At 53.4% G+C, this 57046-nt stretch carries 57 protein-coding genes, 1 other RNA gene and 1 other annotated feature (2 of these 59 cut by a window edge); of the genes, 26 read left to right on the plus strand and 32 right to left on the minus strand.

Annotated features, from left to right (window positions below; translation table 11 throughout):
* On the plus strand, positions 1 to 384 hold the end of the coding sequence (gene ttrA / locus JTI98_RS16370; protein ID WP_058587999.1) for a tetrathionate reductase subunit TtrA. Its footprint begins 2682 nt before the window's first position; only the last 384 of its 3066 coding nucleotides appear in the window; its start codon lies off the left edge, out of view; its stop codon occupies positions 382 to 384.
* A 92-nt stretch (positions 385 to 476) separates the two neighbouring features.
* Here the strand turns inward: ttrA and JTI98_RS16375 are convergent, their stop codons facing one another.
* Genes JTI98_RS16375 through JTI98_RS16385 form a run of 3 tightly spaced genes read right to left on the minus strand, consistent with a single transcriptional unit; the run spans position 477 to position 2994 of the window.
* Positions 477 to 1289 (minus strand): MetQ/NlpA family ABC transporter substrate-binding protein, encoded by an 813-nt coding sequence (locus JTI98_RS16375; RefSeq protein ID WP_216081538.1) that lies wholly within the window; start codon positions 1287 to 1289, stop codon positions 477 to 479.
* A 21-nt stretch (positions 1290 to 1310) separates the two neighbouring features.
* On the minus strand, positions 1311 to 1979 hold the full coding sequence (locus tag JTI98_RS16380; RefSeq protein WP_044327385.1) for a methionine ABC transporter permease: 669 nt from the start codon (positions 1977 to 1979) through the stop codon (positions 1311 to 1313).
* On the minus strand, positions 1972 to 2994 hold the full coding sequence (locus tag JTI98_RS16385) for a methionine ABC transporter ATP-binding protein (protein ID WP_058587998.1): 1023 nt from the start codon (positions 2992 to 2994) through the stop codon (positions 1972 to 1974). The genes JTI98_RS16380 and JTI98_RS16385 overlap by 8 nt, the downstream gene beginning before the upstream one ends.
* Before the next feature lie 523 nt (positions 2995 to 3517).
* On the opposite strand from JTI98_RS16385, the gene pykF reads away from it, so the two are divergent.
* Together pykF and lpp are read left to right on the plus strand one after the other, a co-directional pair.
* Positions 3518 to 4930, plus strand: coding sequence for a pyruvate kinase PykF (gene pykF, locus JTI98_RS16390; protein ID WP_043000839.1), 1413 nt, complete (start codon positions 3518 to 3520; stop codon positions 4928 to 4930).
* Between the two features lie 308 nt (positions 4931 to 5238).
* Positions 5239 to 5475, plus strand: a complete 237-nt coding sequence (gene lpp / locus JTI98_RS16395) for a murein lipoprotein Lpp (RefSeq protein ID WP_001082307.1) — start codon at positions 5239 to 5241, stop codon at positions 5473 to 5475.
* 76 nt (positions 5476 to 5551) lie between these two features.
* Here lpp and JTI98_RS16400 read toward each other — a convergent pair whose 3' ends face one another.
* From JTI98_RS16400 to JTI98_RS16435, 8 genes are all read right to left on the minus strand, one after another.
* Positions 5552 to 6547 (minus strand): L,D-transpeptidase family protein, encoded by a 996-nt coding sequence (locus JTI98_RS16400; protein ID WP_044327383.1) that lies wholly within the window; start codon positions 6545 to 6547, stop codon positions 5552 to 5554.
* Between the two features lie 97 nt (positions 6548 to 6644).
* Positions 6645 to 7061, minus strand: a complete 417-nt coding sequence (sufE, locus tag JTI98_RS16405; RefSeq protein ID WP_058587997.1) for a cysteine desulfuration protein SufE — start codon at positions 7059 to 7061, stop codon at positions 6645 to 6647.
* 12 nt (positions 7062 to 7073) lie between these two features.
* Positions 7074 to 8294 (minus strand): cysteine desulfurase SufS, encoded by a 1221-nt coding sequence (gene sufS / locus JTI98_RS16410; RefSeq protein WP_044254740.1) that lies wholly within the window; start codon positions 8292 to 8294, stop codon positions 7074 to 7076.
* A complete protein-coding gene (gene sufD / locus JTI98_RS16415; protein WP_216081539.1) occupies positions 8291 to 9562 on the minus strand; it encodes a Fe-S cluster assembly protein SufD in 1272 nt (423 codons plus the stop codon). The genes sufS and sufD overlap by 4 nt, the downstream gene beginning before the upstream one ends.
* A complete protein-coding gene (gene sufC, locus JTI98_RS16420; RefSeq protein WP_058587994.1) occupies positions 9537 to 10283 on the minus strand; it encodes a Fe-S cluster assembly ATPase SufC in 747 nt (248 codons plus the stop codon). Before sufC ends, sufD begins: the two co-directional genes overlap by 26 nt.
* 9 nt (positions 10284 to 10292) lie before the next feature.
* Positions 10293 to 11780, minus strand: coding sequence for a Fe-S cluster assembly protein SufB (gene sufB, locus JTI98_RS16425; protein ID WP_044254746.1), 1488 nt, complete (start codon positions 11778 to 11780; stop codon positions 10293 to 10295).
* A gap of 8 nt (positions 11781 to 11788) precedes the next feature.
* Entirely contained in the window at positions 11789 to 12157 is a 369-nt protein-coding gene (sufA, locus tag JTI98_RS16430; RefSeq protein ID WP_043000846.1) for a Fe-S cluster assembly scaffold SufA, read from the minus strand.
* A 473-nt stretch (positions 12158 to 12630) separates the two neighbouring features.
* The gene (locus JTI98_RS16435) at positions 12631 to 13506 is read right to left on the minus strand and encodes a LysR family transcriptional regulator (protein WP_216082258.1); all 876 of its coding nucleotides are present in this window, start codon (positions 13504 to 13506) and stop codon (positions 12631 to 12633) included.
* A gap of 123 nt (positions 13507 to 13629) precedes the next feature.
* On the opposite strand from JTI98_RS16435, the gene JTI98_RS16440 reads away from it, so the two are divergent.
* A complete protein-coding gene (locus JTI98_RS16440; RefSeq protein ID WP_216081540.1) occupies positions 13630 to 14481 on the plus strand; it encodes a Vmh family MBL fold metallo-hydrolase in 852 nt (283 codons plus the stop codon).
* Between the two features lie 68 nt (positions 14482 to 14549).
* Here JTI98_RS16440 and JTI98_RS16445 read toward each other — a convergent pair whose 3' ends face one another.
* The 3 genes from JTI98_RS16445 to JTI98_RS16455 form a co-directional block, all read right to left on the minus strand.
* On the minus strand, positions 14550 to 14738 hold the full coding sequence (locus JTI98_RS16445) for a YdiH family protein (protein ID WP_042282711.1): 189 nt from the start codon (positions 14736 to 14738) through the stop codon (positions 14550 to 14552).
* A gap of 99 nt (positions 14739 to 14837) precedes the next feature.
* Positions 14838 to 15248, minus strand: coding sequence for a 1,4-dihydroxy-2-naphthoyl-CoA hydrolase (menI, locus tag JTI98_RS16450; protein WP_216081541.1), 411 nt, complete (start codon positions 15246 to 15248; stop codon positions 14838 to 14840).
* A complete protein-coding gene (locus JTI98_RS16455) occupies positions 15245 to 18301 on the minus strand; it encodes an FAD-binding and (Fe-S)-binding domain-containing protein (RefSeq protein ID WP_216081542.1) in 3057 nt (1018 codons plus the stop codon). Before JTI98_RS16455 ends, menI begins: the two co-directional genes overlap by 4 nt.
* Before the next feature lie 206 nt (positions 18302 to 18507).
* On the opposite strand from JTI98_RS16455, the gene ydiK reads away from it, so the two are divergent.
* From ydiK to JTI98_RS16500, 9 genes are all read left to right on the plus strand, one after another.
* Complete coding sequence (gene ydiK, locus JTI98_RS16460; RefSeq protein WP_043000851.1) at positions 18508 to 19620, plus strand: AI-2E family transporter YdiK; 1113 nt, start codon at positions 18508 to 18510, stop codon at positions 19618 to 19620.
* 186 nt (positions 19621 to 19806) lie between these two features.
* An RNA gene (rprA, locus tag JTI98_RS16465) (antisense sRNA RprA) lies at positions 19807 to 19914 on the plus strand.
* Between the two features lie 196 nt (positions 19915 to 20110).
* Positions 20111 to 20467, plus strand: a complete 357-nt coding sequence (locus JTI98_RS16470) for a YdiL family protein (protein ID WP_216082259.1) — start codon at positions 20111 to 20113, stop codon at positions 20465 to 20467.
* Between the two features lie 129 nt (positions 20468 to 20596).
* Positions 20597 to 21820 carry an MFS transporter gene (locus JTI98_RS16475; protein WP_044328162.1) on the plus strand — a complete coding sequence of 408 codons (1224 nt, stop codon included), beginning with the start codon at positions 20597 to 20599 and terminating at the stop codon, positions 21818 to 21820.
* A gap of 246 nt (positions 21821 to 22066) precedes the next feature.
* Positions 22067 to 23311 (plus strand): MFS transporter, encoded by a 1245-nt coding sequence (locus JTI98_RS16480; RefSeq protein ID WP_043000853.1) that lies wholly within the window; start codon positions 22067 to 22069, stop codon positions 23309 to 23311.
* 23 nt (positions 23312 to 23334) lie between these two features.
* A complete protein-coding gene (gene ydiB / locus JTI98_RS16485; RefSeq protein ID WP_044328161.1) occupies positions 23335 to 24201 on the plus strand; it encodes a quinate/shikimate dehydrogenase in 867 nt (288 codons plus the stop codon).
* 33 nt (positions 24202 to 24234) lie between these two features.
* Positions 24235 to 24993 carry a type I 3-dehydroquinate dehydratase gene (gene aroD / locus JTI98_RS16490; RefSeq protein WP_216081543.1) on the plus strand — a complete coding sequence of 253 codons (759 nt, stop codon included), beginning with the start codon at positions 24235 to 24237 and terminating at the stop codon, positions 24991 to 24993.
* A 144-nt stretch (positions 24994 to 25137) separates the two neighbouring features.
* Positions 25138 to 26733: an acyl CoA:acetate/3-ketoacid CoA transferase gene (locus JTI98_RS16495; protein ID WP_044254768.1), complete on the plus strand. Its 1596-nt coding sequence runs from the start codon at positions 25138 to 25140 to the stop codon at positions 26731 to 26733.
* A gap of 13 nt (positions 26734 to 26746) precedes the next feature.
* A complete protein-coding gene (locus tag JTI98_RS16500) occupies positions 26747 to 27898 on the plus strand; it encodes an acyl-CoA dehydrogenase (protein WP_042319326.1) in 1152 nt (383 codons plus the stop codon).
* Positions 27899 to 27968: 70 nt separating this feature from the next.
* Here JTI98_RS16500 and JTI98_RS16505 read toward each other — a convergent pair whose 3' ends face one another.
* The gene (locus tag JTI98_RS16505; protein WP_142765075.1) at positions 27969 to 28859 is read right to left on the minus strand and encodes an AraC family transcriptional regulator; all 891 of its coding nucleotides are present in this window, start codon (positions 28857 to 28859) and stop codon (positions 27969 to 27971) included.
* Positions 28860 to 29187: 328 nt separating this feature from the next.
* Here JTI98_RS16505 and JTI98_RS16510 point away from each other — a divergent pair, with 328 nt between their 5' ends.
* The 5 genes from JTI98_RS16510 (at position 29188) to fadK (ending at position 34282) form a co-directional block, all read left to right on the plus strand.
* Positions 29188 to 29955, plus strand: a complete 768-nt coding sequence (locus JTI98_RS16510) for an electron transfer flavoprotein (RefSeq protein ID WP_216081544.1) — start codon at positions 29188 to 29190, stop codon at positions 29953 to 29955.
* A 20-nt stretch (positions 29956 to 29975) separates the two neighbouring features.
* Positions 29976 to 30911, plus strand: coding sequence for an electron transfer flavoprotein subunit alpha (locus JTI98_RS16515; protein ID WP_216081545.1), 936 nt, complete (start codon positions 29976 to 29978; stop codon positions 30909 to 30911).
* A 56-nt stretch (positions 30912 to 30967) separates the two neighbouring features.
* On the plus strand, positions 30968 to 32257 hold the full coding sequence (locus JTI98_RS16520; protein ID WP_216081546.1) for an FAD-dependent oxidoreductase: 1290 nt from the start codon (positions 30968 to 30970) through the stop codon (positions 32255 to 32257).
* On the plus strand, positions 32254 to 32547 hold the full coding sequence (locus JTI98_RS16525; RefSeq protein WP_043000861.1) for a ferredoxin family protein: 294 nt from the start codon (positions 32254 to 32256) through the stop codon (positions 32545 to 32547). The genes JTI98_RS16520 and JTI98_RS16525 overlap by 4 nt, the downstream gene beginning before the upstream one ends.
* 94 nt (positions 32548 to 32641) lie before the next feature.
* Positions 32642 to 34282 (plus strand): medium-chain fatty-acid--CoA ligase, encoded by a 1641-nt coding sequence (gene fadK, locus JTI98_RS16530; RefSeq protein ID WP_216081547.1) that lies wholly within the window; start codon positions 32642 to 32644, stop codon positions 34280 to 34282.
* Between the two features lie 37 nt (positions 34283 to 34319).
* Here the strand turns inward: fadK and ppsA are convergent, their stop codons facing one another.
* Positions 34320 to 36698: a phosphoenolpyruvate synthase gene (gene ppsA / locus JTI98_RS16535; protein ID WP_043000863.1), complete on the minus strand. Its 2379-nt coding sequence runs from the start codon at positions 36696 to 36698 to the stop codon at positions 34320 to 34322.
* Between the two features lie 333 nt (positions 36699 to 37031).
* Between ppsA and ppsR the strand changes: the two genes are divergently transcribed.
* The 3 genes from ppsR (at position 37032) to hemP (ending at position 39394) form a co-directional block, all read left to right on the plus strand.
* On the plus strand, positions 37032 to 37865 hold the full coding sequence (gene ppsR / locus JTI98_RS16540; RefSeq protein WP_043000864.1) for a posphoenolpyruvate synthetase regulatory kinase/phosphorylase PpsR: 834 nt from the start codon (positions 37032 to 37034) through the stop codon (positions 37863 to 37865).
* A 156-nt stretch (positions 37866 to 38021) separates the two neighbouring features.
* Positions 38022 to 39068 carry a 3-deoxy-7-phosphoheptulonate synthase AroH gene (gene aroH / locus JTI98_RS16545; RefSeq protein WP_216081548.1) on the plus strand — a complete coding sequence of 349 codons (1047 nt, stop codon included), beginning with the start codon at positions 38022 to 38024 and terminating at the stop codon, positions 39066 to 39068.
* A 143-nt stretch (positions 39069 to 39211) separates the two neighbouring features.
* Positions 39212 to 39394, plus strand: a complete 183-nt coding sequence (gene hemP, locus JTI98_RS16550) for a hemin uptake protein HemP (protein WP_216081549.1) — start codon at positions 39212 to 39214, stop codon at positions 39392 to 39394.
* Between the two features lie 4 nt (positions 39395 to 39398).
* Here hemP and selO read toward each other — a convergent pair whose 3' ends face one another.
* From selO to thrS, 14 genes are all read right to left on the minus strand, one after another.
* Positions 39399 to 40841: a protein adenylyltransferase SelO gene (gene selO / locus JTI98_RS16555; protein WP_216081550.1), complete on the minus strand. Its 1443-nt coding sequence runs from the start codon at positions 40839 to 40841 to the stop codon at positions 39399 to 39401.
* Between the two features lie 61 nt (positions 40842 to 40902).
* A complete protein-coding gene (locus JTI98_RS16560; RefSeq protein WP_058587982.1) occupies positions 40903 to 41616 on the minus strand; it encodes an EAL domain-containing protein in 714 nt (237 codons plus the stop codon).
* A 221-nt stretch (positions 41617 to 41837) separates the two neighbouring features.
* Positions 41838 to 42302, minus strand: a complete 465-nt coding sequence (locus tag JTI98_RS16565; protein WP_216081551.1) for a C40 family peptidase — start codon at positions 42300 to 42302, stop codon at positions 41838 to 41840.
* A 77-nt stretch (positions 42303 to 42379) separates the two neighbouring features.
* Positions 42380 to 43129, minus strand: a complete 750-nt coding sequence (gene btuD / locus JTI98_RS16570; protein WP_061070191.1) for a vitamin B12 ABC transporter ATP-binding protein BtuD — start codon at positions 43127 to 43129, stop codon at positions 42380 to 42382.
* Positions 43129 to 43680, minus strand: coding sequence for a glutathione peroxidase (locus tag JTI98_RS16575; RefSeq protein WP_058587980.1), 552 nt, complete (start codon positions 43678 to 43680; stop codon positions 43129 to 43131). The genes btuD and JTI98_RS16575 overlap by 1 nt, the downstream gene beginning before the upstream one ends.
* A gap of 63 nt (positions 43681 to 43743) precedes the next feature.
* A complete protein-coding gene (gene btuC, locus JTI98_RS16580; RefSeq protein ID WP_043000872.1) occupies positions 43744 to 44724 on the minus strand; it encodes a vitamin B12 ABC transporter permease BtuC in 981 nt (326 codons plus the stop codon).
* A gap of 100 nt (positions 44725 to 44824) precedes the next feature.
* A complete protein-coding gene (gene ihfA / locus JTI98_RS16585) occupies positions 44825 to 45124 on the minus strand; it encodes an integration host factor subunit alpha (protein ID WP_001229265.1) in 300 nt (99 codons plus the stop codon).
* A gap of 4 nt (positions 45125 to 45128) precedes the next feature.
* Entirely contained in the window at positions 45129 to 47516 is a 2388-nt protein-coding gene (gene pheT / locus JTI98_RS16590) for a phenylalanine--tRNA ligase subunit beta (protein WP_046402030.1), read from the minus strand.
* 15 nt (positions 47517 to 47531) lie between these two features.
* Positions 47532 to 48515: a phenylalanine--tRNA ligase subunit alpha gene (pheS, locus tag JTI98_RS16595; RefSeq protein WP_044327574.1), complete on the minus strand. Its 984-nt coding sequence runs from the start codon at positions 48513 to 48515 to the stop codon at positions 47532 to 47534.
* A gap of 62 nt (positions 48516 to 48577) precedes the next feature.
* Positions 48578 to 48701, minus strand: a sequence feature (Phe leader region).
* A complete protein-coding gene (pheM, locus tag JTI98_RS16600) occupies positions 48652 to 48696 on the minus strand; it encodes a pheST operon leader peptide PheM (protein WP_001386830.1) in 45 nt (14 codons plus the stop codon). It overlaps the preceding feature by 45 nt.
* Before the next feature lie 120 nt (positions 48702 to 48821).
* Positions 48822 to 49178 carry a 50S ribosomal protein L20 gene (gene rplT / locus JTI98_RS16605; RefSeq protein ID WP_000124850.1) on the minus strand — a complete coding sequence of 119 codons (357 nt, stop codon included), beginning with the start codon at positions 49176 to 49178 and terminating at the stop codon, positions 48822 to 48824.
* An 88-nt stretch (positions 49179 to 49266) separates the two neighbouring features.
* Positions 49267 to 49464, minus strand: coding sequence for a 50S ribosomal protein L35 (gene rpmI, locus JTI98_RS16610; RefSeq protein ID WP_003030583.1), 198 nt, complete (start codon positions 49462 to 49464; stop codon positions 49267 to 49269).
* 95 nt (positions 49465 to 49559) lie between these two features.
* A complete protein-coding gene (gene infC / locus JTI98_RS16615; RefSeq protein ID WP_043000875.1) occupies positions 49560 to 50102 on the minus strand; it encodes a translation initiation factor IF-3 in 543 nt (180 codons plus the stop codon).
* A 3-nt stretch (positions 50103 to 50105) separates the two neighbouring features.
* Positions 50106 to 52034 (minus strand): threonine--tRNA ligase, encoded by a 1929-nt coding sequence (thrS, locus tag JTI98_RS16620; protein ID WP_043000876.1) that lies wholly within the window; start codon positions 52032 to 52034, stop codon positions 50106 to 50108.
* A gap of 366 nt (positions 52035 to 52400) precedes the next feature.
* Here thrS and yniD point away from each other — a divergent pair, with 366 nt between their 5' ends.
* Positions 52401 to 52508: a small membrane protein YniD gene (gene yniD, locus JTI98_RS16625; protein ID WP_086512613.1), complete on the plus strand. Its 108-nt coding sequence runs from the start codon at positions 52401 to 52403 to the stop codon at positions 52506 to 52508.
* A gap of 123 nt (positions 52509 to 52631) precedes the next feature.
* Here yniD and JTI98_RS16630 read toward each other — a convergent pair whose 3' ends face one another.
* Positions 52632 to 53390, minus strand: a complete 759-nt coding sequence (locus tag JTI98_RS16630; protein WP_043000877.1) for a YdiY family protein — start codon at positions 53388 to 53390, stop codon at positions 52632 to 52634.
* A gap of 286 nt (positions 53391 to 53676) precedes the next feature.
* On the opposite strand from JTI98_RS16630, the gene pfkB reads away from it, so the two are divergent.
* The 3 genes from pfkB to JTI98_RS16645 all read left to right on the plus strand — a co-directional run bounded on the left by pfkB (position 53677) and on the right by JTI98_RS16645 (position 55966).
* Positions 53677 to 54609, plus strand: coding sequence for a 6-phosphofructokinase II (gene pfkB / locus JTI98_RS16635; protein WP_044254802.1), 933 nt, complete (start codon positions 53677 to 53679; stop codon positions 54607 to 54609).
* Positions 54610 to 54708: 99 nt separating this feature from the next.
* Positions 54709 to 54999 (plus strand): type V toxin-antitoxin system endoribonuclease antitoxin GhoS, encoded by a 291-nt coding sequence (gene ghoS / locus JTI98_RS16640; RefSeq protein ID WP_216081552.1) that lies wholly within the window; start codon positions 54709 to 54711, stop codon positions 54997 to 54999.
* A 106-nt stretch (positions 55000 to 55105) separates the two neighbouring features.
* Positions 55106 to 55966, plus strand: a complete 861-nt coding sequence (locus JTI98_RS16645) for a fructosamine kinase family protein (RefSeq protein ID WP_043000880.1) — start codon at positions 55106 to 55108, stop codon at positions 55964 to 55966.
* A 208-nt stretch (positions 55967 to 56174) separates the two neighbouring features.
* Here the strand turns inward: JTI98_RS16645 and JTI98_RS16650 are convergent, their stop codons facing one another.
* Positions 56175 to 56711, minus strand: coding sequence for a YniB family protein (locus tag JTI98_RS16650; RefSeq protein WP_044254806.1), 537 nt, complete (start codon positions 56709 to 56711; stop codon positions 56175 to 56177).
* Positions 56712 to 56848: 137 nt separating this feature from the next.
* Here JTI98_RS16650 and hxpB point away from each other — a divergent pair, with 137 nt between their 5' ends.
* A protein-coding gene (hxpB, locus tag JTI98_RS16655) for a hexitol phosphatase HxpB (RefSeq protein WP_043000882.1) crosses the window boundary here: on the plus strand, positions 56849 to 57046 show its start. It continues 471 nt past the right edge of the window; 198 of the gene's 669 nt are visible here — the first part of the coding sequence; its start codon is at positions 56849 to 56851; its stop codon lies beyond the right edge, outside the window.

A 57046-nucleotide genomic window follows, 5' to 3' on the forward strand; every position in this document is an offset into this window, starting at 1 on the left:
GTAATCCCACGTTTGCACCACGTTAAGCCGGTCAATCTGGTGGCGTTGAACCCGCAGGACGGTCAGCGTTTCGGGCTTTCCCATGGCGACACGGTGCGGATCACCACGCCGGGTGGACAGGTTGAGGCGCAAATTAGTTTGCTGCACGGCGTAATGCCTGGGGTCATCGCGATCGAGCACGGCTATGGGCATCGGGAGATGGGCGGCGCGCAACACACGCTGGACGGTGAACCGCTGCCTTTTGATGCGAAAGTGAAATCGGGGATTAACCTGAATGACCTGGGATTTGCCGATCCGACGCGAAAAGTCAGTAACACCTGGCTGGACTGGGTGTCCGGCGCCGCGGTCCGTCAGGGGCTGCCAGCAAGAATTGAGCGGGTCTGACACTTGCACGGATGGCAACGCTCGCGCGTTTTACCCGGCCTACAGGACAACGTAGGCCGGGTAAGGCGAAGCCGTCTCCCGGCAAAAACGGATCAGTTATTCACCGGAATGACCGCGCCTTTGTATTTGGTGCGGATCCACTCCTGAATCTCTTTTGAGTGCAGGACGTTAACCAGTGCGACGATATCCTTTTTCTTCTCGTCGCCACGATGTACGGTAATGATGTTGGCATACGGGTTGTTCTCACCGCTTTCCACCGCGATCGGGTCGTGGACCGGATCCAGACCAGCGTCGATAGCGTAGTTGGCGTTAATCACCACCGCATCACCTTCATCGTTGTTGTACATTTGCGGCAACAGCGCGGCTTCCACGTTAGGCAGGAACTTCAGCTTCTTCGGGTTATCCACGATGTCGCTGATGCGTGCGGTCACTTTGTCCACGCCCGGCTTCAGTTTGATTACGCCCTCTTTCTCGAAGATAGACAGAATACGCCCCTCTTCCGACACCGCATCACGCATGATGATTTTGCCGCCTTCCGGCAGATCCTTCAGTGATTTAACCTTTTTCGAATAGATGCCGATAGGCTCAATGTGGATGGCGCCCGCACTGACAAAATCGTAGGTCTTATCCCCGGCATGGTCTTTCAGCACACTGTTCAGATAGGGAATATGCTGGAAGTAGTTGGCATCAATCTCACGGCCCGCCAGCGCGGTGTTCGGCAGGATGTAGTCCTGGAACGGTTTAATCTCCAGATCGATCCCCTGTTTCGCCAGGATCGGTTTGGCCTGTTCGAGGATTTCGGCATGCGGTACGTTAGACGCGCCCACGGTCAGCGTGTCCCCCCAGGAGGCGAAGCTCAGGGCACTTAAGGTGGCTGCGGCGAGAAGTGTCAGTGATTTTTTCATGATAATGGTTTCCGTATTTTATTAGCGTTTATCTAACAGAGAAGTGATCACATCGCCGCAGAACTGGATAATGAAGACGATAACCAGAATGGTCACTGTCGCCACCAGCGTGACGTCGTTGTGGTTGCGCTGGAATCCTTCCAGATAAGCCAGATTCCCTAAACCCCCTGCTCCGATCACCCCAGCCATCGCGCTGTAACTGACCAGCGCAATCAGCGTCACGGTGATACCGGACACCAGAGCGGGTGACGATTCAGGTAACAAAACCCGAAAAATTAAGGTGCCAAGACGAGCGCCCATTGAACGTGTGGCTTCAATGACGCCCTTATCCACTTCGCGCAGGGCGATCTCAACCAGGCGCGCATAGAATGGCGCGGCACCGACAATCAGTGCCGGTAAGGCGGCATTCGCGCCAAGAATGGTGCCGACAATCGCTTTGGTAAACGGGATCAGTAAGACGATCAAAATAATGAACGGGATCGAGCGGAAAATATTCACCACCAGCGAAATGCCGCTGTACAGCGCACGGTTCTGGAACAGCCCACCGCGTGCGGTCAGAAACAGCGCCAGTCCGAGGACGATACCGAGAACAAAGGTCGCAATCCCGGAGAGCGCGGTCATGTACAGCGTCTCCTGAGTAGCGGCAAACAGTTGATCCCATTTCAGATGGGGAAACAGATTCTCAGCCATGTTGAATCACCTCACCGTCAATGCCGCTTTTTTGCAGGTCGTCCAGAATGTTATTGAGTTGCTCTTCCGACGCCACCACGTGCAGCCACAGCTGGCCGAACACGCCATGCGCCGTCTGGGTCATTTTGCCGTGCAGGATATTGAATGGCAGACCGTAGCGCAGGGTCAGTTCGCCAACGATCGGCTGATGCGTGCTGTGCCCGGTAAAGGTTAATTTAATTACCGTGCCGCCCAGTTCGCTCGCCAGTTGCGGGTTAAAGGCTTCTTCATCAGCATACTGTCCCACCTGGCGGACAAACTGACGAGTAATCGGCTGTTGCGGATGCGTGAAGACGCTCAAGACGTCGCCTTCTTCCACCACCTGACCGTTCTCCATCACTGCCACACGATCGCAGATTTTGCGCACCACGTGCATTTCATGGGTGATCAACACAATCGTCAGTTGGAAGCGGCGGTTGATATCAAGCAGCAGATCAAGAATTTGATCGGTTGTTTGCGGGTCCAGCGCCGACGTGGCTTCATCGCACAGCAATACATCCGGGCTATTGGCCAGCGCGCGTGCAATCCCCACGCGCTGCTTTTGCCCGCCGCTCAGCTGTGACGGAAAGGCATTTTCGCGCCCCGTCAACCCTACCAGTTCAATCAGTTCCGCCACGCGAGCCTGAATTTTTGCTTTTGGCGCACCGGCGATTTGCATAGAAAAGGCGATGTTATCGCGCACGGTGCGCGACCACAGCAGATTAAAATGCTGGAAGACCATGCTGATTTTCAGGCGCGCCTGGCGCAGCGATTCGCCGCGAGCGGCAGAAATATCATGACCGTTGATGGTCACGCTGCCCGCGGTTGGTTTTTCCAGCCCGTTGAGCAGACGAATCAGGGTGCTTTTCCCAGCACCGCTGTAGCCAATAATTCCGTAAATCTGTCCCTGCTCCACGGTCAAATTGACATTATCAACCGCAGTAATGGATAGCCGGCCTGGCGTGAACACTTTCGAAATATTTTTCAGGACAATCATGTCGTTTGGGTATCCGCGGCTGCTTATTGTTATCCTGCCAGCGCTTTCGGCTATTTAGCAGTATGGATGTCCAAACGAGTGTAATCAGGGTAATTTAGATTTGAAATGATTTAAAAGTCATTTGTTATAACTCGAAGGAATATGTCGAGTTGCGCAACACAGCCTGGTTTTTGCGTTTGCGCAATTGGCAGACACGACTTGTTTAATAACAATTTGTTGTGTAACTGCCTGGATGTATTCTGAAACACCGTTTCCATTTTCCTTTTGTGTCTGTTTCAGCGTATAATGCGTGACAATTGTCACTTGAATGGTTTCAGCACATTGACCTGTCATACTCAGAGACTACAAAACGTCCCTTTTTGTCGGGCTGAACGACGAGCACACATTCCTCTGCACGCTCTATCGATGTCACCTATCCTTAGTGCGAGGCATCACAACTTTCGTAATACAGGTTTAGCTTCCAGTCAGTGCGTTCCGGAAGCCGGCTTTCCATATCCTTCTCAACTTAAAGACTAAGACTGTCATGAAAAAGACGAAAATTGTTTGCACCATCGGTCCGAAAACCGAATCTGAAGAGATGTTAACCAAAATGCTGGACGCGGGCATGAACGTCATGCGTCTGAACTTCTCTCACGGTGACTATGCAGAACACGGTCAGCGTATCCAGAACCTGCGCAACGTGATGAGCAAAACCGGCAAGAAAGCGGCCATCCTGCTCGACACGAAAGGTCCGGAAATCCGTACTATCAAGCTGGAAGGCGGTAACGACGTTTCCCTGAAAGCGGGTCAGACCTTTACCTTCACCACCGATAAATCTGTGGTGGGGAATAACGAAATCGTTGCCGTGACCTACGAAGGTTTCACCTCCGATCTGTCCGTGGGTAATACCGTACTGGTCGACGATGGTCTGATCGGTATGGAAGTTACCGCGATCGAAGGCAACAAAGTCATCTGTAAAGTGCTGAACAACGGCGACCTCGGCGAAAACAAAGGCGTTAACCTGCCAGGCGTTTCTATCGCCCTGCCGGCGCTGGCAGAAAAAGACAAACAGGACCTGATCTTTGGTTGCGAACAAGGCGTTGACTTTGTTGCGGCCTCTTTTATCCGTAAGCGTTCTGACGTGGTTGAAATCCGTGAGCACCTGAAAGCGCACGGCGGCGAGAAGATCCAGATCATCTCCAAAATTGAAAACCAGGAAGGCCTGAACAACTTCGACGAAATCCTCGAAGCGTCTGACGGTATCATGGTTGCCCGTGGCGACCTGGGCGTTGAAATCCCGGTTGAAGAAGTGATCTTCGCGCAGAAGATGATGATCGAAAAATGTATCCGTGCGCGTAAAGTGGTTATCACTGCGACCCAGATGCTGGATTCCATGATCAAAAACCCGCGTCCGACTCGCGCTGAAGCAGGCGACGTAGCGAACGCCATCCTCGACGGCACCGATGCGGTGATGCTGTCAGGCGAATCCGCAAAAGGTAAATACCCGCTGGAAGCGGTCACCATCATGGCGACTATTTGTGAGCGTACCGACCGTGTGATGACCAGCCGTCTGGACTTCAACAATGACAGCCGCAAATTGCGCATCACTGAAGCCGTCTGCCGTGGCGCGGTGGAAACCGCGGAAAAACTGGAAGCACCGCTGATCGTGGTGGCCACTCAGGGCGGTAAATCCGCTCGCGCAGTGCGTAAATACTTCCCGGACGCCACCATTCTGGCGCTGACCACCAACGAAGTGACTGCCCGTCAGCTGGTGCTGAGCAAAGGCGTTGTGGCCCATCTGGTGAAAGAAATCGCGTCTACTGATGATTTCTATCGTCTGGGTAAAGAGGTTGCTCAGCAGAGCGGTCTGGCTCAGAAAGGTGACGTTGTGGTGATGGTTTCTGGTGCTCTGGTACCGAGCGGCACGACTAACACGGCATCTGTTCACGTACTGTAATAATTCTCGAATGAATTAATTCGATTAAAAAGCGCCCTCGCGGCGCTTTTTTTATTTTTCCAATAGCCACTATTAATAAAAAAGCAAATCGGATTGAGCTATCTAATTACAGATTATCTAAGACGAATCCGATGGAAGCAGCCTGTTTTCACACGGTTTTTTAGCCGTTTTTGCGCATTTCGATGCTTCTTTGAGCGAACGATCAAAAATAAGCGTCTTCTCATCAAAAAAATATTCTCAACATAAAAAAGTTTGTGTAATACTTGTAACGCTACATGGAGATTAACTCAATCTAGAGGGTATTAATAATGAATCGTACTAAACTGGTACTGGGCGCGGTAATCCTGGGTTCTACTCTGCTGGCTGGTTGCTCCAGCAACGCTAAAATCGATCAGCTGTCTTCTGACGTTCAGACTCTGAACGCTAAAGTTGACCAGCTGAGCAACGACGTGAACGCAATGCGTTCCGACGTTCAGGCTGCTAAAGACGACGCAGCTCGCGCTAACCAGCGTCTGGACAACCAGGCTACTAAATACCGTAAGTAATAGTACCTGTGTAATAGAAATGGCGCACATTGTGCGCCATTTTTTTGTCTCACGTTCTTCCTTCCCGCTACTCTCACTACTGCGTCTGCGTCTCTTCCTGTACTGATCCATTTTGCGCTGACTGAACAGCAGGTGTAGCTTCAACCGTTGGCGTTTGCCCGGCAGAGACCGCCACCGGATAACCCGCGCGACGATACAACGCTTTATCCACCAGAGCGTCATCCACCTCTTTCATCGCCTTAAACTGGCTGAACCCGGCAGGCAGCACATACGGCATCGTCTGTACGTTTTGTTCTTCTTCCGGCGACAGTGGTCGGTGGACCTCAACGTAGCGCAGTCCGCTCGGCTCCACGGAATATTTCACCGGTTCATTAATCACTCTCACCGGCGTTCCCGTGCGGACCTGGGAGAACAGCGCTTTGATGTCCGGGGCATTCATCCGAATACAGCCGGAACTGACGCGCAGACCCACGCTGTCTGGTTGACTGGTGCCATGAATGAGATACTCGCCATTACCGTGCGCCAGACGCAGTGCAAAGAGCCCCAGCGGGTTATTCGGCCCGGCGGGGACCACCGGCGGCAACGTAATGCCTCGCTCCAGAGAGCGCTTACGGATGCCTGCCGTTGGCGTCCAGGTCGGATTCGGGATTTTCTGCCCAACGCGGGTTTCCATCACCGGCGTTTCCAGTCCCTGTAAACCAATACCGATCGGATAGACCTGGACGATATTTTCGCCCGGCGGATAGTAGTACAGCCGCAGTTCAGCCAGATTAACAATGATGCCTTCTCGGGGCGCATCGGGCAGCAATAGCTGTGACGGGATCGTTACCAGGGTGCCCGGTTTTGGCACAGGCGCAATGGTATTATTTGCCTCCAGAATAAGCATCGCGGCAGTATCAAAACGACGGGCAATGGCCTGCAGGTTTTTATCGCCTTCCTGCACCGTATACGTTTGATTCTGCCCAACAAGACGACTTCCTGCTGGCGGTAAGGGGTAATCCACCGCCCAGGCAGCCTGTATGGCGCTGTAAGCGCCGATAAGCATTAGAGTAATAAGAGACGCGCGTTTCATACCCAACCTCCTGTATTCACTGGCATGGCCAGAATGCTGATAATCCTGTAAGACAGCCGGCTGCCTTACCTGACAGGATGAAAGCTGTCTATTGAGTTTAGCTAAGCGTTGCTGCTTTGGTACGGATCGCGCGAATCATCGCTTCCAGACCCTGCGAACGAGACGGCGTGAGATGCTGCGCGAGCGCCATCTGTTCAAACCACGGCCGCACATCAAAATTCACGATATCCTGAGCCGTCATCTGGTGATACAGAATGAAGACGACCGCAATCAGTCCTTTCACAATGGCAGCATCACTGTCGCCCTGCAGCTCAATAACGCCTTGCGCATTCTGGCGCATCGCTATCCAGACCTGACTCTGACATCCCTGAATCGTATTTTCAGGACAACGGTCCGCTGCGGATATTTCCGGCAATCGCTGTCCCAGCTCAATGATGTACAGATACTTCTCTTCCCAATTAGCGCAACGCTGAAAATTACGCAACAATTTTTCTCTATCCGGCAGCGCAGCCATAGTGCCTCCCTGTTACCCCAGTAAGCGATGAATTCGTTGCAAGCCTGTCACCAGGCGATCCACTTCTTCATGGGTGTTATACATTGCCAGCGACGCCCGGCACATCGCCGGCACCTGATAAAAAGCCATCAGCGGCATCGCGCAATGGTGTCCGGTCCGCACGGCGATCCCGTAATTGTCGAGAAAACTGCCGACGTCATAGGCGTGATGTTTGCCGAGATTAAAGGCAATCACGCCCAGACGGTCAGTGGGGCCGTACAGCGTGAGATCCGGCACCGCCTTCAGTTGCTCCAGCGCATAGTGCATCAGGTTCTGTTCGTATTCGTTAATCGCCTCCAGTCCCAGCGCTGAAACATACTCCAGCGCGGCACCAAAGCCGATAATCCCGCCGGTATTCGGCGTCCCCGCTTCGAAGCGCCACGGCGCTTTCGTCCAGGTCGTCCCCTGCGTCAGGCTGACGGTGGCGATCATCGACCCGCCCCCTTCCCAGGGCGGCATCTGTTGCAACAGCGCCTCTTTGACATAGAGCACACCAATACCGGTCGGGCCATACAGCTTGTGACCCGAGAAGACGTAAAAATCGCAGTCCAGCGCCTGAACGTCTACCGGGTGGTGCATTACCGCCTGCGCACCGTCCACCAGCACCTTTGCGCCATGCTGATGCGCCAGCGCGATCATTTCGGCGACAGGGTTTTCCGTACCCAGCACATTAGAGACGTGCGTTATCGCCAGCAGCCGGGTTTTCTCATCAAACAGGGTGGGCAGGATCTCCTGTTGCAATGTGCCGTCGGCGTTCAGCGGGATCACCCGCAGCTCAGCGCCCACCCGCGCGCACAGCATCTGCCACGGCACGATGTTGGCATGGTGCTCCATCTCACTGATGATGATGTTATCGCCCGCGTGGACGTTCTCTGGCCCCCAACTGTTGGCGACCAGGTTAATGCCTTCCGTTGTACCGCGCACAAACACCAGCTCTTCCGCAGAGCGTGCGTTAATAAACAGCGATGCCAGCTTGCGCACGTTCTCCATTTTTTCGGTGGCCTGAGCGCTGAGGGTGTGGATCCCCCGGTGCACCGCCGCATAACCGTGACGATAAAACTCAGCTTCCGCGTCAATCACCTGCGCCGGTTTTTGCGCGCTGGCGGCGCTGTCGAGATACGCCAGCGGCAGACCATTCACTTCGCGCGTGAGGACTGGAAAATCCGCACGTACTGTGTCGATGGGAAATGTCATGCTACGCCTCCCGGCAGACGTTGGCCGATCCGCGCCAGCACCTGTTGTTTCAATGCCTCGTCGCTCAGCGCTTCCGTCAGTTCTGCGGCAAAGGCATAAAGGATCATCTGTTGTGCATCCCGTTGAGCAATCCCGCGCGAGCGCAGGTAGAACATCTGCTCATCGTCAATACGCCCTACCGTCGCCCCGTGACTACACTTCACGTCATCAGCGTAGATTTCCAGCTGCGGTTTGGTATCCACTTCTGCAAGCTTGCCGAGCAGCAGATTATTGTTCGTCATCTGCCCGTCCGTTTTGATCGCGTGTTGGGCAACGTTAATCAGCCCGTTAAATACCGCCCGCCCCTTATCGCTGACGATGGTTTTATGCAACTGTCGGCTGTTGCAATAGCCTTTGTTGTGCTCAAGCCATGTGCGGGTATCGCAGACCTCATTTTTCACCGGCATGGCCAGGCTGTTGATCCTGAGAGTCGTGTTCTCGCCGTTCAGTTGTGTGCTGGTGTTGTGACGCAACACCGCATCGCCGAGCAGAAAGCTGTGGCTGTGCGCCGACGCGTCTGCCGCCAACAAGATATCGTTATGGGCGAAGTGATGGCTGAGCGGGTTTTCAAATACCAGCTTGATGTGATGCAGGTGCGCGTTTGCCGCCACGTTCATGGTCAGGCGCGCGCCGGTGAAATGTCGGGCATCATTCAGACTGGCGTAATGCTCGATAATCGTCGCCTCCGCCCCTTCCGCCAGATCAAGATGGTGACGATAGTGCGCCGTGTTCACCTCTTCTGCGGATACGCCCTGGGTGATGTGCATCAACAGCAGCGGTTTTGCCGGGCGCTGGTTACGCTTAACGCGAATATGGGTCACGCTACGCGCCAGGCTTTCGGTGAGATGCAAAAACACTTCCGGTTGTACCGCGACCGGCAGGGTCTGGCGCTCGTCGTTGATCGCCACCTCAAAACCGCTGTTCTCCCAACTGTCGCTGAGCGTCGGGTTGAACTGCCCGTCGACAAACACCAGTCGCAATGCCTCCACGTTAAGCGCTAATGCATCGCGCTGCGCCGGGGAAACATCGGCATAACGACTGACGAACAAGCTGTTGCTGAGTCCTTCCAGCGGTGTGTATTTCCAGTTCTCATGTTTGCGCGTTGGCAGCCCCAGACGCAGAACCTGCTGGAGATGCTGTTGTGCCTGTTCAGAACGCGTCTCACCCTGTGCTTCAAACAGGTGATGCCATTGTTGCAGCGCATTACTGCTGTTCGGTAAGCCAGCCATATCCCTGCTCCTCCAGTTGTTTGACCAGCGTGAAATCGCCAGACTTCACAATCCGTCCCTGATACAGGACGTGGACAAAATCCGGCTTGATATAGTCAAGGATGCGCTGATAGTGGGTGACAATAATGAACGAGCGCTTACCGTCACGCAGTGAGTTGACCCCATCGGCAACCACTTTCAGGGCATCAATATCCAGCCCGGAGTCCGATTCATCGAGAATGCACAGTTCCGGCTCAAGCACCGCCATTTGCAGAATGTCATTCCGCTTCTTCTCGCCGCCGGAAAAACCGACGTTTACCGAGCGGGTTAGCAGATCTTCCGGCATCTTCAGCAGCGCGATTTTCTCTTCCATCAGATCCTGAAAATCGAAGCGATCAAGCGATTCCTGGCCGCGATACGTACGCACCGCATTGAGCGCTGTTTGCAGGAAAAACTGATTGCTGACGCCGGGGATTTCCACCGGATACTGGAAGGCCATAAAGATACCTTCGCCTGCTCTTTCTTCCGGCGCCAGCTCCAACAGGTCTTTGCCTTTAAACATCACCGACCCGCCGGTGACCTCGTAATCTTCACGCCCTGCCAGCGTCGCAGAAAGCGTACTTTTCCCGGAGCCGTTCGGTCCCATAATGGCATGCACTTCCCCCGGACGAACCTCAAGGTTCAACCCACGCAGGATGGCTTTTTCTTCCACACTGACCTGTAAATCTTTAATCGTTAACATGTTTCTTCCTTAACCGACGCTGTGTTCAAGGCTAATGGCTAAAAGTTTTTGTGCTTCGACGGCAAACTCCAGCGGCAACTCGGAGAACACGTCTTTACAGAACCCGTTGACGATCATTGAGATCGCATCTTCTTCGCTGATACCGCGCTGCAGACAATAGAACAGCTGATCTTCACCAATCCGTGAGGTGGTCGCTTCGTGCTCCAACTGCGCGCTGTTGTTGCGGCATTCAACATACGGGAAGGTATGCGCTCCGCAGTCGGCGCCAATCAGCATCGAGTCGCACTGGGTAAAGTTACGGGCATTAGTGGCGGTCGGCATAATTTTGACCAGTCCGCGGTAGCTGTTCTGGCTGTGTCCGGCGGAAATCCCCTTCGAAATAATGGTCGAGCGGGTGTTCTTGCCGATGTGGATCATCTTGGTACCGGTGTCCGCCTGCTGATGACCGCTGGTTAACGCCACCGAATAAAATTCGCCGATCGAGTTGTCGCCGCGCAGAATACAGCTGGGGTATTTCCAGGTGATGGCTGACCCCGTTTCCGACTGGGTCCAGGACATTTTGCTGTTCTCGCCCTCACACAACGCGCGTTTGGTGACGAAGTTCAGAATGCCGCCGGTGTTGTTATCGCCAGGGAACCAGTTCTGGACGGTGGAGTATTTCACCTCGGCGTCTTTGTGGATGATGACCTCCACGACCGCCGCGTGCAGCTGATAGCTGTCGCGCACTGGTGCGGAACAGCCTTCGATATAGCTTACATAGCTGCCTTCATCCGCTACCAGGATCGTGCGTTCAAACTGCCCGGTCTTTTCGGCGTTAATGCGAAAATAGGTTGAAAGCTCCATCGGACAGCGCACGCCTTTCGGCACATAGATAAAGGTGCCATCAGAGGCGACTGCGGCATTCAACGCGGCGAAGAAGTTATCGTTCCCGGGCACGACGGTGCCAAGATACTGTTTCACCAGTTCAGGATGATCGTGTATCGCCTCACCAAAGGAGCAGAAAATGATCCCCTGCTCCGCCAGTTTTTCACGATAAGTGGTGGCAACGGAGACGGAGTCAAAAATGGCATCCACCGCGACTTCACGGCCTTCGCGTACCGGTACGCCAAGTTGTTCAAACGCAGCCTCAACTTCTTTGCTGAGAAAGGCGTTTGCCCCGGTTTGCTGGACCGCCCCCGGCTCAGAAGCGCAGGTCTCATCGCAATTCCCGCACGACGGCGCGGAATAGTAGCTGTAATCCTGATAATTCAGCTTCTCATAGTGCGCCTTCAGCCAGTGCGGCTCCGGCATGTCAACCCACGCTCTGTACGCATTAAGGCGAAACTCCAGCATCCACTCCGGTTCATTACGTTTGGCCGAAATGGCGCGCACCACCTCTTCGTTGATCCCTTTCGCCAGCTCGTCTGTTTGCAGTTGGGTAAAGAAACCCTCTTTATAATTCAGGGGGCCGCCGGTCCAGGTTTTGACATCGTCAGTTGCTTCAGTATTACGAGACATAGTACCGCCTATACCCCAAAGCTTTCGCCACAGCCGCATTCGTTCTGGGCTTTCGGGTTATGAAATTTGAATAACTGGTTTAATCCTTCACGGACGTAATCCACTTCCGTGCCGTCGATAAACGGCATCGCCTGTAACGGGACATAGAGCTTCGCGCCTTCAACCTCAAACAGCAGATCGTCTTTTTCCGGATCGCTGACAGTATCCAGCACATAGCCAAAACCCGCGCATCCCGTCTGTTTAACGCCCAGGCGCACGCCCAGCATACCCGGCTGCTTTGCGACCAGTTCGCGAATATGGGCCGCTGCCGCCGGGGTTAGCGTCAATCCGCGCCAGGCAAAATCGTCCGGATTAAATGTTCCTGAATGCAATTCCATAGGGTTACCTCGCATAGTGAGCCATCAGGCTATAACACCATGTTAGTGATAACGATTCTCACTTCAACCCCTCAACAGCAGGGGCATTACGGTGTTTCACCTGTTTTGACCGCTTTTATTAAGCATAGACCCTGCCACGTGGGTTAAAAGGAATGGATGAATTTGTTCAATTTACTGATTAATAATGACTTTAGCGTCTGTCATCGACCGGACTGGTCAAAACAGTAAAGATGTATAGAAAATGACTATTTCAGGGATAGGAATGACGTGAGAAGCGTGAAAGCACAGAAAAACAAAACCCTTAAGGTTGTCAGTAACAGCCCTAAGGGTTCCGGCCCCATCCGGCGCTTATCTCCGGCACTCATGATGGCTTAGCTCTTGAAGGGGCGATAAGAATAGTCTCATATCGGTAAAGGTCATTTTTAACACAAATTGCTATCTGCTGTTTTATACGTCAGATCAATTCATGGGCTTTACGGCATAGCGGTCTGGATCGCCTCCAGAAATAACCGAAGCCCGGCGGGCTGATGTTCACGGGAAAGATACAGGCCGTACACGGCAAGGCGTCGGGGTTGCAACGTTGGTAGCAGGCGAATCAGTCGTCCCTGAGCCAGTCCTTCACGCGCTTCCTTTTCCGGCACCAGCGCTATCCCCATGCCTGCCAGCGCGGATTCACAAAGTAAAGACGAGATCCCGGCACTCAAATTCCCCTTGATCGCCACCGAGACCGCCTCGCCCTGCTCGTTGAGAAAGTGCCACGATTTTCCTGCAAACCCACTGTAATACAGACAGTTATGCTGAGTGAGATCCTCCAGCGTCTGTGGGGTGCAGTGCTGACGCAAATACGCCTCTGATGCGCAGAGAACCGATTCGCAATCGCCAAGCCGACGGGCAATCGCGCCAGGCTCCGGGTTATCGGTAATGCGAATGGCGACATCAATACGTTCACCGACCAGACTGACTGGCTGATTGTTTATCTCAACTTCAATGCGCAGTTCGGGATAACGCGCTAAAAATCCCGGCAGCATCGGGGCGAGAATATGCATTGCCGTAAAGTGCGCGCAGGCGACGCGTAGCGTTCCGCTGGGAATATCTGCCGCCGACGCCGCGCCAATCGCTTGTGAGAGCTGTGCCAGCGTTCGCGTCTTCACCAGCGCCTCCTCCCCGGCGGGGGTAATTGTCAGCCTGCGCGAGGTGCGATGAATCAGCCGCGCCCCGGCCCATTTCTCCATCTCATCAAGATAGCGGCTCACCATCGGCCGGGAGAGACCCAGTGCCCGCGCCGCCGCACTCAGACTGCCTAAATCGCAGATATGATTGAATACCGTCGCCGCCATCACTCTGTCCATCGCCACCCATCCGATCGTTTTATGAAACTCAGCATGTTCTGATACGGGAATTCTAACAGATCTCAATTCCCTTAAAATACAGGCCACACACAAGACCATTTCATCTGCATAAGGCTATTCCTCATGAAAAGTAAACTGCTGGCCCTGCTGTTGCCTGCTGTCGCCTCCCCCCTGTTTGCCGCGCCGCTGCAACTTGACGTCTATAACCCGCAGGAGAACGCCATTTTCCCTGTCTCCTCAACGTTAGTATCCGGTCCGACGGAAGCGATATTGTTTGATGCGCAGTTCAGCACTAAAGACGGTGAAAAGCTGGTGGAGATGATTAAATCCCGTGGCAAGACGCTGAAAGCCATCGTGATTACCTCCGGCGATCCGGATTTCTATTTCGGCCTGCAGCCGATTGTGAAAGCCTTTCCTGACGCGAAGGTACTGGCCACGCCACAGGTTGTTGAGCATATTCGCGCCACCAAAGAGGCTAAGTTGCAGTACTGGGGACCCCAGATGAAAGAGGGGGCGCCAACGGCGCTGACCGTCCCGCAGGCAACCACAGAAACGCGTTTTCGCATCGATGGTGAAACGCTGGAACTGCATCATCCCAGTGATTACGCGGCCTATGTTTGGGTGCCAGCGAACCGGACCATTCTCGGCGGCACGGGCGTGGCGTCAGGCATTCACGTCTGGACCGCTGACACCCAGACACCAGCGCAACGCGCATCATGGCGTCATGTTCTGACTGAAATGGATAGTCTAAAGCCTGCACAGGTTATTCCGGGTCATTACCTTGGTGAGCGCCCTGAAGGCGATCGGGCCATCCGCTTCACGCAGGATTATCTGCAATCGTTCGAACAGGCGTTGGCGGCGAAGCAAGGTTCACCCTGGGTCATTAAAACGATGAAAGCGGCGTGGCCGGGACTGGCAGAGGAAAGTTCGCTGGAATTGAGCGCGAAAGTGAATTCGGGCGAGATGGCGTGGTAATACCGCCAGTGAGGAACAAAAAAACCCGACGCGTATGTCGGGTTCTTTTTACGTTAGCGATCGCTGAATCAATGAACGCCAAGGCGCCAGGCAAAGTAGATCTCTTCTTTTAATTCAGTGGAAGAGAGCGTCAGTAAATCGGCAAATTCCAGCTCAAGTTGTTTCAGTCTTTTGAGATACTGGGCTGGAGAAAGCTCTGTTTTATCACGACGTAAAAACTCAATTGCCAGTTGGGCCGGGTCTAGTTGGCTAGTCATATCATCCTCGCTTATGGTCAAAACCTGCACAGTATATCACCTTTCGCTGTGCAGATTATGACCAAAAGCAATACTGATCACACTTTTTTGGTGACAACGTCACACAACTGCCGTGGTCAGCCGCGAAGTACAGCACAGTCGCTGCTGCTCATCATAGATGTCAATCTGCCAGACCTGATGACGGGCGCCGGTATGAATCGCCTTACAGATCCCCTTCACGCGCCCTTCCCGCACAGAGCGAACATGGTTAGCGTTAACTTCCAGCCCCACCACTTTCTGCTCGCCCTGGGTGCACAGATAACCGGCAACCGAGCCGATGCTTTCTGCCAGCACGACAGAAGCGCCGCCGTGCAGCAGACCGAACGGCTGCTTCGTGCGTCCGTCGACGGGCATTGACGCTTCAAGCGTATCGTCGCCGATATGCTCAAAGCGAATATCCAGCAGGCCGACCATATTGCCTTCACCCATCGCATTGAGGGCGTCGAGGGTCACTTCACGTTTCCAGATCATCCAATAATCTCCAGTAATGCCTGTACAGGATGACGCACGCCCGTGCCTTCAACCCGTTTCACCTGGCTGCGACAGGAATATCCCGTTGCAAGGCAACGGCTACGCGGCAGCCGTTCCATCGCCTGATGCCATGACAGTTCATAAATGCCCAGCGAACTCGCATGGTTCTTCGCCTCATGACCGTAAGTACCGGCCATGCCGCAGCAGCCCACGCTCACGTTTTCCAGCTTCGCGCCAACGCGGGCAAAGATCGACGCCCATTGCGCGGGCGCGCCGGGCAGCGCGGTCACTTCGGTACAATGGCCAAAGAAATACCAGGATTCGCCGCTAACCTCGCGCGGTTCCTGCGAAGCCAGCGCGGTTGCCAGCCACTCATTGGCGAGCTGGACGTGGAAATCGCCGCGCGCGTCGCCTAACGCCAGCTTGTACTCATCGCGATAACAGAGCACCAGCGCCGGATCAACACCGACCATCGGCATCCCCAGTTTTGCCACGCGGTTCAAAAACTCAGAGGTCTTTTTGGCGGTCTTCGCAAAGCGGGTCAGGAATCCTTTAATGTGCTGCGCTTTACCGTTTGGCGAGAATGGCAACAGAACCGGCTGCATCCCCAGCTTCTCAATCAAACGGACGAAATCAGCCACCACCTGCGCATCGTAATAGCTGGTGAACGGGTCCTGCACCACCAGCACCGTATTGGCTTTCTGCACATCCGACAGCGCTTCAAGCTGTTCCAGCGTCATGTTCGCCGAACGATGCCCGACCATCTGTTGTTGCAGCGACGGCGTCGAGAGCAATGGCAGATCGACCATGCCGATATGCTTTGCGGACAGCTTGCGCACCAGCGGCTGATTAATAAAGAAGTTAAAGGTTTTCGGCGCCCGGGCCATCAACGGCGCATAGGTTTCAACCGTCGCCACCAGATGGTCACGCAGCGGACGCAGGTAGCGGGTATGGTAAAGTTGCAGGAAACGCGAACGGAATTCCGGCACATCGATTTTGATCGGACACTGCGTCGAGCACGCCTTACAGGCCAGACAGCCGGACATCGCCTCTTTTACTTCATGCGAGAAATCATACTCGCCCTTGTTGGCGTGCCAGGTGTTACGAGTACGCGCGATCAGAGAACGCAGGCTGGGTCGTTTACTTGCCAGCGCATTTTCCAGTCGCACCGGATCGACACCGCGATCCGCCAACAAACGTAACCATTCGCGCACCAGCGTCGCACGCCCTTTGGGTGAGTGGATACGATTGAGGCTGATTTTCATCGATGGGCACATCGGGCTCTTCGCATCGAAATTAAAGCACAAACCGTTACCGTTACATTCCAGCGCGCCGCGCCAGGTCTGGCGCACGTCCAGCGGAATTTGCCGGTCCCAGGTGCCGCGTTTGACCGCGTCGACTTTCATCATCGGTGCGTCGATGCCTTCAGGCGGACATATTTTCCCCGGATTCAGCCGGTTTTGCGGATCGAACGCCGCTTTAATCTTCCGCAGTTCCGCGAAAAGTTCATCACCGAAAAACGCCGGGCTGTACTCAGCGCGGAAACCTTTGCCGTGTTCCCCCCACAGCAGACCGCCATATTTTGCCGTCAGCGCCACCACTTCATCGGAGATTTGCTTCATCAGCACCTCCTGCTGTGGATCGCACATATCCAGCGCGGGACGCACATGCAGCACCCCGGCGTCAACGTGACCGAACATGCCGTAGCTCAGACCGTGACCATCAAGCAGCGCGCGGAACTCCGCGATGTAATCAGCAAGATGTTCCGGCGGCACACAAGTGTCCTCGGCAAAGGGAATCGGTTTTGCCGCCCCTTTCGCATTACCCAGCAGGCCCACCGCTTTTTTACGCATGGCATAGATACGCTCAACGCCCGCCAGTTCAGTGCATAGCTGCCAGCCAATCACGCCCGCCTCTTCGCGGGCAATCAGTTCGTCAAGCCGTTCGCACAGGGAAGCCACCTGCGCGTCGATAACCGTTTCATCATCCCCGGCGAATTCGACAATGTTCAGGCCGAGCATCTCTTTGTCCGGGACATCGGTAATCAATTCGCTCACTGAATGCCAGACGATGTCTTCACGCGCCAGGTTCAGCACTTTTGAATCAACCGTCTCCACCGACAGCGCGCGCGCGTCCACCATAAACGGCGCATTGCGCAGCGCGGAGTCAAAAGAGTCGTATTTCACGTTCACCAGTCGACGCACTTTCGGCAGCGGCGTAATGTCCAGTCGCGCTTCCGTAATGAACGCCAGCGTCCCTTCCGAGCCGGTGAGAATACGGGTCAGATCGAATTCGCTCATGTCATCGTTAAACACATGATGCAAATCGTAGCCCGTCAGGAAGCGGTTCAGTTTGGGAAATTTATCAATAATTAACTGACGGTTATCGCGGCAGCGTTCAAACACAGTGCGATAGATACGACCAATCGTGGTGTTGCTCTGACCGAGCGTTTCCGCCAGTGCGACCGGCAGCGGCTGCGTGTCGAGAATATCGCCGCCCAGCAGCACGGCCCGCACCCCCAGCACGTGATCGGATGTCTTCCCGTAGACCAGAGAACCCTGTCCGGAGGCGTCGGTATTAATCATCCCGCCCAGCGTTGCCCGGTTACTGGTGGACAGTTCCGGGGCAAAGAAATAGCCATACGGCTTCAGATACTGATTCAGTTGATCCTTGATCACCCCCGCTTCCACCCGCACCCAGCCCTCATCCGGGTTGATTTCGATGATGCGGCTCATATAGCGGGACATATCGACAATGATGCCCTGATTGAGCGCCTGTCCGTTCGTGCCGGTACCGCCGCCGCGCGGCGTGAAAATCAGCGAGGCAAAGCGCGGCAGCGCCGCCAGGCGGGCAATGAGCGCCACATCAGCCGTTGAACGAGGGAAAACCACGGCATCGGGGAGAAGTTGATAGATACTATTATCTGTCGACATTGTCAGACGATCGGCATAACTGGTTGCCGTATCGCCGGTAAATCCTTGTTGCTCCAGCTCTTGCAAAAAATTGAGCACCAGCTGAACGACGCCGGGTGCCTGAGAAATTTGTGGAATCATTATCGTGACCCTTTCCTGCGGTCTGTGTGTTGTGGGAGTTAATCGTTTGCTTATTGTTGTATCACATTTTTTTCTAATACACCCAACAGAAATACTGGCAGAATCCGCCTGTCAAAAACCGCTGAAATTGCTCATCATTATGAGACGTGTTTCGAGCGGTCGCGTCGCGTCAACGATCTGACGCACTACATAGGTGAAAAGAGTTTATGGTCAATATTCGTCAGCCCAGGGATATCGCACAAGTGCTGCTGTCGGTGCTGTTTTTAGCCATCATGATTGTGGCGTGTCTCTGGATTGTTCAACCTTTTATTCTGGGCTTTGCCTGGGCCGGGACGATCGTCATTGCGACCTGGCCCGTTCTACTGCGCCTGCAAAAATTACTCTGGGGCCGCCGTTCGCTGGCGGTTCTGGTGATGACACTTTTATTAGTACTGCTGTTTGTGATCCCGATTGCCCTGCTGGTCAACAGTATCGTTGACGGTAGCGGACCGCTGATCCACGCCGTCACGAGCGGGGATATGACGTTGCCGGACCTGGCCTGGTTGAACAGCATCCCGCTGGTCGGCGCCAAACTGTATGCCGGCTGGCATAACCTGCTGGATATGGGCGGTACGGCGATTATGGCGAAGGTTCGCCCGTACATCGGTACCACAACAACCTGGTTTGTCGGTCAGGCCGCTCACATCGGTCGTTTTATGATGCACTGCAGCCTGATGCTGTTATTCAGCGCCCTGCTGTACTGGCGTGGAGAGACGGTGGCGTTGGGTATTCGTCATTTTGCCTACCGTCTGGCGGCAAAACGCGGAGACGCAGCGATGCTGCTGGCCGCCCAGGCGATCCGCGCGGTGGCGCTGGGCGTGGTTGTCACTGCCCTGGTGCAGGCGGTGCTGGGCGGCATCGGTCTGGCCGTGTCCGGCGTACCCTATGCCACACTGCTCTCCGTGGTGATGATCCTCTCCTGTCTGGTTCAACTGGGGCCGTTACCGGTATTGATTCCGGCCATTATCTGGCTTTACTGGAGCGGTGATACGACCTGGGGTAGCGTGCTGCTGGCCTGGAGTTGCGTGGTGGGGACACTGGATAACGTGATTCGCCCGATGCTGATTCGTATGGGCGCAGACTTGCCGCTGATCCTGATCCTTTCCGGCGTTATTGGCGGCCTGATTGCGTTTGGCATGATTGGGCTATTTATCGGTCCGGTACTGCTGGCGGTGTCCTGGCGGCTATTCTCGGCGTGGGTTAACGAAGCGCCAGTGCCGACCAGCGAACCTGAAGAGATCCTCGAAGAACTGGGTGAAATCGAAAACCTTAAAAAATAGCATGATAGCAGGCGACTGCGGTCGCCTGAATGTTTAGCACAGCTAATCAATAGTGTAGCGCGATGCCTCTGTCTTTCCTGTTTCCGCTTCGTTGTCCCTGATTTGTGTCGCAAATTCTTTACAGTCTTTAAACTATTGAGACGAATCTGATCGACGCTAAAACACCCCATACCCTATTATTAGCTCACGGTTATAGATCAAGACATTGATTTATAAGTATGGAAATCCCCTGAGTGAAACAACGAATTGCTGTGTGTAGTCTTTGCCCATCTCCCACGATGGGCTTTTTTTTTTATCCTGACATTGTGGCTGTCTTACCGCACAATAATCCTTCCCTCCGCCTGTATCCCTCTTTTTTCCAGGGGAATCCCCCTTTTCACATGCCGATAACAAATAATATTGCACAAGATACTGCGACTCTCTTCACGCCGAAATCAGCCTGATAATGTTATTTATGCTTTACTGTTTTTTAATATGAGGTCATTCAATGATGAACGCTTATGAGCTACAGGCATTACGTCATGTTTTTGCAATGACCATTGAAGAGTGCGTATCGTGGATTGCGCCAGATTATAATGCCGCCGACTGGCAGAGGTGGGAAAATGGCGAATGTGAACTCCCTCCCGCCATTACTGAAACGCTGCTGGAAATGCGTAGAAAAAGAAAATTACGTATTAATGCTATTATAGAGAAGATAAACAATCGCATTGGTAATAATACCATGCGTTTCTTTTCTGATTTAACCGATTTTCGGTCGGTCTATCGTGATGGCAGTTTTCTTGACTGGAAGATTTATCAATCCGTTGCTGCCGAACTCTATGCCCACGACCTGGAACGATTGTGTTAGACCACATATTTCCTGCCACTGGCGATTCATACTAAGAAACTTCAAATATAGAGACTCATTGTACTTTTAAGGCACGGGTATTTAACCCGTACCAGGGAAAATCATTAGCTATTTCGCTGAGCAGGCATCATGAAAAATCACTATTTCCCCACTGCGATGGGGCTGTATCTCAATTACCTGGTGCACGGTATGGGAGTCATCCTGATGAGTCTCAACATGGCATCGCTCGAACAACAGTGGCAGACCAATGCCGCTGGGGTGTCTGTCGTGATCTCCTCATTAGGCATCGGGCGCTTAAGCGTGCTGTTTTGCGCCGGATTATTATCCGATCGGTTTGGCCGCCGCCCCTTCATCATTCTGGGGATGCTTTGTTATGTGACGTTCTTTTTCGGTATTCTGACGACCCATAATATCATCATCGCTTATGCGTTCGGCGTCCTCGCGGGCATGGCGAACAGTTTCCTGGACGCCGGGACCTATCCCAGCCTGATGGAAGCCTTTCCCTCTTCGCCGAGCACCGCCAACATTCTGATTAAGGCGTTTGTCTCTGGCGGACAGTTTTTACTACCCATCATCATTAGTCTGCTCGTCTGGGCAGAACTGTGGTTTGGCTGGTCATTTATCGTTGCCGCCGCCATCATGCTGGTTAACGGTCTGTTTTTACTGCGCTGCGCCTTTCCACCGCATCCTGGACGCCGCCTCGCGCCGGTCGCACCGACACACGAACCGCGCCAGCGCCCGGCTGAAAGACATCGCTGCGCATTTATCGACCTTGCCAGCTATACGCTGTACGGCTACATCTCGATGGCGACGTTTTATCTCATCAGCCAGTGGCTGGCGCAGTATGGTCAGTTTGTCGCCGGGATGTCGTATACCCTGTCGATCAAACTGCTGAGTATCTACACCTGCGGTTCGCTGCTTTGCGTTTTGATTACCGCCCCGCTGGTGCGCAAAACGGTGCGTTCAACCACCTTGCTGATGCTGTACACATTTGTTTCGTTTGTCGCACTGTTGACGGTGTGCCTGCATCCCACGATGTATGTCGTGATCGTCTTTGCCTTTGTGATCGGCTTTTCGTCAGCCGGGGGCGTAGTACAAATCGGTCTTACCCTGATGGCCGCCCGCTTTCCGTATGCCAAAGGGAAAGCCACCGGCATTTATTACAGTGCGGGCAGCATTGCTACCTTTACGATCCCGCTGGTCACGGCCCATCTCTCACAAAGGAGCATCGCCGATATTATGTGGTTCGATACCGGTATTGCCGCCGTGGGGTTCTTGTTGGCGCTATTTATTGGCTACCGCAGCCGTCTCGAAACGAAACGTCAATTGATGATGTCACCGGTGGCGGAATAAGGCTGAATCCGCCGAATGCAATATTCTTATCACTGACTGCAATATAGTTTGTTTAACGCCGTCATTAACAATTAAACGTCGCAGGATACGTGGGTTTTCACACTTTCGTCTGCAATATACCTGGTAACGAAAACGTCATGTTATGTAGTTCATGTCGTTTCACCATCGTATATTAATAAAAAATCGCCGGATATAAAAACGCTGGCGAAAGCAGAATTAAATTAACCGGCAAGGAGCTTTGAAAAAATGTCACAGAATAAGGCTTTCAGCACGCCATTTTTCCTGGCGGTCATCTGTATTTATCTCAGCTATTTTCTCCACGGTATTAGCGTCATTACGCTGGCGCAAAATATGACCTCACTCGCCGCGAAGTTTTCTACCGACAGCGCAGGGATCGCCTATTTAATTTCCGGCATCGGACTTGGTCGTCTGGTGAGTATTCTGTTTTTTGGCGTCCTGTCGGATAAATTCGGTCGTCGGGCGATCATTTTGTTGGGTGCCGCGTTATATATTCTCTTTTTCTTCGGCATCCCTGCCAGTCCTAACCTGATGGTGGCCTTTGTCCTCGCCGTCTGCGTTGGCGTGGCCAACTCTGCGCTTGATACCGGAGGCTACCCGGCACTGATGGAATGTTTCCCGAAAGCGTCAGGTTCCGCGGTGATCCTCGTCAAAGCAATGGTCTCCTTCGGACAGATGCTCTATCCGATGCTGGTCGGCTATATGCTGCTCAACAACATCTGGTACGGCTATGGCGTGATCATTCCTGGCATTCTGTTTGTACTGATCACCCTGATGTTACTGCGCAGTCAATTCCCCGGCCAGTTGGTGGATGCCAGCGTCGCTAAAGAGTTACCGCAGATGAACAGCAAACCGCTGGTCTGGCTGGAAGGAGTGGCTTCCGTCATGTTTGGCGTGGCGGCGTTTTCCACCTTTTACGTTATCGTGGTCTGGATGCCGAAATACGCCATGGCCTTCGCCGGAATGGAAGAAGCGGATGCGCTGAAAACCATCACGTATTACAGCCTGGGTTCGCTGGTCTGCGTCTTTATCTTTGCCGCACTGCTGAAAAAAATGGTTCGCCCCATCTGGGCTAACGTCTTTAATGCCGGACTGGCCACCGTTACCGCGGCCGTCATTTATCTCTGGCCGTCACCGCTGGTGTGTAACGCGGGCGCGTTTGTGATTGGCTTCTCTGCCGCGGGCGGGATTTTACAACTGGGCGTGTCGGTGATGTCGGAATTCTTTCCGAAGAGCAAAGCCAAAGTCACCAGCGTTTATATGATGATGGGCGGCCTCGCGAATTTTGTTATTCCGCTGATTACCGGTTACCTCTCCACCATCGGCCTGCAATACATCATTTTACTGGATTTCGCTTTTGCCCTGCTGGCCTTTATCACCGGCATTATCGTTTTTGTTCGCTATTACCGGGTCTTTAATATTCCACAAAACGATATCCGTCTGGGCGAACGTTATTTCTCAACAAAAAGTTAAGCGACAATTTAAGGAGTCATGTTATGGATGTAACCGCGAAATATGAACTGATCGGCTTAATGGCTTATCCCATCAGACACAGTTTGTCGCCTGAAATGCAAAATAAGGCGCTGGAGAAAGCCGGATTGCCGTTTACCTATATGGCCTTTGAGGTCGACAACAGCACCTTCGCTGGCGCTATCGAGGGGCTGAAAGCGTTAAAAATGCGCGGGACCGGCGTATCGATGCCCAATAAACAGCTGGCCTGTGAATTTGTTGATGAACTGACCCCGGCGGCGAAACTGGTTGGCGCGATTAATACCATCGTCAATGATGACGGCTACCTACGTGGTTACAATACTGACGGCACCGGTCACATTCGCGCAATTAAAGAGAGTGGTTTCGATATCAAGGGTAAAACCATGGTATTACTGGGTGCGGGTGGCGCCTCCACGGCCATTGGTGCGCAGGCAGCCATTGAGGGGATCAAAGCGATTAAACTCTTTAACCGCAATGATGAATTTTTCCAGAAAGCGCTGGACTTCGCTAAGCGGGTGAATGAAAACACCGACTGCGTGGTGACGGTGACAGACCTTGCTGACCAGCAGGCCTTCGCTGACGCGCTGGCGACAGCGGATATCCTGACCAATGGCACTAAAGTCGGCATGAAGCCGCTGGAAAATGAATCGATTGTCAGTGACGTGAGCCTGCTACGTCCGGAACTGCTGGTTACCGAATGCGTTTACAACCCGCATATGACGAAGTTATTGCAACAAGCGCAACAGGCCGGTTGCAAAACAATCGATGGTTACGGCATGTTGTTGTGGCAAGGCGCTGAACAGTTCAAACTGTGGACCGGCAAAGATTTTCCGCTGGAATACGTAAAACAGGTGATGGGGTTTGCGGCCTGACGGCCAGGAACTAAGACTGATAAAAGGTATTAAATGAAAACCGTAACCGTAAAAAACCTCGTGATTGGCGAAGGGGCTCCAAAAATAATCGTCTCGCTGATGGGCAAAGATATCGCCAGCGTCCGCGCAGAAGCGCAGGCCTATCGCGACGCGGATTTCGACATTCTGGAATGGCGCGTTGACCATTTCGCCGATGTCGCCTCTGCCGATGCCGTCCTGGAGGCTGTCCGCGCGATCCGCACTGAACTGCCCCAGACACCCCTGCTGTTTACGTTCCGTAGTGCGAAGGAAGGGGGTGAACAGGCCATTTCAACCGACACCTATCTCGCGCTGAATCGCGCGGCGGTCGATAGCGGCCTGGTGGATATGATCGATCTCGAACTGTTTACCGGAGATGAGCAGGTCAAGGCGACGGTAGACTACGCGCACAGCAAAAACGTCAGCGTGATCATGTCCAACCATGATTTCCACAAGACGCCAGCAGAAGAAGAGATCGTTGCACGGCTGCGCAAAATGCAGGAACTGGGTGCCGATATTCCGAAGATCGCCCTGATGCCGCAGAACCACAGCGATGTTCTGACGCTGCTTTCCGCTACGCTGAAAATGCAGGAACAGTACGCTGACCGTCCGGTGATCACCATGTCGATGTCCAAAACCGGTGTGATTTCACGGCTGGCCGGTGAAGTCTTCGGCTCCGCGGCGACCTTTGGCGCGGTTAAAAAGGCTTCGGCACCGGGACAAATATCCGTTAGCGATCTGCGTACGGTATTAACGATATTACATCAGGCGTAATAAACGAAATAAAGGCGGGACAGATTCTCTCCCGCCATTAAATATATATTTTATTCCACAGTGAATATTCCACATGAATATTCAGCGGAGGCCTGCGCCTGAACACAGCGGCGTAGGGCTTCTGCCGGGTATCCAGGAGTTTATATGAAACCTGAAAGACCACCACGCGTTAATGGTCGCGTGCCTGTGCTCTCGGCCCAGGACGCGGTAAATTATATTAAAGATGAAGATGTACTGTGTATATTAGGCGCAGGCGGCGGTATTCTGGAAGCCACCACCTTAATTACCGCTTTAGCCGATAAATATAAGCAAACGCAAACGCCACGGAATTTATCGATTATCAGCCCGACGGGTCTGGGCGATCGCGCCGATCGCGGAATCAGCCCGCTGGCCCAGGAAGGCCTGGTGAAATGGGCTCTGTGCGGGCACTGGGGGCAGTCGCCGCGTATTTCGGATTTAGCGGAACAAAATAAGATTGTCGCCTATAACTATCCGCAAGGGGTGCTGACTCAGGCTCTGCGTGCGTCTGCCGCCCACCAGCCGGGGATCCTCAGCGATATCGGGATTGGCACCTTCGTCGACCCGCGCCAACAGGGGGGCAAGCTCAATGAGGTCACCAAAGAAGACCTCATCAAACTGGTGGAGATTGATAACAAAGAATATCTCTACTACAAAGCGATTGCGCCTACCGTCGCGTTTATCCGCGCCACCACCTGCGACAGCGAAGGCTATGCCTCGTTTGAAGATGAGGTGATGTACCTCGACGCGCTGGTGCTGGCTCAGGCGGTGCACAACCACGGTGGCATCGTGATGATGCAGGTGCAGAAAATGGTCAAGAAAGCCACGCTGCATCCTAAATCCGTACGTATCCCCGGCTATCTGGTGGATATCGTGGTGGTCGACCCTGACCAGACGCAACTGTACGGCGGCGCGCCGGTGAACCGGTTTATCTCGGGCGATTTCACCCTCGACGACAGCACCCAGCTCTCCCTGCCCCTCAACCAACGCAAACTGGTCGCCCGTCGCGCCTTATTTGAAATGCGTAAAGGTGCGGTTGGTAACGTTGGCGTCGGCATCGCGGATGGCATTGGACTGGTGGCCCGTGAGGAAGGCTGTGCAGATGACTTTGTACTGACCGTTGAAACTGGCCCTGTGGGTGGGATCACCTCCCAGGGTGTCGCTTTTGGCGCAAACGTCAACACTCGCGCCATTCTTGATATGACCTCACAGTTTGACTTCTACCATGGCGGTGGGCTGGACGTCTGCTATCTGAGCTTTGCGGAAGTTGACCGCCACGGCAACGTCGGGGTGCACAAATTCAACGGCAAAATCATGGGGACTGGCGGCTTTATCGATATCAGCGCGACCTCAAAGAAAATTGTTTTCTGCGGCACGCTAACCGCCGGCAGTCTGAAAACAGAAGTGGCCGACGGTAAATTAACCATCGTCCAGGAAGGCCGGGTGAATAAATTCATCAGCGAACTGCCGGAAATCACCTTTAGCGGAAAAATCGCCCTTGAGCGCGGTCTGGACGTGCGCTACATCACCGAACGCGCGGTATTTACGCTAAAAGAGGACGGTCTGCATCTTATTGAAATTGCCCCGGGAGTGGATCTGGAGCGCGATATTCTGGCGAAAATGGATTTCGCACCGGTTATTTCACCAGACCTGAAACTGATGGATGAAAGATTATTTATCGACGCCACCATGGGTTTTGAACTGCCGGAAGCGGCGAATTAAAAGGAGTATGATGATGGACTTTTCTTTAACCGAAGAGCAAGAGCTGCTGCTTGCCAGTATCCGGGAACTGATCACCAGCAATTTTCCGGAAGAGTATTTCCGCACCTGCGACCAGACGGCGACCTACCCCAGAGAATTTATGCGTGCGCTGGCGGATAACGGGATTTCCATGCTGGGTGTACCGGAAGAGTTCGGCGGTATTCCGGCAGACTATGTCACCCAAATGCTGGCCCTGATGGAAGTGTCAAAATGCGGCGCCCCGGCCTTTCTGATCACCAACGGGCAGTGTATTCACAGCATGCGCCGTTTCGGCTCGCCAGAACAACTGCGGAAAACGGCGGAAAGCACGCTGGAGACCGGCGATCCGGCCTATGCCCTGGCGTTAACCGAGCCAGGTGCGGGTTCTGACAACAACAGCGCCACCACCAGCTACACGCGCAAAGACGGCAAGGTGTACCTGAACGGCCAGAAGACGTTTATTACCGGCGCCAAAGAGTACCCATACATGCTGGTACTGGCGCGCGATCCCGAGCCAAAAGATCCGAAGAAAGCCTTTACCCTCTGGTGGGTGGAGTCCAACAAGCCTGGGATCAAAATCAATCCGCTGCACAAAATCGGCTGGCATATGCTCAGCACCTGCGAAGTCTATCTCGACAACGTTGAGGTAGATGAAAGCGACATGGTGGGCGAAGAAGGCATGGGCTTTCTCAACGTGATGTATAACTTTGAGATGGAACGTCTGATCAACGCTGCGCGCAGTACCGGCTTCGCCGAATGCGCCTTTGAGGATGCCGCGCGTTATGCCAACCAGCGCATTGCGTTTGGCAAACCGATTGGACACAACCAGATGATCCAGGAAAAGCTGGCGCTGATGGCAATCAAAGTCGACAACATGCGCAATATGGTGCTGAAGGTGGCATGGCAGGCCGATCAGGAGCAATCACTGCGTACCAGCGCCGCGCTGGCGAAACTGTATTGCGCCCGCACCGCGATGGAAGTGATTGACGATGCAATTCAGATTATGGGCGGACTGGGTTATACCGACGAAGCGCGTGTTTCACGATTCTGGCGCGATGTCCGTTGTGAACGGATTGGCGGCGGGACGGATGAGATCATGATTTATGTCGCAGGTCGGCAGATCCTGAAGGATTATCAGAACAAGTAAGCGGCAGGCCGGATACGGTACTTGCATCGTATCCGGCCATTCATACGCTTACCGATGATGACACATAAACTCAGACGTCGGACAACAGGCAGGCCTGCTCTGTCAGGCTGTTTTTAAACTGTTTACGATAATCGCCTGGCGAACAGCCGACGTGGCGCAAAAACAGCTTCGCGAAGTGGTCGACATTTTCATACCCGACACGCCAGGAAATTTCGGCCTGTGAAGAATCAGTATTGGTTAAGGCAAATTTCGCTTCGGTCATCCGCCGCTGAATCACATAATTAATCGGTGAAATATGGTACTCGCGGGTGAATTCGTGACAAATATAGCTGACGCTGGCACGAAATTTTTTTGATAACTGCTCAAGCGTAATTTTCTCCCGATAATTATTATTGAGATAGACCAGAATATCTTTAATCAGAACATCTTTTTTAATATGTCCTTGTTCCGAACGATATGCATTTTTAAAGTTCTCAAAGAAGAGCACCGTCAACGCATAGGCAAAAGCATCGCAGACGGACGACGTCAGGCCATTTTTACTTTGCGGCAGCATCACCCCGAGCTCATTAAAAATACTTTTGATCACTTCTTTTCCCTGGCCGACGGCAACCACCGGACAGGAATGCGATTGTAGCAGTTGGTTTTCCTCCCAGCCCTGAAAGCGAAAGCCATACAGCGCACAGGTGTAGGTGGTGGCTGGCGCGTTCACATCCGATGTCACGGCATGTAACCGCCCCCGCTCCACCACGACAATATCATCTTCGTGAGCCACATAAAGGGAAGAGTCGATCGTTAATCTGACGATGCCTTTTTTGACATAAATGAGCTCGGTCTCATTGTCATGAACATGATGACCGGACTCCCAACGGGGATCATCACTAATGACAAATCGGGAAAATCGCGGGGTTTTGCCCTGGTCAAAAAGGCTTTCCATGGCATTATCAAAGCAGCGTTGATACATGACAACCTCCACAAGCAGAAATTTATCCTGAACAATATAATGAGGATAAAATAAAGCGAGTATGGCGGTTATACAACTGTATTTAGTAAAGGCAAAACAAGATTATTTCCCTCACCTGCAAGATAATATGTTTAATTCTCTCAAATGATTTTCTACTCATTTCTTTTGTACGAGCGATCCCACTTTTTTTGCAAGATACCTGGTAACGAAAACAGATTGCTCCGTCGATAAAAAGCCGCCGTCTGTCGCACACTATTTCCAGTCAATTTTCACTTTCCACCGGGGTGGCCTGATTGTCACTGTCGGTATGCGACTCACAGGAGATGCCATGAAAATAATAACCTGCTTTAAGCTGGTGCCTGAAGAACAGGACATTGTTGTTACGCCCGAGCAAGCGCTGAGCTTTGACAATGCGGACGCCAAAATCAGTCAGTTCGATCTCAACGCCATTGAGGCCGCAACGCAGTTGGCCACCGAGGCAGAGGATGAGATCGCGGCACTGACGGTGGGCGGCTTATTATTGCAAAACTCGAAAGTGCGTAAGGATGTGCTCTCCCGCGGGCCACATGCACTGTATCTGATGCAGGATGCACAGCTGGAACACGCGCTGCCAAAAGACACAGCGAAGGCCATTGCCGCCACGGTGGAAAAAATCGGATTCGATCTGCTCCTGTTTGGCGAAGGGTCTGGCGACCTTTATGCACAACAGGTTGGTCTACTGGTCGGTGAGATCCTGCAACTGCCAACCCTTAACGCCGTCAGCAGCCTCCAGCGTCAGGGCGATAAGCTGCTTGTAGAGCGTACGCTGGAAGAGGACGTTGAGGTGATAGAACTGTCACTTCCGGCCGTTATCTGCGTGACATCGGATATTAACGTGCCACGCATCCCCTCAATGAAAGCCATTCTTGGCGCCGGGAAAAAGCCCGTACACACATGGCAGGCAAGCGATATCGGCTGGAGTCAGGGCGAGTTGCGAGCAGAACTGGTTGCCATTACTGTACCGCCACAAACGGCGCGTAAGCACATCATTCTGGATAACGATTCGCCGGAAGCCATCGCCGAACTGGCTGAACACCTGAAAAAAGCCCTGAACTGAGCCCAACGGAGAACACAATCATGAGTCAATTAACCCACGTCTGGGTATTTAGCGATAACGTTGAACGCTACGCAGAGCTGATGGCTGGCGCACGTCAGTGGGGTCAACAGGTCTATGCCATTGTTCAGGGTTCTGAGCAGGCGGCGCAGGTTAAGCCGCTCGGTGCTGACGGCATCATCGTACTGGATAAACCCTCCGACCTGCAGCGAATCGAAAATTACGCCGAAACGCTGGCCGCGCAAATCCGGGAAAAAGGCGACGGTCTGCTGCTGATGGCAGCAACCAAGCGCGGCAAAGCGCTGGGCGCGCGTCTGAGTATTCAGCTGAATGCGGCCATGGTTAACGATGCAACGGCAGTGAGCGTTGAAGAGAACGCGCTGTTTGCCGAGCATCGTATGTATGGCGGCCTGGCGTTTGGCAAAGAAAAACTGAACAGTCCGCTGGCCATTATCACTCTCGCCCCTGGCGTACTGGAGCCGATTGAGGCGGATCCCACGCATGACTGCCCGGTGGTTACCGCCGAGTGGGTGGCCCCGCGCCAGGAGATCTTGTGTCAGGAACGTCGCGCCAAATCGCTCAGCAGCGTTGATTTAAGCAAAGCAAAACGTGTGGTAGGCGTCGGTCGCGGCCTGGCGGCGCAAAACGACCTGAACATGGTGCGCGAACTGGCCGCCGTACTCGGCGCGGAAGTGGGCTGTTCACGCCCTATCGCCGAAGGGGAAAACTGGATGGAGCGCGAGCGTTACATCGGCGTTTCCGGCGTACTGCTGAAGTCCGAACTGTATCTGACGCTGGGTATTTCCGGACAGATCCAGCATATGGTGGGCGGCAATGGCGCGAAAGTGATTGTCGCCGTGAACAAAGATAAAAACGCGCCAATCTTTAACTATGCCGATTACGGACTGGTGGGCGACATCTACAAAGTGGTCCCTGCCCTGATCGCGCAGTTGCGCTAATTCTCACCTTGACCCACATCTCCCGCTGTGCAAACGGCGGGAAGGGAGCTTTAAGCATGTCGGATGAAAAATTTGATGCCATCGTCGTCGGTGCTGGCGTAGCGGGCACGGTGGCGGCGTACATCATGGCAAAAGCCGGACTCGATGTTCTGGTCGTCGAGCGCGGTAACAGCGCGGGCAGTAAAAATATGACCGGGGGGCGCCTCTACGCCCATGTGATTGAGCGGATTATGCCCGGATTTGGCGAGAAGGCGCCCGTTGAACGCAAAGTCACCCGCGAGAAAATCTCGTTTATGACGGAAGAAAGCGCGATCACGCTGGATTACCATCGCGAACAGCCGGATGTACCGGCTCAGGCATCGTACAGCGTGTTGCGCAACCGTCTCGACCCGTGGCTGATGGAGCAAGCCGAAGCGGCTGGCGCACAATTTATCCCCGGCGTGCGCGTGGATGCGCTGATTCGTGAAGGCAACCAGGTCACAGGCGTACAGGCTGGCGACGATATTCTCGAAGCCAACGTGGTGATCCTCGCCGATGGCGTCAATTCAATGCTGGGCCGTTCACTGGGCATGGTTCCGGCCTCATCGGCGCACCATTACGCCGTCGGTGTGAAAGAGTTGATTGGCCTCTCCCCGGAGCAAATCAACGACCGTTTTAATCTGTCCGGAAATGAAGGCGCAGCCTGGCTGTTCGCCGGTTCGCCATCAAACGGCCTGATGGGCGGCGGGTTCCTCTATACCAATCGTGACTCCATTTCCCTCGGTCTGGTATGCGGGCTGGGCGACATGGCCCATGCGCAGAAAAGCGTGCCGCAGATGCTGGAAGATTTTAAACAGCACCCAGCCGTTCGTCCGTTGATTCAGGGCGGCAAATTGCTGGAGTACTCGGCACATATGGTGCCAGAAGGCGGACTGGCGATGGTGCCGGAGCTGGTAGGCGACGGTGTGATGATTGTCGGTGACGCTGCGGGCTTTTGTCTGAACCTCGGTTTTACGGTACGCGGAATGGATTTAGCCATCGCCTCTGCCGAAGCGGCGGCACACGCCGCGATTGGGGCCAAAGAGCGCAAGGACTTCTCTGCCCGCACGCTTGCGCAATACAAACACGAGCTGGAGAAAGGGTGCGTTATGCGTGATATGCAGCATTTCCGTAAGATCCCGGCGCTGATGGAGAATCCGCGCCTGTTCACCCAGTACCCGCGAATGGTGGCGGACATCATGAATGACATATTCACCATTGATGGCAGCCCGAATCAGCCGATGCGCAAAATGATCCTGTCACATGCAAAACAGATCGGGCTGATGAATCTGCTCAAAGATGGCATTAAGGGAGTCACGGCGCTATGAGCCAGGAAAATCGCGTTAACGTCGACGTCAAACTGGGCGTCAATAAATTCCATGTTGATGAGGGCCATCCGCACATCATTCTGGCGGCGAACCCGGACAGCAAAGAGTTTCAAAAATTGCTGAATGCCTGCCCTGCCGGACTCTATAAGCAGGATGAGGCAGGTACGATTCACTTTGATTCCGCGGGCTGTCTGGAGTGCGGAACCTGCCGGGTGCTGTGTGGTGAGACGATCCTCGAAAAATGGGAGTACCCCGCAGGCACGTTTGGCGTGGATTTCCGCTACGGCTGAAACGACGGATGGGCACAAATGCCGGAGAGTGACGCCAGGCGTCTTATCCGGCCTGCAATCCCCTACTCCCCCCTTGATAGACCGGGAACCTCCGATGAGTGTCACATTAACGTTTGACGCCGGGCGGCGGGACGCATACCGCAAGCTTGGCTTTTGGGGCGATGCCTCGCTGGGAGACTACTGGCAACATACCGCACGCAGCGTGCCAGACAAAATCGCCGTCGTGGATAACCACGGTACGGAATTCACTTACGCCGCCCTCGACCACGCGGCAAGCTGTCTGGCGAGCTGGATGTTGGCGAACGGCATTCAGCCCGGCGACCGCGTCGCTTTTCAGCTTCCCGGCTGGTGCGAATTTACCGTTATCTATCTCGCCTGTCTGAAAACCGGCGCCGTATCCGTTCCCCTGCTGCCCGCCTGGCGCGAAGCTGAGCTGGTGTGGGTGCTGAACAAATGTCAGGCAAAACTGTTTTTCGCCCCAACCGTGTTTAAACAGACACGCCCGGTCGATTTGATCTTGCCGCTGCAAAACCAGTTGCCGCATCTGCAACACGTTATCGGCGTCGATAAACTGGCACCGGCGACAACCACGCTCGCCCTCAGCCAGATCGTTGCGGACAACGCGCCACTTGCCCGTCACATTCAGGTTCACGGCGACGAGCTGGCCGCCGTGCTGTTTACCTCTGGCACCGAGGGACTACCAAAAGGCGTCATGCTCAGCCACAACAATATTCTCGCCAGCGAGCGGGCCTACTGCGCGCGTCTGAATCTGACCTGGCTGGACGTCTTTCTGATGCCAGCGCCGCTGGGACACGCCACCGGTTTTTTACACGGCGTGACGGCACCGTTTCTGATCGGCGCGCGCAGCGTGCTACTGGATATTTTTACCCCAACGGCCTGCCTTGCGCTTCTGGAACAACAGCGCTGTACCTGCGTCTTAGGGGCGACGCCGTTTGTGTACGACCTGCTCTGTACCGTGGAACAGCAGCCTGCCGACCTCTCTTCGCTGCGTTTCTTTTTGTGCGGAGGAACGACCATTCCGCAGCGCATTGCTCGCGACTGCCGGCAGCGCGGCATTAAACTGCTCAGCGTTTATGGTTCGACGGAAAGCTCGCCGCATGCGGTAGTGAATCTCGACGATCCCCCTTCCCGTATGATGAATACCGATGGCTACGCGGCGGCAGGCGTGGAGATCAGAATTGTTGATGAGGCGCGTAATCCCGTGCCTCCGGGCGTTGAAGGGGAAGAGGCATCGCGCGGACCGAACGTCTTTATGGGCTATCTTGACGAGCCTGAGTTAACCGCCCGGGCGCTGGATAGCGAGGGCTGGTACTACAGTGGCGATCTCTGTCGGATGGACGAGGCGGGCTACATTCAGATAACCGGGCGCAAGAAAGATATTATCGTTCGGGGCGGAGAAAACATCAGCAGTCGCGAAGTGGAAGATATTCTGTTGCAGCACCCCCGCATTCACGATGCCTGTGTGGTTGCTATGCCGGACGAACGTTTAGGCGAGCGTTCCTGTGCCTACATCGTGCTGAAAGCGCCGCATCATTCACTGTCGCTGGAAGAAGTGGTTGCCTTCTTTAGCCGTAAACGGGTAGCGAAATATAAGTATCCAGAGCACATTGTGGTGGTCGAAAAGTTACCCAGAACGGCATCCGGGAAGATCCAGAAGTTCCTGTTACGCCAGGATATTATTCAGCGGTTAGCGTCGGAATGCCGTGAGGCATAAATTGCCGGATAGCGGCGCATCGCCATCCGGCAGTACCTTACTTCTTCAGTTCCGCCAGGCTCAGCCAGGTCTGGACAACGGTATCCGGGTTCAGCGACAGGCTGTCGATCCCCTCTTCCATCAGCCAGGCGGCAAAGTCTTCGTGGTCAGACGGACCCTGACCGCAAATCCCGACGTATTTACCCTGTTTCTTCGCGGCGCGAATCGCCATCGACAGCAGCGCTTTCACCGCGTCGTTACGCTCATCAAACAGCTCTGATACCACACCAGAGTCACGATCCAGACCCAGCGCCAACTGTGTCATGTCGTTAGAACCGATCGAGAAGCCGTCAAAGTATTGCAGGAACTGTTCAGCCAGCAGGGCGTTGGACGGAATCTCACACATCATGATGATCTTCAAACCATTCTCGCCGCGTTTCAGCCCCTGACGCGCCAGCTCTTCCACGACTGCTTTTGCCTGCTCAACGGTACGGACGAACGGGATCATGATTTCGACGTTAGTCAGTCCCATCTCATTACGCACGCGTTTCACCGCGTCGCATTCCAGCGCAAAGCAATCACGGAAGCTGTCCGACACATAGCGACCCGCGCCACGGAAGCCCAGCATCGGGTTCTCTTCCTCTGGCTCGTAGCGTTCACCACCCACCAGGTTTGCGTACTCATTCGACTTAAAGTCGGACAAACGCACAATCACGCGTTTCGGCCAGAACGCCGCGCCGAGGGTGGCGATCCCTTCTGTCAGGCGACCCACGTAAAATTCACGCGGAGAATCAAAGCCTTTCATCATCTCGCGGATTTCGTTTTGCAGTTTGGCATCTTGATCGTCAAACTCCAGCAGCGCACGCGGGTGGACGCCAATCATACGGTTGATGATAAATTCCAGACGCGCCAGGCCAACGCCTTCGTTTGGCAGACAGGCGAAGTCAAACGCCCGATCCGGGTTACCGACGTTCATCATCACCTTCAGCGGCAAATCCGGCATCGTATCGACGCTGGAGCTCTTAACGCTGAAGTCGAGCATGTCGGCGTACACGTAGCCTGTATCGCCTTCTGCGCAGGAAACGGTGACCTTCTCGTCATCCTTCATGCGCTCAGTGGCATCGCCGCAGCCCACCACCGCCGGGATCCCCAGTTCACGCGCGATAATGGCCGCGTGACAGGTACGACCGCCACGGTTAGTGACAATCGCCGCCGCTTTTTTCATGATCGGTTCCCAGTCCGGGTCGGTCATGTCGGTGACCAGCACGTCGCCAGGCTCAATGCGGTTCATCTCGCTGATATCATGAATGACTTTTACCGGGCCTGCCCCGATGCGGTGACCGATAGCACGGCCTTCCGCAATGATTTTGCCCTGCGCGTGCAGCGTGTAACGCTCCATCACCTGGCCGCGAGAACGCACGGTTTCAGGACGAGCCTGGACGATGAACAGTTTGCCGGTATGACCATCTTTCGCCCACTCGATGTCCATCGGACGACCGTAGTGTTTTTCAATCTGTACCGCCTGTTTCGCCAGTTCCTGCACTTCGTCGTTGGTCAAGGAGAAAATGTCACGGCTTTCCTGCGGCACATCTTCAATGGTGACCTGTTTGCCGTGTTCCTGGGTCGGCGCATAGACCATGCGGATTTTTTTCGAGCCCATCGTGCGGCGCACAATAGACGGGCGATTGGCCGCCAGCGTCGGTTTGTGGACATAGAACTCATCCGGGTTTACCGCGCCCTGTACTACCATCTCGCCCAGCCCCCACGCGGAGGTGATAAACACCACCTGGTCAAAGCCAGATTCAGTATCGATGGAGAACATCACGCCGGACGACGCCAGATCGGAACGCACCATCCGCTGGACACCCGCAGAGAGCGCCACGCCACGGTGGTCATAGCCCTGGTGAACGCGATAGGAGATTGCGCGGTCGTTAAACAGCGAGGCAAACACGTGCTTCACGGCGACCAGTACGGCGTCAAAGCCCTGGACGTTGAGGAAGGTTTCCTGCTGCCCGGCAAAAGAGGCATCCGGCATATCTTCCGCAGTGGCAGATGAACGCACGGCGAAAGAAGCATGTTGATCGTCCGCGGAGAGTTGCGCGTAGGCATCACGGATAGCATTTTCCAGCTCAGGCTGGAAAGGAGTGTCGATAATCCACTGGCGGATCTGCGCGCCGGCCTTCGCTAACGCGTTAACATCGTCAATATCCGTTTGATCCAGCAGTTCATAGATGCGCTGGTTTACACCGCTTTGGTCCAGAAACTGGTTAAACGCATCGGCGGTTGTGGCAAAACCATTCGGTACCGATACACCCATACCGGAAAGGTTAGTAATCATTTCACCCAGGGAGGCATTTTTGCCCCCAACTCTGTCTACATCATTCATGCCGAGTTGGTTATACCAAAGCACCAGCGGTGACGAGCCATTGTTGGACATCGAACAATCCTTTTGTGATAAATGAACGAGTTTAGGAAACGCTTAATTACGTATTTATCTTTGCATATTTAACCCGCTTAAAAAAACGGTGAATCGTTCAAGCAAATATATTTTTTATTTTTTCGGACAGTTTACCCATTTGCGCAAACCCGCGAATGGCGGGCGATCCCCACAAAATGTGTCGGTATAAACATCTGTTCCATAAAATGAAATGCACTTTTCATAAAATATAAAAATACCATTTCATTTTCAAAATAAGCGTTATTTTCTACGCTTCAGAGTAATTTTAATTTATGCTTTCAGAGAATTATGACTGACTTTCAGGGTGTGAAAATGGATAATGCTGTAGATCGTCACGTGTTTTATATTTCCGATGGAACGGCAATTACCGCTGAAGTGTTGGGCCATGCGGTGATGTCACAGTTCCCCGTCACTATCAGCAGTATTACGCTGCCGTTTGTTGAAAATGAGAACCGCGCCCGCGCCGTTAAAGACCAAATCGACGCCATTTATCAACAAACCGGCGTGCGCCCTTTGGTGTTCTATTCGATTGTATTACCGGAGATCCGTTCCATCATTCTGCAAAGCGAAGGCTTCTGTCAGGATATCGTGCAGGCGCTGATCACCCCGCTACAGCACGAGATGAAACTCTACCCCACGCCGATTGCTCACCGGACGCACGGGCTGAATCCGGGTAACCTGAACAAGTACGATGCGCGAATCGCCGCCATTGATTATACCCTTGCCCACGATGACGGCATTTCGTTGCGCAACCTCGACCAGGCGCAGGTGATTTTGTTGGGCGTCTCGCGCTGTGGCAAAACGCCCACCAGCCTCTACCTGGCAATGCAGTTTGGCATCCGCGCGGCAAACTATCCTTTTATTGCCGACGACATGGACAATCTGGTTCTGCCTGCATCGTTAAAACCCCTGCAACATAAGCTGTTTGGTCTGACGATTGACCCTGAACGTCTGGCCGCCATCCGCGAAGAACGCCGGGAAAACAGTCGCTATGCCTCCCTGCGTCAGTGCCGTATGGAAGTGGCCGAAGTCGAGGCGCTCTACCGTAAGAACCAGATCCCGTGGTTGAACAGTACTAACTATTCAGTTGAAGAGATTGCTACCAAAATCCTCGATATCATGGGATTAAGTCGACGCATGTACTAATAAACTAGTTCACGAGTTCTGTTTTTTTGTTATCATACCGTTCTGCCGCGAGGTGTGACGCACCTCGCACTTGAAATCAGCAGGGATTGGTTTAAGGTTGTGCCCATCACTTCCCGGTACCTCTGCCGTAGAAGCCACAAATTTCTGAGAATTATCATGAACAGAACCGATGAACTGCGTACCGCGCGTATAGACAGTCTGGTCACGCCCGCTGAACTTGCGCAACGGCATCCTGTGTCGCCCGCCGTCGCCAGCCACGTCACCGACTCCCGACGCCGGATAGAAAGAATATTGAATGGTGAAGACCGCCGCTTGCTGGTTATTGTAGGTCCGTGCTCCATTCACGATCTCGATGCCGCACTGGAGTATGCCACGCGTTTACAGGCGCTGCGCACGCAGCATCAGGCGCGCCTGGAAATCGTCATGCGCACCTATTTTGAAAAACCACGTACCGTTGTCGGCTGGAAGGGACTCATTTCCGACCCGGATCTCAACGGCAGCTATCGCGTGAATCACGGCATTGAACTGGCGCGTAAACTGCTGTTGCAGGTCAATGAACTGGGCATCCCAACCGCGACGGAATTTCTCGATATGGTGACCGGTCAATTTATTGCCGACTTGATCAGTTGGGGCGCCATTGGCGCGCGGACCACCGAAAGCCAGATCCACCGCGAAATGGCCTCGGCGCTCTCCTGCCCGGTCGGCTTTAAAAACGGGACCGACGGAAATACCCGTATCGCCGTTGACGCGATCCGCGCTTCCCGCGCCAGCCATATGTTCCTCTCCCCCGATAAAACCGGTCAGATGACCATTTATCAGACCAGCGGCAACCCTTATGGCCATATCATTATGCGCGGTGGCAAAAAGCCGAACTACCATGCTGAAGATATTGCTACAGCTTGCGATACGCTGCATGAATTTGATTTACCAGAACATCTGGTCGTCGATTTCAGCCACGGCAACTGCCAGAAGCAGCATCGCCGTCAACTGGATGTCTGTGATGATATTTGCCAGCAAATCCGTAACGGATCGACAGCCATCGCCGGCATTATGGCGGAAAGCTTCCTGCGTGAAGGTACGCAGAAAATTGTCAGCGGGCAGCCGCTGGTTTATGGTCAGTCGATAACCGATCCTTGCCTTAACTGGGAAGACACTGAACTGCTGCTGAGCAAACTGGCCTCGGCGGTGGACAGCCGCTTCTGATCGTCCGCCCATCCGTACAGGGTGGGCATATTCTCCCCCCCTTTTCGCAAACTACCACATTTAATACTTGTTGTTATCGTGCACTTTATTGATAATAAAAATCATTGTTACATTAATTATTATTAATAAATCGTGATACCCGTATGGATAACATTGAGTCACCCCGCCTTAAGGAACGAGAAAACGCGGCTCTCACACCTGCGCCCATCCGCAAGATCAGCAGTCAGAAACTGTTAGGTGATGAAGGTAAAGTGATTATCGATCACAACGGTCAGGAATACCTGCTGCGTCAAACGCAAGCAGGTAAACTCTTGCTGACTAAATAGCGCTTCAGCTTGAACAGCTGACTTCCAGGCGTTTGCCCCAGTCCGGCGGACGCTGGCTGTAGTCATCATCGCGCTCGCGGAAAGGCTCGCGCAATATGGCATGTAAGCGATGCAGTTCACTCATGTCGCCTTTCTCCGCCGCCGCAATCGCCCGCTGCGCCAGCCAGTTACGCAGCACCACCGCAGGATTGGCGCTCAGCATTAGCGACTGACGCGCAGCATCATCGACTGCATCGCGCTGCAAACGCGTTCTGTAACGTGTGAACCAGTCATCAAAGGCGGCGCGATCAATAAATTCGTCGCGCAGTGGAGAGACGGCATTCTGCTGCTCTGTCATGCTTAGCATGCGGAAAGTACGGGTATAGTCACTGTGCTCGCGGGCCATCAGGCTGAACAATTCGTTCAACAGATCGTTGTCATCTTTTTGTTCGGTCATGAACCCCAGTTTCTGCCGCATCCGCTGACCGTAGCGCGTCAGTAGCGCCACCTGGTACCCGTCGAGGGCATCATTGAGCGCCTCAACGGTGATGAAAGGCGACAGACTTTGCGCAAGGCGCTGAAGATTCCACAAGCCTACCGCCGGTTGATTGTCAAAGCTGTAGCGCCCCTGGTGGTCAGAATGGTTGCAAATGAAGCCCGGTTCATAGTCATCCAGGAACCCAAACGGACCGTAGTCCATCGTCAGCCCGAGGATCGACATGTTATCGGTGTTCATCACCCCGTGCGCGAAACCCACGGTTTGCCAGTCGGCGATCAGTGACGCGGTCCGCGCGACCACGTCGCGAAACCAGAGAATGTACTTATCGGCGTCTTGCAGGAGATGCGGCCAGTAATGACGAATGGAGAAATCCGCCAGTTGCTGAACTTTTTCCGGCTCGCGACGGTAATAAAAATGCTCAAAATGACCGAAGCGCAAATGGCTTTGCGCCAGTCGCATCAGCATCGCCCCTGCCTCCACCGTTTCGCGGTAAACCGGTGTTTCACTGGTGACAATCGTCAGCGCCCGGGTCGTCGGTATCCCCAGGTAGTGCATCGCTTCACTGGCAAGGCTTTCTCGGATCGTGGAGCGCAATACCGCACGACCATCACCCATGCGCGAATACGGCGTCAAACCCGCGCCTTTCAGGTGCCAGTCCATTGTGCTGCCATCGGCAAGCAACTGCTCACCGAGCAGAATGCCGCGCCCGTCACCCAGTTGACCCGCCCAGACGCCGAACTGATGACCGCTATAGACCTGCGCCAGCGGAGACATCCCCGGCAACAGCGCCTCGCCGCCCCAGACACCCACCGGGCTGTCAGGATGAAAAAGGGAATCGGGGATGCCCAGTTGTTCGGCAAGCGCATCGTTGTGCCAAATCAGTCGCGAGTGATTCAGCGGTGTTGGCGACAGAGCGGTAAATGTTGCTGGCAGTTCATCGCGCCAGCGGGTTGTAAAAGACAGGGTCATAGGGCCTCCTGCCTGTAGTGTAGACGGTTATTTCCGTCATAAACACCAGCAAACAGAAAGGTTATCCGTGGAGTAATTGGGTGACCTGACTGGCCGTGACGGCAGGCCACAGCCCGCCCTGCATACCGCTAAAACCGAATGGCGTCACGCGGGTCAACATCGCTTCGCTGTCGATACCGGCGATCATCAGCGATTCGCAATAAGGCGACACTTGCGTAAGGATGGCGCGCATGAACGGTTCGAAGGAAAGACGAGTGGCCCGACGATGGACAAAATTCCGGTCGAGGATAATTCGTTTAAATAATCCATCGAATATGGCTTTGTTGGCACTTTCCCCTGCGCCGAAATTGGCCAGTACCAGAGGAAAACGTTCAGCCAGCGCATGCAACGTTTTATTCTCTTTGCCTTCAGACAGTTCGGGAAAATTCTCATTTATCATGAGTTCGAGAAACGAAAACCGTTTAACGGCAGAAACGCACTCACTATTGGTTAATAATAACGGTACAACTGCCGGGGTTATATAAATCCAGGCGACAAGTTTATGTTGAATAAAAAAATGTTGGCACGTTTCGATCAGCGCCAGCTTTTCGATAAATAACTGGCACTGTTCTTCGGGAGAAAGTCGCGGAAGCACCAGTTCAGTTGGGATACGAACGTCACCGTCTTCACTGACAAAGTTCGCGATAACGCTTAAACCGATAAGTTTTCGTTGTACATTCCTGGCGGGCTGAAAATAGAGTTCAGAATGATACACATTATCCAGTGAAACATTCATCACGGCAGTCCCACATACAGGGAGTGATTCGGCAACCTATTACACAGGATGTCGTCATCCATCTTTTTTAATGCCAGAAGGAAAATGTTCATGTTGTCCTTTTCACCCGGAGTCCCGGTTCCTTAGTATTCAGCTTATCCTGATTATAAACGCTTATCCAGCATTGTTCTTTTTCGGCAATAAAAGCGAGGGACATCCTCAATCGAAATAACGCCCTACGACTAAATGCGTCTCGCCTGCCAAAAGTTTTTCCGCCAGTAGACATTATCCAGCGACGAACGCATCACGCCACGACTGGTTGAGGCATGAATAAACTGACCGTTAGTATCATAAATACCCACATGTAAACCGCTCTCTCCCGACCCGGTTTTGAAAAACACCAGATCGCCAGGCAACAAGTCGTTTTTATCGATTTCCGTCCCCAGTTTTGCCTGTTGACGGGTTTCGCGCGGCAGCTGCAAAGAGAACTGATCGCGCATGGTCATCAGCACAAAACCGGAACAATCCACACCACCGCGACTCATGCCGCCGTAACGATAGGGCGTCCCGCGCCAGGTCTGGAGTTGATCATTTAACCCGGCAATCACGGTAATGGAATCAGAGAGCCGGGCATTGGGCGGCGGCGCTCGGTGGCTACTACATCCGGCCAACAACAGTGCTGTGCAAAAAAGAAACCAGAAACGCATTCAGGCGAATCCTCTGTATTTTTATTCTTCACCCCTTATAGCGGGTATTTACGCGGGTTTTCAAGAAACCATTTCGTTTAAGTGGTTGATATAATCATTCTGTGACCTTCGATGTCAAGACGCCGGAAGTGCAGACCATACGCCTGCGCTAAATGCGCTGGCGTCAGCACTTCATCACGTGGACCGCTGGCGAGCAGTTTCCCCTGTTTGAGCAACCACGCCCGGTGCGCGTGGCGCAAGGTATGATTCAGGTCGTGACTGCTCATCACGATGGCAATCCCCTGCTGGCACAAGCGGTGCAGAATGCGATCCAGCGCATTTTGCTGCGCGACATCAAGGCTGTTCATGGGCTCATCGAGGAGCAATAGCTGTCCCTGTGGGTTGGTCTCTGGCGCGATTTGCAGGATCACCGCGGCAAGACGGACGCGCTGCCATTCCCCGCCTGAGAGCTCCTTCGCATTGCGTTCAAGTTTGTCCGCCAGCCCCAGCGACTCGGCCACCGCCATCAACTGGTCCGTGCGCGTTTTGTCTGGCTGATGTAGCGTCAGGAAGTGCCATACCGGCATCGCGAAGGGCGGATTTTGCTGCTGCGCCAGATAAGCACGATGGCGGGCAAGTTTAGCGGCGGGCCACAACGCCAGCTCAGTCCCCGCCAGAGCGATCGTTCCTGTCCCACTGGTTAACCCTGCCATCCGCGCCAGCAGCGTGCTCTTCCCGGCGCCGTTCGGCCCCACAAGATGCAGGATCTCCCCTGCCCGAATCTCACCGGACAGAGGCCCTAACCGGGTCGATTCCGCCACATCCTGTAACTGCATCACTGAAGACATTATTTAGCCAACGCGAGTTTGATGCTTTCCATCACAATCGGATCTTCCGGCGTCATATCCGGAGAGAAACGCTGTATCACCTTGCCATCACGGCCTACGAGGAACTTCTCAAAGTTCCACAGGATATCGTCAGGATAGAGCGGCGCACGCCCTTTGCTGACCATTCGCTCATAGAAACCACTCTCTTCAGGGGCCACTGCCGTCGGTGCCGCCTCAATCAGCTTCTGGTACAGCGGATGACGCCCCTCCCCGTTTACCTCAATCTTGCTGAACATCGGGAAGGTCACGCCCCAGGTCGTCGCGCACCAGGTTTTAATCTCGTCATCACTGCCAGGTTCCTGCCCAAGGAACTGATTGCAGGGAAAGCCCAGCACAATAAAGCCACGGTCGGCCCACGCTTTCTGAATATTTTCCAGTTGCTCATACTGTGGGGTAAGTCCGCATTTTGAAGCTACGTTAACAATCAGCAGAACATTACCTGTGTATTTCTCAAGCGTGGTCACTTCGCCATCAATCGTTGTCACTACCGTGTTCAGAATCGAGTCTTGCATAACCTCTCCAGGATCGTGAGTGATTCAAATACCAGCTTCTAATCATAGACTGTCTTGTCGTACCTAACGTCCGGCTTTGAGTAACAGCCAGATAAAAACCGGTGCGCCGAGCGTCGCGGTGACCACGCCAATCGGCAATTCGGCTGAGGCCAGCGCCAGGCGAGCGACCACATCGGCCAGCAGTAGCGCAATGGCCCCCGCCAGCGCACAGGCAGGTAACAGCACGCGATGGTCCGTTAAGCCGCACAGGCGTAAAATATGGGGGATGACCAGGCCAATAAAACCAATGGCCCCGGCCAGCGCCACGCTGACACCGACCATCCATCCGGTGGCAACCACCAACAGATTTCGCCAGAACCACAGGGGGAGTCCCAGTTGTCGGGCAGAGGTTTCCCCCAACGCCAGCATGTTCATCGCCTGCGACTGGCAGCAGATCCACACCAGCACCGGAATCAGGGCCAGCATCAGCCAGGACTGCTCCCAGTTAACGCCACCGAATCCCCCCATCATCCAGTACATCAACTGACGCAGATCGAATGAGGTAGAAAAATAGATGGCCCAGGTCATCAGCGCGCTACAGATAATCCCCAGCGCCACGCCGGCAAGCAGCAGGCGGCTGGTCGAAAGATGACGACGGGCAAAACGCAGGAGGATCAACGTGATGACCAGCGCACCGGCAATCGCGCACAGTCCAAGCGCCCAGTGCGGCAGTATGCCCTTCCCCAGCAGCACGGCGGCGATAAGCCCCACGCCCGCACCGTTGGAGACGCCGAGCAACCCCGGCTCCGCGAGCGGGTTTTCAAACAGCGCCTGCATCACTGCGCCGGACAAAGCCAGCGCCGCGCCCACCAGCAGAACCGCCAGCGCGCGCGGAAGGCGAATTTGCCAGACAAAGAGTTCGCCACGGGGCGTCAGCCAGTCAGCGGGCGATATCCACTGCTCTCCAGCGCACAGGCTCAACCACAGTGTCAGTAACATCAGTACCGACAGACTCAGGATCCAGCGCACATGTTGTCGCTGTTGTTGACGGGCAAAAGTCAGCATGATTTCCGTTCAACTGAAAAGGATGTCATTGATTCTACGGTGCGATACCCCCGCAGAAAAGAAAAAAGGCCGCAAAAGCGGCCTTTTTGGTTAGATCTGATTACTCATCTTTGGGCGAAGCGTTTTCGACTCGGCTCTTTAACTTCTGTCCGGGTCTGAAGGTCACCACGCGCCGTGCTGTAATGGGAATATCTTCGCCCGTTTTCGGGTTACGTCCCGGACGTTGATTCTTATCACGCAGATCGAAGTTACCAAAACCAGAGAGTTTTACCTGCTCACCGTTTTCCAGAGCACGACGGATCTCTTCGAAAAACAGTTCGACCAGTTCTTTGGCATCCCGCTTGCTAAGCCCAAGCTTATCAAACAGATATTCTGACATTTCAGCTTTTGTAAGCGCCATAGGTTCAATCCCTCAATGATGCCTGGAATCGCTCTTTTAATGCCTCTACACATTTGGCGACGGTAGCGGCAATCTCCTCTTCTTCGAGTGTACGGCTGGTATCCTGAAGGATCAGGCTAATGGCGAGGCTCTTATACCCCTCCGCAACACCCTTACCACGGTACACGTCAAATAAGTTTACGCCAACTACCTGATTTACGCCAACTTTCTTACACTCGGATAAAATATCAGCAGCGGGAACGTTTTCGGCGACAACCACAGCGATGTCGCGACGGTTCGCCGGGAAGCGTGAAATCTCGCGCGCCTGAGGCACCACGCGGTCTGCGAGCTTGTTCCACTCCAGTTCGAACACCAGAGTACGGCCATTGAGATCCAGCTTACGTTCCAGCTCAGGATGAACAACACCAATGAAACCAATGCGTTCACCTTTCAGATAAATCGCGGCTGACTGTCCCGGATGCAGTGCCGGATTGGCTTCTGCTCTGAACTGAATGTCACCGAGTTTACCAGTCAGATCCAACACCGCTTCCAGATCGCCCTTCAAATCATAGAAATCAACGGTCTCTTTTGCCAGATCCCAGTGCTCATCATAGCGGTTACCGCAAATAACCCCCGCCAGCATCAGATCCTGACGAATGCCCAGATTGGCCTGGGTATCCGGCACAAAACGCAGCCCACTTTCAAAAATACGTACGCGGTTCTGTTGACGATTCTGGTTATAGACTACCGTTGCCAGTAATCCCGTCCACAACGACAGACGCATTGCCGACATTTCACTGGAGATCGGGCTTGGCAGCAGCAGCGCCTCTTCACCCGGATGGAGCAACTGCTGCACTTTCGGGTCAACAAAGCTGTAAGTAATGACTTCCTGGTAGCCTTTGTCATTCAATAGCGTTTTCACACGCTTCAGCGACAAATTCGCTTCACGGTGCGTCCCCATAATCAGACCCGCCTGGATCGGTTCATCAGGGATGTTGTCGTAGCCATACACGCGGGCGACTTCTTCAACCAGGTCTTCTTCAATTTCCATATCGAAGCGCCAACTTGGCGCAACGGCTTGCCACTCGCCTTGACCTTCGGTCACTTCACAGCCCAAACGGCGCAGGATATCGCTGACCTGTGCATCGGCAATGTGATGGCCAATCAGACGATCCAGCTTGCTGCGACGCAGCGTAATGGTCGCGCGCTTCGGCAGCGTGGTTTCATCCGTCACATCAATGATCGGACCAGCTTCGCCGCCGCAGATGTCAATCAGCAAACGGGTAGCACGTTCCATCGCTTTGTACTGCAGAGCCGGATCCACACCGCGCTCATAACGGTGAGACGCATCGGTATGCAGACCATGACGACGTGCGCGACCGGTAATTGACAGTGGGCTGAAGAAAGCGCATTCCAGCAGCACATTTTGCGTTTCATCATTCACGCCAGAATGCTCACCACCGAAGATACCGCCCATCGCCAGCGCTTTATGATGATCGGCAATCACCAGCGTATCAGCGTTAAGCTTTGCTTCTGTGCCATCAAGCAGTACCAGCGTTTCGCCCTCTTTCGCCATGCGCACGACAATCCCGCCTTCAATGCGGTCTTTATCAAAGGCGTGCATCGGCTGACCCAGCTCAAGCAATACATAGTTGGTCACGTCAACCACGGCATCAATGGAGCGGATACCGCAACGGCGCAGTTTTTCTTTCATCCACAGCGGGGTTGGCGCTTTCACATTGATGCCTTTGACGACGCGACCCAGATAGCGCGGGCAGGCGTCGGTGGCGTCTACGGTAATCGGCAGGACATCAGTGACGGTTGCTGCTACCGGCGTGATTTCCGGCTCAACCAGCGGCGCTTTGTTCAGCACAGCCACGTCACGGGCGACACCGATGATGCCTAAGCAGTCAGCACGGTTAGGGGTCACGCTGATCTCAATGGTGTTGTCATCAAGCTTCAGGTATTCGCGGATGTCGGTACCGACAGGCGCATCGGCCGGCAGTTCAATAATGCCGCTGTGATCGTCTGAAATCCCCAGCTCGGAGAAGGAGCACAGCATGCCTTCAGACGGCTCGCCACGCAGCTTAGCGGCTTTAATTTTGAAATCGCCCGGCAGAACGGCACCGATGGTGGCAACCGCCACTTTCAGCCCCTGACGGCAGTTTGGCGCGCCGCAGACGATGTCCAGCAGACGCTCGCCACCGACATTCACTTTCGTCACGCGCAGTTTGTCCGCATTCGGGTGCTGGCCGCATTCAACCACTTCACCCACGACGACGCCATTAAATGCACCGGCAACCGCTTCAACACCGTCAACTTCCAGGCCTGCCATGGTGATTTGATTCGACAGCGCGTCGCTATCGATAGCCGGGTTAACCCATTCGCGTAACCACAGTTCACTGAATTTCATTGTTTTATCCTGCCTTTATTTAAACTGTTTGAGGAAACGCAGATCGTTTTCGAAGAACGCACGCAGGTCAGTCACACCGTAACGCAACATGGTCAGACGCTCCATCCCCATCCCAAATGCGAAACCTGAGTAGACTTCCGGGTCGATACCAACATTACGCAGAACGTTCGGATGCACCATGCCGCAGCCCAGCACTTCCAGCCATTTACCGTTTTTCCCCATCACGTCCACTTCGGCGGACGGCTCAGTAAACGGGAAATAGGAAGGACGGAAACGAATCTGCAAATCTTCTTCAAAGAAGTTACGCAGGAAGTCATGCAGCGTCCCTTTCAGATTGGTAAAGCTGATGTTGGTATCCACAATCAGGCCTTCCATCTGGTGGAACATCGGTGTGTGCGTCTGATCGTAGTCGTTACGATACACGCGACCCGGCGCGATAATACGAATCGGCGGCTGCTGATCTTTCATGGTACGGATCTGTACGCCGGATGTCTGGGTACGCAGCAGACGCGTTGCATCAAACCAGAAGGTGTCGTGATCGGCGCGAGCCGGGTGGTGACCAGGAATATTCAGCGCATCGAAGTTGTGGTAGTCATCTTCGATTTCCGGGCCGGTCGCCACGGTAAAGCCAAGCTCACCAAAGAAGCTTTCAATGCGATCGATGGTACGGGTGACCGGATGCAGACCGCCATTTTCAATGCGACGCCCCGGCAGAGAAACGTCGATGGTTTCCGCTGCCAGACGCGCATTCAGCGCGGCGTTTTCCAGATCTGCCTTACGCGCGTTGAGTGCCTGCTGTACCTGCTCTTTCGCTTCGTTAATCACCGCACCGGCGGCAGGACGTTCTTCAGCTGGCAGCTCGCGCAGCGTCGTCATCTGAAGGGTCAGGTGCCCTTTTTTGCCCAAATATTCGACGCGCACATTGTCTAACGCGGCAACATCTGACGCCTGATTAATGGCCGCCTTCGCACTGGCTACCAGTTCTGCGAGATGTGACATGGTTTTCCTCATTGTGTCGGTGAAGACACCGGTTCGTTGAACGTAATCTCTCGATTTCGGGCACAAAAAAAGCCTCCATCAGGAGGCTTTTTTGCGCTGTTTTTCGTTTCTTCTTTCACGCGCTAGCCTCCTGAAGTCAGGTGCTAAAGTAAAAAAAGAAGCGGAAAATAGCAGCATTCATGCTTGCGTTACCTTGTGTGGTAAAAACCGGAGAACCTTTATTGAAAAGGGTTACGGATCAATTGTCAACTTATTGACGGAACAACAAATAAAAGAGAGGGAGCCAGGCTCCCTCTTTTCACTGGCTTATGCCAGAGCTGCTTTCGCTTTTTCGACCAGAGCGGTGAACGCTACTTTGTCGAATACGGCGATGTCAGCCAGGATCTTACGGTCGATTTCAACAGAGGCTTTTTTCAGGCCGTTGATGAATTTGCTGTAAGAAATACCGTTCTGACGTGCTGCTGCGTTGATACGCGCAATCCACAGTTGACGGAACTGACGCTTACGTTGACGACGGTCACGGTAAGCATACTGACCTGCTTTGATGACGGCCTGGAAGGCAACGCGGTATACGCGAGAACGCGCACCGTAGTAACCTTTGGCTTGTTTCAAAATTTTCTTGTGACGTGCGCGTGCAATTACACCACGTTTTACGCGAGCCATAGTGCTCTCCTGTATCTATTCTGATTTGCCCCCCTTTCACCACAGTGAAATCGGTTGGGCATTAAAAATTTAAAAAAACGTTAACGGCTTATGCGTACGGCAGGCACGCGATAACCAGACCCAGATCGCCTTTAGAAACAAGGCCTTTTGGACGCAGGTGACGTTTACGCTTAGTTGATTTTTTGGTCAGAATATGACGCAGGTTTGCGTGCTTACGCTTAAATCCACCACCACCGGTTTTTTTGAAGCGCTTAGCAGCACCGCGTACGGTCTTAATTTTTGGCATTTTAATAACTTCCACTTCGCATTGTTAATAAATGAAACCCAGGCGAGCAAAACCTGTGAAGCCCAAAGGCTTCACAGGAAATACTACTTGAAGGCCTACTGTTTCTTCTTGGGAGCGAGCACCATGATCATCTGGCGGCCTTCGATCTTCGTTGGGAAGGATTCGACTACTGCCAGTTCACTCAGATCGTCACGAACGCGCGTCAGCACTTCCATACCAATCTGTTGGTGGGCCATCTCACGACCGCGGAAACGCAGTGTGATCTTGGCCTTATCGCCATCTTCCAGAAAGCGAATCAGGCTGCGGAGTTTTACCTGATAATCGCCATCGTCGGTACCAGGACGGAATTTAATTTCCTTAACCTGGATAACTTTTTGCTTTTTCTTCTGTTCCTTAGAAGACTTACTCTTTTCATAAAGGAACTTGCCGTAGTCCATGATACGACAAACTGGCGGTTCGGCGTTAGGGCTGATTTCAACTAAATCTACTCCAGCCTCTTCAGCTTTTTCGATTGCTTCTCTCAGACTCACAATACCCAGCTGCTCGCCTTCCAGACCTGTTAAGCGAACTTCCTGGGCGCGAATCTCGCCATTGATACGATTCGGACGTGCCGTTTGAACTCGTTTTCCGCCTTTAATACCTTATTCCTCCAGTTGTTGAAGACTGCGGCTGCGAATCTCTTGTTGCAGCTTCTCAATCACTTCACTTACGTCAAGGCTGCCCAGGTCTTTCCCGCGGCGAGTGCGAACGGCAACTTTGCCTGCTTCCACTTCTTTATCACCACAGACCAACATATAAGGGACACGACGTAAAGTGTGCTCGCGGATTTTAAAGCCTATCTTCTCATTTCTCAAGTCTGCTTTTACACGAATGCCCGCATTTTGAAGTTTCTGCGTCAATTCGTTAACGTATTCAGACTGTGAATCAGTAATGTTCATCACCACTACCTGAACCGGCGCAAGCCAGGTCGGGAAGAAGCCAGCGAATTCTTCAGTCAGGATACCGATAAAACGTTCCATAGACCCAAGAATTGCGCGGTGAATCATTACCGGTACCTGACGCTCATTGTTTTCGCCCACATAGGAGGCGCTCAGACGAGACGGCAGGGAGAAGTCCAGCTGTACTGTACCGCACTGCCATGCGCGATCGAGGCAGTCATACAGGGTAAATTCAATTTTCGGACCGTAGAAGGCGCCTTCACCCAGTTGATATTCAAATGGGATATTGTTTTCTTCCAGCGCAACGGCCAGGTCCGCCTCAGCACGATCCCACATTTCGTCGCTACCGATACGTTTTTCGGGGCGAGTGGAGAGTTTGACAACGATTTTCTCGAAGCCAAATGTGCTGTACATATCGTAGACCATACGGATGCAGGCGTTAACTTCATCGCGGATTTGCTCTTCAGTACAGAAGATATGCGCATCATCCTGGGTGAAGCCACGTACACGCATCAGACCATGCAACGCGCCTGACGGCTCGTTACGGTGGCAGCTACCAAACTCTGCCATACGCAGCGGCAGGTCGCGGTAGGATTTCAGGCCCTGATTAAAGATCTGTACGTGACCCGGACAGTTCATCGGCTTGATGCAGTATTCACGGTTCTCTGAAGAGGTGGTGAACATCGCATCTTTGTAGTTGTCCCAGTGCCCGGTTTTTTCCCACAGCACGCGGTCCATCATGAACGGCCCTTTCACTTCCTGATACTGATACTCTTTGAGCTTGGAACGCACAAAGACTTCCAGTTCGCGGAAAATAGTCCAGCCGTCGTTATGCCAGAACACCATACCCGGTGCTTCTTCCTGCATGTGATACAGGTCAAGCTGCTTACCAATTTTACGGTGGTCACGTTTTGCCGCTTCTTCCAGACGTTGCAGATAAGCGCTGAGGGCCTTTTTATCTGCCCAGGCCGTTCCGTAGATACGCTGCAACATCTTATTGTCGCTGTCGCCGCGCCAGTACGCGCCTGCGGTTTTCATCAGTTTAAAGTGATGGCAGAAGCGCATATTCGGCACGTGCGGACCGCGGCACATATCGACATATTCTTCATGATGATACAAACCAGGTTTGTCATCATGGGCAATGTTTTCATCAAGAATGGAGACTTTATAGATCTCGCCACGCTTCACGAAGGTTTCACGCGCTTCGTGCCAGCTGACTTTCTTCTTAATGACGTCGTAATTTTTCTCAGCGAGCTCGTGCATCCGCTTCTCGAGCGCATCGATATCTTCCTGGGTCAACGTACGGTCAAGGTCTACGTCATAGTAGAAGCCGTTGTCGACAACCGGACCGATAGCCATTTTGGTATTCGGCCAAAGTTGTTTGATCGCATGACCTAACAGGTGCGCGCAGGAGTGACGAATAATCTCCAGCCCTTCTTCATCTTTTGCGGTGATGATAGAGAGCGTCGCATCATTTTCGATCAGGTCAGAAGCATCAACCAGCTCGCCATTAACACGGCCAGCAAGGGTGGCTTTCGCCAGACCTGGACCAATGTCCAGCGCAACATCCATAGGGCTTACAGCGTGGTCGTAATGGCGTTGACTGCCATCAGGAAGAGTAATAACAGGCATGTTATGTCCTTATTTGCAGTGGTGACCCATACGCAAGATCACATACAAAGAGAAAATTTATTTGTTTACAGTTAGTTGTGCAGCCATCTAACCAACAATTGCTAAATTGGCACACAATCTGGTTCACATCCGCTTTCGCTACGCAAGCGCGGCAATGTGGTCGAACGATGGTAACACTAAAAAAAGGGAGAATGCACCCTTCTGTTTTATATTGGGCTGGATCATGACGTCAGCAAGCGTTTTTCGCCTCCTCCTCTCACCTGCCCTGAAGGATTGTCCTGGAGACAGGATGAATATCCATTCACTGACTGGCTGACAGTTTTGTTACACTAGGATTAACCGTCTGAAATCGACAGGATATAAATGATGCCATCAAATCGCTTCGCCAAAAAACACTGGAAAATGGTGGTCGTCCTGATCGTCATCTGTGGCGCAATGTTATTACTACGCTGGGCGGCAATGATTTGGGGATAGTCGTGAAACGCTGCGCCGTCGTGATTCAGGCAGCGTGCACATTCTGGACAAAAACGCTGAAGGGCAAATCGACGTCAGACACCGTAATAAAAAAGCCAGACTGACGAACAGTCTGGCCTCAGTTTACATCCGGTAGCCCAGAGAGACGGTGGTACGTCTGTCCGTATGCTCCGGTGCCGTTTCCGGCGGTTCGGAGTTCCACGTCACGTTGTACGCCACCTTCAGACCAAAGTGCTCATTGATTGCCACATTTAGCGCCGTCTCGGAGTTCAGCGTCGTATCTTCAGCACCGAACACCGACACGCCTTGCGTAAATTTGGTGTTGTCTGATATCTGCCAGGCATACGCGCCAGAGGCATAGCCCAGCGGCTGCGTTTCCGTCGTGCCATCCGTATGTTCGTCGTACCGTACGCCCGGACCGAATTCAAAACGGAAACTGTGTACGGGACCGTTAAGGAACTGGCGACCATAACCGGCAGTGAACACGTCGCGCTCACGGTAGCCGTTATAACGGTCCGTCAGCCAACTCGCCTGGCCAAAAAGATAGTCATAATCGGTCACGTTGTAACGACTACGACCGCCAACCGCATATTTCTCTGAAGAACGTTCATCATTGGAAGAAGTGTTGCTCGCGTTCCCCCACAGTGACCAGGCCGTTGTTTGGCCGTACCAGGTCATGGTCGTGTCCGCGGTCAAAGAAGAACTTTTCGTGTTGCCTGACTGCGCAAGATAACCGGCATTGAGATTGCCTTCGAAGGGTTTCTTCGCACTTGAGGGGTCATCCATGACAGTAAAAACGGAATCATCGGCAGTTGCATACATCGACGCAAACATGCCCCCCGCCAGCAGAACGGCAGCGGGAACTGTCTTTAAAAGCTTCATTTATAAAGAGTCCGTACAACAAAAAAAGAGACCATTACGGTCCCGGAAACTTTCAGAGGGATCAATGACAAACGCCCCAGGAAAGGTAACAAATTATAAAAAGGCTCGAATAACATAGCAATGAATTCTTATTTCATTTTTTGAATAAGAGAGCTCTCAAAACAATTAAATATTTATATATCCTTACGGTAAATTAAATAAATAAACTTTAATTAATCATATTGTTAATGACTTCACTTTAGGGCTATTCGGTGCCAGACTGAACATAGCCTAACAGGAGGTAACGATGGTACGTATCTATACGTTGACGCTTGCGCCCTCTCTCGATAGCGCAACGATCACTCCGCAAATCTATCCCGAAGGGAAACTCCGCTGTACTGCCCCGGTATTTGAGCCTGGCGGCGGTGGCATTAATGTCGCTCGCGCCATCGCCCATCTGGGCGGAACGGCAACCGCTATTTTCCCCGTCGGGGGGGCAACCGGTGAACACCTGGTGACCCTGCTCGCTGACGAAAACGTTCCGGTCGCAACCATTGATGCAAAAGACTGGACGCGTCAGAACCTGCACGTTCATGTCGAATCCAGCGGTGAACAGTATCGCTTTGTGATGCCCGGCGCGGCTCTGAATGACGATGAGTTTCGCCAGATAGAAGAGCAGGTTCTGGAGATCGAGTCCGGTGCCATTCTGGTGATCAGCGGTAGTCTGCCGCCAGGCGTTAACGTTGAAAAACTCAGCCAGTTAATTACCGCCGCGCAGAAACAGGGGATCCGTTGCATCATTGACAGCTCCGGCGAGGCGCTGACGGCCGCGTTAGCGATTGGCAATATCGAACTGGTTAAACCCAATCAGAAAGAACTCAGTGCCCTGGTTAATCGCGAACTGACGCAACCTGATGACGTGCGCAACGCGGCACAGGAAATTGTCCGCAGCGGCAAGGCACAGCGCGTCGTCGTCTCGCTCGGTCCTCAGGGCGCACTGGGCGTGGACAGTAAAACCTGTGTACAGGTTGTGCCGCCACCGGTCAAAAGCCAGAGCACCGTGGGCGCGGGCGACAGTATGGTGGGAGCAATGACCCTCAAACTGGCTGAAGGCGCCTCGCTTGACGATATGGTGCGCTTCGGCGTGGCGGCCGGTAGCGCCGCCACCCTCAACCAGGGAACACGCCTGTGCTCCCATGACGATACACATAAAATCTACGCTTACCTTAGCCAGCCATAATAAATCCCCCTCTCTTCGAGGGGGAATTTTGCGTAAACCTGTCGGCTTACGCGTTCACCGTCTATGCTACAAACTCATGAGATTACAAAGGGGTGTCAAATGGCCAGTGGGGAAATCACCCGATATGTTGTTACTATCACGTTCCACGAGGACTCCTTAACGGAAATAAATGAACTGAATAATCATCTTACCCGTGCCGGTTTTCTACTCACTCTTACGGATGATGACGGTAATGTGCATGAACTGGGAACCAATACCTTTGGGTTGATTAGCGCCCAGAGTCCGTACGAGGTCAAAGCTCTGGCCGCGGGACTGGCTGAAAGTGCGTTAGATAAAATGCCGGAGGTCAGCGTGGTGACCTGGGACGAGTGGGATCTCAGCGGACAATAAATGCCATTACCACGAAAACACGTCCACGGTGTGCGTTAGTTCGTGTTTTTTTACCGCATCTTTGCGCTAACCTTATGATCTGGCAGACAACATGGGGAGAGACATCATGTGGCAGGCTATCAGTCGTCTTTTAAGCGAGCAACTCGGTGAAGGCGAAATCGAACTGCGTAACGAACTGCCTGGCGGAGAAATTCATGCCGCGTGGCATTTACGCTATGCGGGACGCGATTTCTTCGTTAAATGTGATGAGCGAGAACTGCTTCCAGGCTTCACGGCAGAAGCCGACCAATTAGAACTGTTATCACGCAGCCATACGGTGACGGTCCCCAAAGTGTGGGCGGTGGGTGCGGATCGTGATTACAGCTTTCTGGTGATGGATTATCTCCCTCCCCGCCCCCTGGATGCGCACAGTGCGTTTATTCTGGGGCAGCAGCTTGCCCACCTGCATGAATGGAGCGATCAGCCGCAGTTTGGGCTGGACTTCGATAACGCGCTCTCGACCACGCCGCAACCCAATGCCTGGCAGCGCCGCTGGTCTACCTTCTTCGCCGAACAGCGCATTGGCTGGCAACTCGAACTGGCGGCGGAAAAAGGGATTGCCTTTGGTAATATCGACGCCATCGTCGAGCACGTGCAACAGCGTCTCGCCTCCCACCAGCCACAGCCCTCTTTATTACACGGCGATCTGTGGTCCGGGAACTGCGCGCTCGGACCAGACGGTCCGTATCTGTTTGACCCAGCCTGTTACTGGGGAGACAGGGAGTGCGACCTGGCGATGTTGCCGCTGCATACTGAACAGCCGCCGCAAATTTATGATGGTTATCAGTCGGTATCGCCGCTGCCGTTAGATTTTCTCGACCGGCAACCAGTATATCAACTGTATACCTTGCTCAACCGGGCAAGACTGTTTGGCGGCCAGCACCTGGTGATTGCGCAGAAGGCAATGGACAGACTACTCGCGGCGTAATCATGGTTGACATCAATTGGCCGCCGGATGGCGGCCTTTCAGGCCGCTAACAAAGAAGGATAAAACGTGGTTTTTCCTTCTTTGTGGTTATCAGCCGAAAATCAATGAATTGATTTTCCTCGTTTATAATCAGGCGCTCTCGGCTTGTCCGGTAACGGAACGAGGTTTGTCATCACTCTCAAAGACCGCCGGATGGCGGCCTTTTTGTTCAGACAAATCCCAGCAGGGAAAAAAACACATAGCCGGCAATGATGATAATCACCGGCAGGATGTAGAGCGGGAAAAACTGCAGAAAAATCGTGTGATGCGGCACCACGATCCGTGACTCGATCTGCTCGCGTGACAACCCTTCGCTGCCCTTGGCTTTCTCCAGAATCAACTGGTCTTCAACGCCTTCACGTAAAAACCGCGCCTGGCGGCTCATGCGCGCGCCGGAATCCTGCATCGCCAGACCGATAAAAATCAGCACAAAAATCAGCCAGAACAGAATGTTCAGGCTATTCTGGAAATCCGGCGTCGGCGAGTTGTACCAGAAGAGGTTCAGAAACGGGGTATTCACTCGCATCATGTCGATCATGACGTGGGCAAAATCGAGCATCACCGCGTTAATCCCTTCCTGCTTTTCGCTGTGCGCGTACATAAATTTCAGGGCTGAAATCAGCGTGGAGAGAAGCGCCGGGATAAATATCACCCATCCTAAGATCCTTTTTAACACTGCAATGCGTCCAGCTTGTTGATACGTCATGAGTTCCCCTTGATGAAGACGCGTCGTTTTGGCTTAAGTCTACCTGCTGATAACCCTTTTCGCCCGATCTTTAAAAACGTTATGATAGCGGCTAACGCTGAATACCCTACATTTAATGCTCAACAGGAGAGGTTGTAATGTCAACCCCGCGTCAAATTCTTGCGGCCATATTCGATATGGATGGATTGCTGATTGATTCCGAGCCGCTGTGGGATCGGGCTGAACTGGACGTGCTGTCCAGCATCGGCGTCGATATCACTCGTCGTCACGAACTCCCGGATACGCTGGGGCTGCGCATCGATATGGTTGTCGATCTCTGGTTTGCTCAGCAGCCG

Source organism: Citrobacter sp. MGH 55 (genome assembly GCF_016906145.1).
Classification (GTDB): domain Bacteria; phylum Pseudomonadota; class Gammaproteobacteria; order Enterobacterales; family Enterobacteriaceae; genus Citrobacter_A; species Citrobacter_A amalonaticus.

Bases quoted from the DNA above. Each gene is read 5' to 3' on its own strand.
- JTI98_RS16375 (WP_216081538.1), bottom strand. From the start codon at position 1,289: ATGAAAAAATCACTGACACTTCTCGCCGCAGCCACCTTAAGTGCCCTG.
- JTI98_RS16380 (WP_044327385.1), bottom strand. From the start codon at position 1,979: ATGGCTGAGAATCTGTTTCCCCATCTGAAATGGGATCAACTGTTTGCC.
- JTI98_RS16385 (WP_058587998.1), bottom strand. From the start codon at position 2,994: ATGATTGTCCTGAAAAATATTTCGAAAGTGTTCACGCCAGGCCGGCTA.
- pykF (WP_043000839.1), top strand. From the start codon at position 3,518: ATGAAAAAGACGAAAATTGTTTGCACCATCGGTCCGAAAACCGAATCT.
- lpp (WP_001082307.1), top strand. From the start codon at position 5,239: ATGAATCGTACTAAACTGGTACTGGGCGCGGTAATCCTGGGTTCTACT.
- JTI98_RS16400 (WP_044327383.1), bottom strand. From the start codon at position 6,547: ATGAAACGCGCGTCTCTTATTACTCTAATGCTTATCGGCGCTTACAGC.
- sufE (WP_058587997.1), bottom strand. From the start codon at position 7,061: ATGGCTGCGCTGCCGGATAGAGAAAAATTGTTGCGTAATTTTCAGCGT.
- sufS (WP_044254740.1), bottom strand. From the start codon at position 8,294: ATGACATTTCCCATCGACACAGTACGTGCGGATTTTCCAGTCCTCACG.
- sufD (WP_216081539.1), bottom strand. From the start codon at position 9,562: ATGGCTGGCTTACCGAACAGCAGTAATGCGCTGCAACAATGGCATCAC.
- sufC (WP_058587994.1), bottom strand. From the start codon at position 10,283: ATGTTAACGATTAAAGATTTACAGGTCAGTGTGGAAGAAAAAGCCATC.
- sufB (WP_044254746.1), bottom strand. From the start codon at position 11,780: ATGTCTCGTAATACTGAAGCAACTGACGATGTCAAAACCTGGACCGGC.
- sufA (WP_043000846.1), bottom strand. From the start codon at position 12,157: ATGGAATTGCATTCAGGAACATTTAATCCGGACGATTTTGCCTGGCGC.
- JTI98_RS16435 (WP_216082258.1), bottom strand. From the start codon at position 13,506: ATGGACAGAGTGATGGCGGCGACGGTATTCAATCATATCTGCGATTTA.
- JTI98_RS16440 (WP_216081540.1), top strand. From the start codon at position 13,630: ATGAAAAGTAAACTGCTGGCCCTGCTGTTGCCTGCTGTCGCCTCCCCC.
- JTI98_RS16445 (WP_042282711.1), bottom strand. From the start codon at position 14,738: ATGACTAGCCAACTAGACCCGGCCCAACTGGCAATTGAGTTTTTACGT.
- menI (WP_216081541.1), bottom strand. From the start codon at position 15,248: ATGATCTGGAAACGTGAAGTGACCCTCGACGCCCTCAATGCGATGGGT.
- JTI98_RS16455 (WP_216081542.1), bottom strand. From the start codon at position 18,301: ATGATTCCACAAATTTCTCAGGCACCCGGCGTCGTTCAGCTGGTGCTC.
- ydiK (WP_043000851.1), top strand. From the start codon at position 18,508: ATGGTCAATATTCGTCAGCCCAGGGATATCGCACAAGTGCTGCTGTCG.
- JTI98_RS16470 (WP_216082259.1), top strand. From the start codon at position 20,111: ATGAACGCTTATGAGCTACAGGCATTACGTCATGTTTTTGCAATGACC.
- JTI98_RS16475 (WP_044328162.1), top strand. From the start codon at position 20,597: ATGAAAAATCACTATTTCCCCACTGCGATGGGGCTGTATCTCAATTAC.
- JTI98_RS16480 (WP_043000853.1), top strand. From the start codon at position 22,067: ATGTCACAGAATAAGGCTTTCAGCACGCCATTTTTCCTGGCGGTCATC.
- ydiB (WP_044328161.1), top strand. From the start codon at position 23,335: ATGGATGTAACCGCGAAATATGAACTGATCGGCTTAATGGCTTATCCC.
- aroD (WP_216081543.1), top strand. From the start codon at position 24,235: ATGAAAACCGTAACCGTAAAAAACCTCGTGATTGGCGAAGGGGCTCCA.
- JTI98_RS16495 (WP_044254768.1), top strand. From the start codon at position 25,138: ATGAAACCTGAAAGACCACCACGCGTTAATGGTCGCGTGCCTGTGCTC.
- JTI98_RS16500 (WP_042319326.1), top strand. From the start codon at position 26,747: ATGGACTTTTCTTTAACCGAAGAGCAAGAGCTGCTGCTTGCCAGTATC.
- JTI98_RS16505 (WP_142765075.1), bottom strand. From the start codon at position 28,859: ATGTATCAACGCTGCTTTGATAATGCCATGGAAAGCCTTTTTGACCAG.
- JTI98_RS16510 (WP_216081544.1), top strand. From the start codon at position 29,188: ATGAAAATAATAACCTGCTTTAAGCTGGTGCCTGAAGAACAGGACATT.
- JTI98_RS16515 (WP_216081545.1), top strand. From the start codon at position 29,976: ATGAGTCAATTAACCCACGTCTGGGTATTTAGCGATAACGTTGAACGC.
- JTI98_RS16520 (WP_216081546.1), top strand. From the start codon at position 30,968: ATGTCGGATGAAAAATTTGATGCCATCGTCGTCGGTGCTGGCGTAGCG.
- JTI98_RS16525 (WP_043000861.1), top strand. From the start codon at position 32,254: ATGAGCCAGGAAAATCGCGTTAACGTCGACGTCAAACTGGGCGTCAAT.
- fadK (WP_216081547.1), top strand. From the start codon at position 32,642: ATGAGTGTCACATTAACGTTTGACGCCGGGCGGCGGGACGCATACCGC.
- ppsA (WP_043000863.1), bottom strand. From the start codon at position 36,698: ATGTCCAACAATGGCTCGTCACCGCTGGTGCTTTGGTATAACCAACTC.
- ppsR (WP_043000864.1), top strand. From the start codon at position 37,032: ATGGATAATGCTGTAGATCGTCACGTGTTTTATATTTCCGATGGAACG.
- aroH (WP_216081548.1), top strand. From the start codon at position 38,022: ATGAACAGAACCGATGAACTGCGTACCGCGCGTATAGACAGTCTGGTC.
- hemP (WP_216081549.1), top strand. From the start codon at position 39,212: ATGGATAACATTGAGTCACCCCGCCTTAAGGAACGAGAAAACGCGGCT.
- selO (WP_216081550.1), bottom strand. From the start codon at position 40,841: ATGACCCTGTCTTTTACAACCCGCTGGCGCGATGAACTGCCAGCAACA.
- JTI98_RS16560 (WP_058587982.1), bottom strand. From the start codon at position 41,616: ATGAATGTTTCACTGGATAATGTGTATCATTCTGAACTCTATTTTCAG.
- JTI98_RS16565 (WP_216081551.1), bottom strand. From the start codon at position 42,302: ATGCGTTTCTGGTTTCTTTTTTGCACAGCACTGTTGTTGGCCGGATGT.
- btuD (WP_061070191.1), bottom strand. From the start codon at position 43,129: ATGTCTTCAGTGATGCAGTTACAGGATGTGGCGGAATCGACCCGGTTA.
- JTI98_RS16575 (WP_058587980.1), bottom strand. From the start codon at position 43,680: ATGCAAGACTCGATTCTGAACACGGTAGTGACAACGATTGATGGCGAA.
- btuC (WP_043000872.1), bottom strand. From the start codon at position 44,724: ATGCTGACTTTTGCCCGTCAACAACAGCGACAACATGTGCGCTGGATC.
- ihfA (WP_001229265.1), bottom strand. From the start codon at position 45,124: ATGGCGCTTACAAAAGCTGAAATGTCAGAATATCTGTTTGATAAGCTT.
- pheT (WP_046402030.1), bottom strand. From the start codon at position 47,516: ATGAAATTCAGTGAACTGTGGTTACGCGAATGGGTTAACCCGGCTATC.
- pheS (WP_044327574.1), bottom strand. From the start codon at position 48,515: ATGTCACATCTCGCAGAACTGGTAGCCAGTGCGAAGGCGGCCATTAAT.
- rplT (WP_000124850.1), bottom strand. From the start codon at position 49,178: ATGGCTCGCGTAAAACGTGGTGTAATTGCACGCGCACGTCACAAGAAA.
- rpmI (WP_003030583.1), bottom strand. From the start codon at position 49,464: ATGCCAAAAATTAAGACCGTACGCGGTGCTGCTAAGCGCTTCAAAAAA.
- thrS (WP_043000876.1), bottom strand. From the start codon at position 52,034: ATGCCTGTTATTACTCTTCCTGATGGCAGTCAACGCCATTACGACCAC.
- yniD (WP_086512613.1), top strand. From the start codon at position 52,401: ATGCCATCAAATCGCTTCGCCAAAAAACACTGGAAAATGGTGGTCGTC.
- JTI98_RS16630 (WP_043000877.1), bottom strand. From the start codon at position 53,390: ATGAAGCTTTTAAAGACAGTTCCCGCTGCCGTTCTGCTGGCGGGGGGC.
- pfkB (WP_044254802.1), top strand. From the start codon at position 53,677: ATGGTACGTATCTATACGTTGACGCTTGCGCCCTCTCTCGATAGCGCA.
- ghoS (WP_216081552.1), top strand. From the start codon at position 54,709: ATGGCCAGTGGGGAAATCACCCGATATGTTGTTACTATCACGTTCCAC.
- JTI98_RS16645 (WP_043000880.1), top strand. From the start codon at position 55,106: ATGTGGCAGGCTATCAGTCGTCTTTTAAGCGAGCAACTCGGTGAAGGC.
- JTI98_RS16650 (WP_044254806.1), bottom strand. From the start codon at position 56,711: ATGACGTATCAACAAGCTGGACGCATTGCAGTGTTAAAAAGGATCTTA.